Annotated in this window: 44 protein-coding genes; 39 read left to right on the top strand and 5 right to left on the bottom strand. The window is 44.7% G+C overall.

Annotated features, from left to right (window positions below; genetic code table 11):
* Window positions 1–109: 109 nt before the first annotated feature.
* The 20 genes from CA600_RS20775 (at window position 110) to CA600_RS20870 (ending at window position 20,138) form a co-directional block, all read left to right on the top strand.
* Complete coding sequence (locus CA600_RS20775; protein ID WP_179281687.1) at window positions 110–592, top strand: hypothetical protein; 483 nt, start codon at window positions 110–112, stop codon at window positions 590–592.
* Complete coding sequence (locus CA600_RS20780; RefSeq protein WP_094872548.1) at window positions 582–1,382, top strand: biotin--[acetyl-CoA-carboxylase] ligase; 801 nt, start codon at window positions 582–584, stop codon at window positions 1,380–1,382. Before CA600_RS20775 ends, CA600_RS20780 begins: the two co-directional genes overlap by 11 nt.
* Window positions 1,383–1,728: 346 nt before the next feature.
* A complete protein-coding gene (gene panB, locus CA600_RS20785; RefSeq protein ID WP_094872550.1) occupies window positions 1,729–2,595 on the top strand; it encodes a 3-methyl-2-oxobutanoate hydroxymethyltransferase in 867 nt (288 codons plus the stop codon).
* A 1-nt stretch (window position 2,596) separates the two neighbouring features.
* Window positions 2,597–3,487 (top strand): pantoate--beta-alanine ligase, encoded by an 891-nt coding sequence (gene panC, locus CA600_RS20790; protein WP_094872551.1) that lies wholly within the window; start codon window positions 2,597–2,599, stop codon window positions 3,485–3,487.
* Window positions 3,480–3,863: an aspartate 1-decarboxylase gene (panD, locus tag CA600_RS20795; RefSeq protein WP_094872553.1), complete on the top strand. Its 384-nt coding sequence runs from the start codon at window positions 3,480–3,482 to the stop codon at window positions 3,861–3,863. The genes panC and panD overlap by 8 nt, the downstream gene beginning before the upstream one ends.
* Before the next feature lie 111 nt (window positions 3,864–3,974).
* Window positions 3,975–4,616: a tetratricopeptide repeat protein gene (locus tag CA600_RS20800; RefSeq protein WP_094872554.1), complete on the top strand. Its 642-nt coding sequence runs from the start codon at window positions 3,975–3,977 to the stop codon at window positions 4,614–4,616.
* 136 nt (window positions 4,617–4,752) lie between these two features.
* Complete coding sequence (gene dinG, locus CA600_RS20805) at window positions 4,753–7,614, top strand: ATP-dependent DNA helicase DinG (protein ID WP_094872556.1); 2,862 nt, start codon at window positions 4,753–4,755, stop codon at window positions 7,612–7,614.
* Window positions 7,615–7,745: 131 nt separating this feature from the next.
* Window positions 7,746–8,399 (top strand): redox-sensing transcriptional repressor Rex, encoded by a 654-nt coding sequence (locus tag CA600_RS20810; RefSeq protein ID WP_094872557.1) that lies wholly within the window; start codon window positions 7,746–7,748, stop codon window positions 8,397–8,399.
* Window positions 8,386–9,687: an amidohydrolase gene (locus CA600_RS20815; RefSeq protein ID WP_094872559.1), complete on the top strand. Its 1,302-nt coding sequence runs from the start codon at window positions 8,386–8,388 to the stop codon at window positions 9,685–9,687. The genes CA600_RS20810 and CA600_RS20815 overlap by 14 nt, the downstream gene beginning before the upstream one ends.
* Window positions 9,688–9,856: 169 nt before the next feature.
* Window positions 9,857–10,375 (top strand): cell wall elongation regulator TseB-like domain-containing protein, encoded by a 519-nt coding sequence (locus tag CA600_RS20820; RefSeq protein ID WP_094872560.1) that lies wholly within the window; start codon window positions 9,857–9,859, stop codon window positions 10,373–10,375.
* 405 nt (window positions 10,376–10,780) lie between these two features.
* Entirely contained in the window at window positions 10,781–11,323 is a 543-nt protein-coding gene (locus CA600_RS20825; RefSeq protein WP_094872562.1) for a hypothetical protein, read from the top strand.
* Window positions 11,316–12,818 (top strand): AAA family ATPase, encoded by a 1,503-nt coding sequence (locus CA600_RS20830; RefSeq protein ID WP_094872564.1) that lies wholly within the window; start codon window positions 11,316–11,318, stop codon window positions 12,816–12,818. The genes CA600_RS20825 and CA600_RS20830 overlap by 8 nt, the downstream gene beginning before the upstream one ends.
* Before the next feature lie 133 nt (window positions 12,819–12,951).
* Window positions 12,952–13,824: a 3-hydroxyacyl-CoA dehydrogenase family protein gene (locus CA600_RS20835; RefSeq protein ID WP_094872565.1), complete on the top strand. Its 873-nt coding sequence runs from the start codon at window positions 12,952–12,954 to the stop codon at window positions 13,822–13,824.
* Complete coding sequence (locus CA600_RS20840; RefSeq protein ID WP_094872567.1) at window positions 13,821–15,029, top strand: acetate/propionate family kinase; 1,209 nt, start codon at window positions 13,821–13,823, stop codon at window positions 15,027–15,029. The genes CA600_RS20835 and CA600_RS20840 overlap by 4 nt, the downstream gene beginning before the upstream one ends.
* A gap of 21 nt (window positions 15,030–15,050) precedes the next feature.
* Window positions 15,051–16,349, top strand: a complete 1,299-nt coding sequence (gene asnS, locus CA600_RS20845) for an asparagine--tRNA ligase (protein WP_094872569.1) — start codon at window positions 15,051–15,053, stop codon at window positions 16,347–16,349.
* A 23-nt stretch (window positions 16,350–16,372) separates the two neighbouring features.
* Window positions 16,373–17,122 (top strand): DnaD domain-containing protein, encoded by a 750-nt coding sequence (locus CA600_RS20850; protein WP_094872571.1) that lies wholly within the window; start codon window positions 16,373–16,375, stop codon window positions 17,120–17,122.
* Between the two features lie 147 nt (window positions 17,123–17,269).
* Window positions 17,270–17,803, top strand: a complete 534-nt coding sequence (locus CA600_RS20855; protein WP_094872572.1) for an RNA polymerase sigma factor — start codon at window positions 17,270–17,272, stop codon at window positions 17,801–17,803.
* The gene (locus tag CA600_RS20860; RefSeq protein WP_094872574.1) at window positions 17,800–18,288 is read left to right on the top strand and encodes a hypothetical protein; all 489 of its coding nucleotides are present in this window, start codon (window positions 17,800–17,802) and stop codon (window positions 18,286–18,288) included. The genes CA600_RS20855 and CA600_RS20860 overlap by 4 nt, the downstream gene beginning before the upstream one ends.
* A gap of 18 nt (window positions 18,289–18,306) precedes the next feature.
* On the top strand, window positions 18,307–19,410 hold the full coding sequence (locus tag CA600_RS20865; protein WP_094872575.1) for a hypothetical protein: 1,104 nt from the start codon (window positions 18,307–18,309) through the stop codon (window positions 19,408–19,410).
* Window positions 19,407–20,138, top strand: a complete 732-nt coding sequence (locus CA600_RS20870; protein ID WP_094872577.1) for a hypothetical protein — start codon at window positions 19,407–19,409, stop codon at window positions 20,136–20,138. Before CA600_RS20865 ends, CA600_RS20870 begins: the two co-directional genes overlap by 4 nt.
* A gap of 79 nt (window positions 20,139–20,217) precedes the next feature.
* Here the strand turns inward: CA600_RS20870 and proC are convergent, their stop codons facing one another.
* From proC to CA600_RS20895, 5 genes are all read right to left on the bottom strand, one after another.
* Entirely contained in the window at window positions 20,218–21,087 is an 870-nt protein-coding gene (gene proC / locus CA600_RS20875) for a pyrroline-5-carboxylate reductase (RefSeq protein ID WP_094872578.1), read from the bottom strand.
* Window positions 21,088–21,136: 49 nt separating this feature from the next.
* The gene (locus CA600_RS20880; RefSeq protein WP_094872580.1) at window positions 21,137–22,384 is read right to left on the bottom strand and encodes a glutamate-5-semialdehyde dehydrogenase; all 1,248 of its coding nucleotides are present in this window, start codon (window positions 22,382–22,384) and stop codon (window positions 21,137–21,139) included.
* Between the two features lie 36 nt (window positions 22,385–22,420).
* Window positions 22,421–23,524, bottom strand: a complete 1,104-nt coding sequence (gene proB / locus CA600_RS20885) for a glutamate 5-kinase (protein WP_094872581.1) — start codon at window positions 23,522–23,524, stop codon at window positions 22,421–22,423.
* Window positions 23,525–24,136: 612 nt separating this feature from the next.
* Window positions 24,137–25,048: a LysR family transcriptional regulator gene (locus CA600_RS20890; protein ID WP_076284590.1), complete on the bottom strand. Its 912-nt coding sequence runs from the start codon at window positions 25,046–25,048 to the stop codon at window positions 24,137–24,139.
* A 189-nt stretch (window positions 25,049–25,237) separates the two neighbouring features.
* A complete protein-coding gene (locus tag CA600_RS20895) occupies window positions 25,238–26,587 on the bottom strand; it encodes an FAD-binding oxidoreductase (RefSeq protein ID WP_094872583.1) in 1,350 nt (449 codons plus the stop codon).
* 258 nt (window positions 26,588–26,845) lie between these two features.
* On the opposite strand from CA600_RS20895, the gene leuC reads away from it, so the two are divergent.
* From leuC to CA600_RS20990, 19 genes are all read left to right on the top strand, one after another.
* Window positions 26,846–28,270: a 3-isopropylmalate dehydratase large subunit gene (gene leuC / locus CA600_RS20900; RefSeq protein WP_042190084.1), complete on the top strand. Its 1,425-nt coding sequence runs from the start codon at window positions 26,846–26,848 to the stop codon at window positions 28,268–28,270.
* 29 nt (window positions 28,271–28,299) lie between these two features.
* Window positions 28,300–28,902, top strand: coding sequence for a 3-isopropylmalate dehydratase small subunit (leuD, locus tag CA600_RS20905; protein ID WP_094872585.1), 603 nt, complete (start codon window positions 28,300–28,302; stop codon window positions 28,900–28,902).
* Window positions 28,903–29,088: 186 nt separating this feature from the next.
* Entirely contained in the window at window positions 29,089–30,657 is a 1,569-nt protein-coding gene (locus CA600_RS20910) for an N-acetylmuramoyl-L-alanine amidase family protein (RefSeq protein ID WP_094872586.1), read from the top strand.
* Between the two features lie 147 nt (window positions 30,658–30,804).
* Window positions 30,805–32,244 (top strand): N-acetylmuramoyl-L-alanine amidase family protein, encoded by a 1,440-nt coding sequence (locus CA600_RS20915; protein WP_094872588.1) that lies wholly within the window; start codon window positions 30,805–30,807, stop codon window positions 32,242–32,244.
* A 114-nt stretch (window positions 32,245–32,358) separates the two neighbouring features.
* Window positions 32,359–33,018, top strand: a complete 660-nt coding sequence (locus tag CA600_RS20920; protein ID WP_094872589.1) for a GerMN domain-containing protein — start codon at window positions 32,359–32,361, stop codon at window positions 33,016–33,018.
* Between the two features lie 87 nt (window positions 33,019–33,105).
* Complete coding sequence (locus tag CA600_RS20925) at window positions 33,106–35,838, top strand: S-layer homology domain-containing protein (protein WP_094872591.1); 2,733 nt, start codon at window positions 33,106–33,108, stop codon at window positions 35,836–35,838.
* A gap of 219 nt (window positions 35,839–36,057) precedes the next feature.
* A complete protein-coding gene (gene nth / locus CA600_RS20930; protein WP_094872592.1) occupies window positions 36,058–36,738 on the top strand; it encodes an endonuclease III in 681 nt (226 codons plus the stop codon).
* A gap of 25 nt (window positions 36,739–36,763) precedes the next feature.
* A complete protein-coding gene (locus CA600_RS20935; protein ID WP_042129455.1) occupies window positions 36,764–37,030 on the top strand; it encodes a hypothetical protein in 267 nt (88 codons plus the stop codon).
* A 294-nt stretch (window positions 37,031–37,324) separates the two neighbouring features.
* Window positions 37,325–41,011 (top strand): dynamin family protein, encoded by a 3,687-nt coding sequence (locus CA600_RS20940; protein WP_094872594.1) that lies wholly within the window; start codon window positions 37,325–37,327, stop codon window positions 41,009–41,011.
* Window positions 41,012–41,160: 149 nt separating this feature from the next.
* Window positions 41,161–42,351, top strand: a complete 1,191-nt coding sequence (purT, locus tag CA600_RS20945) for a formate-dependent phosphoribosylglycinamide formyltransferase (RefSeq protein ID WP_094872595.1) — start codon at window positions 41,161–41,163, stop codon at window positions 42,349–42,351.
* Window positions 42,341–42,805 carry a GNAT family N-acetyltransferase gene (locus tag CA600_RS20950; RefSeq protein ID WP_256989949.1) on the top strand — a complete coding sequence of 155 codons (465 nt, stop codon included), beginning with the start codon at window positions 42,341–42,343 and terminating at the stop codon, window positions 42,803–42,805. Before purT ends, CA600_RS20950 begins: the two co-directional genes overlap by 11 nt.
* A gap of 345 nt (window positions 42,806–43,150) precedes the next feature.
* A complete protein-coding gene (locus CA600_RS20955; protein ID WP_094872597.1) occupies window positions 43,151–44,803 on the top strand; it encodes a response regulator in 1,653 nt (550 codons plus the stop codon).
* Window positions 44,804–44,805: 2 nt separating this feature from the next.
* Entirely contained in the window at window positions 44,806–46,635 is a 1,830-nt protein-coding gene (locus CA600_RS20960) for a sensor histidine kinase (RefSeq protein ID WP_094872598.1), read from the top strand.
* The gene (locus CA600_RS20965) at window positions 46,632–47,654 is read left to right on the top strand and encodes a substrate-binding domain-containing protein (RefSeq protein WP_076284597.1); all 1,023 of its coding nucleotides are present in this window, start codon (window positions 46,632–46,634) and stop codon (window positions 47,652–47,654) included. The genes CA600_RS20960 and CA600_RS20965 overlap by 4 nt, the downstream gene beginning before the upstream one ends.
* Before the next feature lie 248 nt (window positions 47,655–47,902).
* Complete coding sequence (locus CA600_RS20970; protein ID WP_094872599.1) at window positions 47,903–48,979, top strand: galactose ABC transporter substrate-binding protein; 1,077 nt, start codon at window positions 47,903–47,905, stop codon at window positions 48,977–48,979.
* Between the two features lie 145 nt (window positions 48,980–49,124).
* Window positions 49,125–50,636 carry a sugar ABC transporter ATP-binding protein gene (locus CA600_RS20975; protein WP_094872600.1) on the top strand — a complete coding sequence of 504 codons (1,512 nt, stop codon included), beginning with the start codon at window positions 49,125–49,127 and terminating at the stop codon, window positions 50,634–50,636.
* A 52-nt stretch (window positions 50,637–50,688) separates the two neighbouring features.
* Window positions 50,689–51,696, top strand: coding sequence for a galactose/methyl galactoside ABC transporter permease MglC (gene mglC / locus CA600_RS20980; RefSeq protein WP_094872601.1), 1,008 nt, complete (start codon window positions 50,689–50,691; stop codon window positions 51,694–51,696).
* A 588-nt stretch (window positions 51,697–52,284) separates the two neighbouring features.
* Window positions 52,285–54,249 carry a WG repeat-containing protein gene (locus tag CA600_RS20985; protein WP_094872603.1) on the top strand — a complete coding sequence of 655 codons (1,965 nt, stop codon included), beginning with the start codon at window positions 52,285–52,287 and terminating at the stop codon, window positions 54,247–54,249.
* Window positions 54,250–54,506: 257 nt separating this feature from the next.
* A partial coding sequence (locus CA600_RS20990; protein ID WP_373455832.1) for a hypothetical protein occupies window positions 54,507–54,797 on the top strand: 291 nt, incomplete at its 3' end.

The following is a 54,797-nucleotide window of genomic DNA, read 5'->3' on the forward strand; positions in this document are numbered from 1 at the left end:
CCTGCGGTGGGCGCTTCTCCTCCATGCCCTGAAGCAGTCGGCCCAGGAGGCCGATGAGCTGCTGCGGGCATGGACGTTCTCTGGGACGACGCGCGTAAGCGTCGTCCGGGTGCTGCGGGTCCGCGAAGCTTGGACCGCTGCCCTTGAGGCAGTGCCGCCGGGGGAAGTGGGCGGCACGGATCTACTGCGGCGGCGCTGGATCGCCGCCGTGCTGACCTTCGGCGTAGAAGCCGCCGAAGGTTGGCTCTCGCTGCTGGCGATCTTGCCAGCAGCAGCCCTTCCCGCTGCGAGCAGCTTGCCAGCGGGCTCGAAAGACTCGCGCGCTGTCACTACTCCAGCGGCGCCAGATCTTGTAAATGGTCTGATCTATTTACAAGCTGCAAGAGAGTGGATCGCACAAATGCCGCTGCAGAGCCTCTCAGAGCTTGCTGTTACAGGGAATGAGTTGGCGGAAGCGCTTGAGAAACGTCCGGGGCCTTGGCTGGGTAATATGCTTAGTGCTCTGCTGCAAGCGACTGCTGCGGGTGATCTGTTAAACAATAAACGAGAATTATTGCTTGAAGCAAAAAGGATGGATGGACATGAGCTATGATAAGGCATTGTCTCTAACCGAATTGAAGCAGGAAGCTTCTGATTCGAATTGGATAGACAGCGTTCAGCTCCTGGAGTCTGTCGCATCTACTCAGGAGGAAGCCAAACGATTGGCAGAAAGCGGTGCGCCAGAGGGAACAACCGTAATCGCTGAAGAACAAACCGGAGGTAGAGGCAGAATAGGTAGGAAATGGTACTCACCGCGTGGCAAAGGGATTTGGATGAGTATAGTACTGCGGCCGAATTTACCCCTGTTACAGACCCCTCAGTTAACACTGCTTGCTGGAGTTGCTGTTTGTAAGGCTATTCGCCAGGTAACCGGAGTAGATGCCGGGATTAAATGGCCGAATGATCTGCTTGCGGGCGATCGTAAGATATGCGGGATTTTACTTGAGTCTTCTCTAAGAGAAGGAGAGCTTCATTATTGCATCGCCGGGATTGGAATTTCTGCGAACATGACTGAAAACGATTATCCTGATCATCTGAAAGAAGTAGCGACCTCCCTGCGAATTCAGCGGGGCGGTGTCCCTGTTGACCGTTCCGAGCTGGTAAGAGCTGTAATGGATGAGCTGGAGAGGCATTACATTCTATACATGAATCAAGGGTTTAAACCTATCAAAGAGCTGTGGGAGTCGATGTCAGTTACTTTGGGGCGCCAAATCGCTCTGAATAGCCCTCAGGGACGCTCTGAAGGAGTTGTAGTAGGTCTGGATGAATTAGGTGGACTACTACTTAAAAATAGTTCTGGAGAGATTTCTAGCGTGTGCTCAGGTGAAATCGAGCTTTTATAAATCCTTTGTGAGTCTTTTCAATATGGCAGGGTGTCATCCCCTGTCATATTTTTTTCGTGTATTTCCGTGTCCTTTTTGTTATACTATGGGGCAGAGGCGGTATCGTTTTGCGAACTGTACTCTTGATTTGATGAACTTATAATGGTTTTATTATTGGAATCACCTTCATAACTGCGTTAGACGGTTACGTTGGATTCTGCTCTGAGCCGTAAGGACCGAGACAGAAGGGACGATCGCGAGTGACTCTTTTTTGCCCTTCGGACCTTTTTAGCAAATTATTGCTAAAGGGTTTTTTTGTTGCGATTTTTACGGGGATGTAATTTCAAAAAGGAGGACGAAGAGAGAAATGGCAAACAAACAAGCACTTAATATTGTGAAAATGAAAAAAATGAAAGCAGATGGGGTGCGGTTAAGTATGTTGACCGCTTATGATTACCCGTCGGCATTACTTGCTGAAGAAGCCGGTATCGACCTTATCCTGGTGGGTGACTCCTTAGGAAACGTGGTACTTGGATATGATACAACTTTACCTGTTACAATTGACGATATGGTTTATCACACTCGTTCAGTAACCCGGGGTGCACAGAATACGTTCATTGTGGCAGATATGCCATTTATGACCTATCACGGAAGTATAGATGAAACTCTGCGTGGTGTGCGCAGACTAATGCAGGAAGGGCGGGCTCATGCCGTCAAAATGGAAGGTGGTCTCGAAATTTGTGAGACAGTCACTGCGGTTGTAGCTGCAGGCGTTCCTGTGCTCGGACATATTGGGCTTACACCACAATCGGTCAATATGATTGGTGGCTACCGTATTCAAGGTAAGGATGCCAAAGATGCAAAACGTCTGATGGATGAGGCTAAAGCGCTTGAAGCCGCCGGTGCTTTTGCAGTGGTACTGGAACTAGTGACTGAAGAAGTAGCACAAGCGATTTCTGAGGCACTGAGCATACCGACCATTGGGATTGGTGCAGGTCGTTATTGTGATGGACAGGTATTGGTTTTCCATGATTTGTTGCGTTATGCCTCACCCTACCGTGAGAAACGTTTTGTCAAAACTTACGCGGATGTGGGTAGTCTGATTCGTGAGGGTATCAGTCAATATGTGAAAGAAGTGAAGGATCGCTCGTACCCAGATGAAGGTCATGTTTTTAAAGCGGATGAAACCGTTCTGGAATCTTTATACGGCGGTGCCGGAAAGGATGGGGAATAAGATGAGAGTCGTCAGAAGCATTAAGCAACTGCGCGAAGCTTTGGAATATATGAGACAAGGTGGGCACACTCCAATTGGGTTTGTTCCAACGATGGGATACCTGCATGAAGGACATGCCAGTCTGCTTCGGCGGGCAGGCGAAATGAGCAACACGGTCGTTATGAGCATATTTGTGAACCCGCTGCAGTTCGGACCGAATGAGGATTATGATTCCTATCCGCGCGATGAAGAGCGTGATTTGGAGCTTGCGGAACGCGAAGGAGTCGATATTGTATTTATCCCCAGTGTGGAAGAAATGTATCCGCAGCCTACCCGGACTACAGTCTCGGTATCTGAGCTTACCACTCGACTCTGTGGGGCATCACGTCCAGGACATTTTAATGGAGTAACGACAGTCGTTAATAAACTATTCAATATTGTACAGCCTGATTATGCCTTCTTCGGACTAAAGGATGCTCAGCAAGTAGCAGTGCTCCGCCGAATGGTGTCTGATCTAAATATGAATGTTGAAATTGTTCCTTGCCCTATCGTTCGTGAAGGAGATGGACTTGCACTTAGCTCACGTAACGTATTCCTATCTCCGGAGGAACGTAGCCAGGCTCTGGTGTTATCTCGTTCCCTGCGTGAAGCGCGTGAGGCCATCGAAGAAGGAAAGGTAAGAACTATAGCTGAAGTTCGGGATTTGTTGACATCCGTTATTTCTTGCTCACCTTTGGCGGTTATTGATTATGCGGAAATCCTGACCTTTCCTAATCTGGAAGGCTTGCGGAACGAAGTTGTATTAACGGATGTAGATGGGGAAATGATTATAGCGCTTGCCGTGAAGTTTGGCAGAACGCGCTTAATTGACAATAATGTATTTATTCCAAAGGAGGTTGCCGCTCTTGTTTAGACATATGATGAAGTCCAAAATTCACCGCGCGACGGTGACAGAAGCGAATTTGAATTATGTAGGAAGTATTACCATTGATGAAAACTTAATGGAAGCGGCAGATATTCTTGAGAATGAAAAAGTGCAGATCGTCGATAACAATAATGGTTCCCGGTTAGAAACTTATGTTATTCCTGGGCCTCGCGGCAGTGGTGTGATCTGTCTGAATGGTGCAGCTGCTCGTCTGGTTCAGCCGGGAGATACAGTAATTATCATTTCGTATGCGATGCTGTCCTCAGAAGAATTGGAGTCGCATAAGCCAACAGTGGTATTCGTGGATGAGAACAACAAACCCGTGAAGCTGGCCGATCACGAACTGCATGCTACAATCGCTTAAAGGATGGACTTACGCCATGTAATGAATGGCAGGGATGAAAGACCCCGATCTCGCAGAAAATGAAGTCAGGCAAGCTGAACTGATTTCATCTTCAGTAAGGGGGGATAGCCCATGTTTCAACATATGTTTGCTGAAATGAACAAGGTGCTTCAGGAGATCGTTACAGATTACCCTACAGCGGAGGGTGCCCGCCGGAATGAGCTTTTATGCAATTATAATATGCTGCATCGACTTAGCGATAAAGTCATGGATGAATGGCTGGCCTTTGCAGAGAAGCTAAGCCACTTTCGTGAAAGTGTAGATTTTACGACTGTGGTCGAAGAGGAAGTGCCAGAGCAGGAAGCACCCGAGCTGTGCATGGATACTTTTGTCAGAGGTCAGGGGTATTATAAGCTCTTGATGTATGGAAAATGTATTGAGCAGTTTAAGGAAGTTATTGTGCAATATCCGGATAGCCTGGCTGCTCGATTATATTTAGCCATCTCTTACCTGCAAGAAGGGGAAGGGGAGGCTGCTTGGAGTCATCTGAACCATATGCTCGGTTTGATAAGGGAAACCAAGCTCAAAGCCATGGTGTATAATGCTTTAGGCTGTATCCGGGCCTCACAGGAACGTTTCAATGAAGCGCAGGAGCTGTTTGGCCTTTCTTTGCAACTTGACCCGGCTCTTCCTGAACCGACTGTGAATTTGGAGGTTTGCCGCCGCAGAGGAGGTAAGCTTCATTTCGGAAATCAGCTTGTTTCATTATTGTAAATTATTACGTTTACGGTTTATTATTCCGCATTTTCATTCAAGCGATGCATCCCCTGAACCAGTGGTGTGCATCGCCTTTTTTCGCAACTTCTGTTATGCTGATTAAGAGTCTCAATTGAAAGGGAATAGAATTATAATGAAATTTGCCGTGCTTGATTTTGAAACAACGGGAACCCAATCCGTGGGTGAAATCATCCAGGTTGGCCTTGCAATTATAGAAGAAGACCGGTCCATCTCCCGGGTATATGGTTCCTACGTCAAGCCCGGAACGCCGATACCTCCTTTTATAACTGGTCTAACGGGGATTACCGACGATGATGTAAAGGATGCACCTGAGCTGGATGAGATGATGATGGAGCTTGTTCCACTCTTGGATGATGTTGTGCTTGTAGGGCATAATGTCGCATTCGACTTCCATTTTTTGCAAAATGCTTTAGACCGATGTGGGTATTTACCATTTCAAGGACGGATTTTAGATACGATTGATTTTCTGAAAATCTGCTTTCCTTCCCTCACATCCTATCAACTAGGATCAGTTAGTGCACATTTTGGTGTGACGCATGAGCGTCCGCATCAGGCAGACAGTGATGCACTCGCAACTGCTCTTGTATTGCTGAAATGTCTGGAGGAGCTCTACGATTTGCCTTTGCTGACGATCCAGAGACTCTGTGAGCTGTTTACGGAAGAGGATAGTGATCTTGGTTGGTATTTCGATGGTCTGCTGCGTGAACGGGAAGCGGAGACGCTTCAGCCCGAAGGTGATCTGACTTTTTATCGTCAATTAGCGCTTGCTGTAGGAGACTGGAACGAATTAGCTCCACCTCGAGACGAGCATGCTGAGAATCCGCTACAGAATTTATCTTTTACAGATTATATGGATGAAGTAACGAAACGACTTAAAGAAACTTTGCCGCAGTATGAAAGCCGAGAAGCTCAGGATATTATGATCAATGAGGTGATGACGGCACTTGCCGAAGACAAACATCTATTGATCGAAGCAGGGACAGGAACCGGCAAATCACTTGGTTATTTGTTGCCTGCCATATACCAAAGCGTTCGCACGAATGAAAAAGTTATGGTCAGCACTCATACTATTAATCTGCAGGATCAATTGCGTGAGCGGGATATTCCTTTATTAACACAGGTAGTTCCATTTCCATTTAAAGCTGCAATTTTTAAGGGCAGAGGGCATTATTTGTGTCTTCGTAAGTTCGAACATAAAATTAATAAAAAAGACTTTGTCAGTCCGAGGGAAGATGCGCTTACTGCGGCTCAGATGATCGTTTGGCTGACGCAAAGCGAATCAGGAGATGACGAAGAGCTCAACTTAAGCGGTCGTGGAGGAGATTTCTGGGAGACGGTGGCTAGCGATACCGATTCTTGTCTGGGGCGCTCCTGTCCTTGGTTCCGTAAGTGTTATTACCATCGGGCAAAGCATGAAGCTGGTATTGCAGACGTAGTCATTACGAACCACTCTAAGCTTTTCGCAGATGTTAAGGCTGGGCACCAGCTACTTCCGGCTTATGAACATCTTGTAATTGATGAGGCCCATCATCTGGAGGACGTGGCTGGCAAGCATTTAGGCATGCATATGAAGCATTTCACGGTGGCACATACACTATCGCGTCTTTATAAGGATAGTCGAAATGGCCAACTTCCTACGCTTCGCCAAATGCTTCAGTCATCAGGCAGTGAGGAAGCTTCTGAATGGAGCGGAGTGATCGATAGAATCTATCCGGACCTGCTTACCATAAAAGAAACCTGGGATCTGCTTAGTGATAAACTATTCAGCCTCTTGCCGGAACGCAGCGATGCAGCAGCGGGAGAAGCTGGCCAGTTAGTCATGCGGCTACTTCCTACCCGTAAACCGAAAGATTGGGATGAATTGGTTGCTTTAGAGAATACTATGAATCTGACATTAAGCGAAATTATCCGTAAAGGTGATAAAATGCTTAATGAAATGCGAGATCAAGAAGGTCAATCTTCCTCAGATAGTCTAGTTACCGATATTAGCGGCTTATTTAAGGATTTAGCTTCAATACGTGAGCAAGTACGGTTTTTTATGGGATTAAACGATGAGAATGTAGTATATTGGCTGGAGGCGAATGGAAATTATCGCAGTAAATCGCTACAGCTGTATGCCGTTCCTGTTGATGTCAGTACTCAGCTTAAGGAGCTGTTTTTCGACAAGAAGAAAAGTATCGTGCTAACTTCGGCGACACTCTCTGTTGATAAATCGTTCCAGTTTATGATTGATAATCTCGGACTTAATGAAGCTGCGGAAGAGGGGCGTCTGATGACATCACTCCTGCCTTCTCCTTTTAAGTATCGGGAGCAGGCGCTGTTAGTTATTCCACGGGATTTCCCTAGTGTGAAGGGCAGTGTGGGCGATGCCCGATTTGTTGATACACTCGTACAATCACTAGCAGAAGCAGCGACTACAACACGCGGGCGGATGCTTGTCCTGTTTACTTCTTACAAGATGCTACGCCAGGTTTACGATCCTTTGAAAGAGGCTCTAGCCTCACAAGAGATCACGGTGCTGGGTCAAGGCGTGGAGGGGGGCAGCCGTAGCAAGCTGATCCGCCGTTTTCAGGACAGTGCAGCCTCTGTACTGTTAGGAACAAGCAGTTTTTGGGAGGGTGTTGATATTCCGGGTGAAGCATTAACATGCTTGGCCATCGTGAGGCTCCCGTTTCAACCGCCAAACCATCCCCTAGCGGAAGCGAAGTCTGAGTTATTACAAGCCCAGAAAAAGAATCCGTTCATGAAGTTGTCTGTTCCTCAGGCGGTTATTCGCTTTAAGCAAGGATTTGGAAGGCTGGTGCGGACAGCGCAAGATCGGGGTATTGTTATTGTGTATGACACCAGGGTGATCGAATCTCACTATGGGAAATATTTCCTCTATTCGTTGCCTGGCCCAAAAATGGAGCATATGCTTACGGATCAAATGGTTCCTCGTATAGCGGAGTGGTTGGAAGACGGAGGCGTTTCTTAAAAAGAACGTCATCGATCATATTAATCACTCTACAATGAAGGGCGGTATAAGAATACCGCTCTTCATTGAGACGAGGTACACGAATTAGTATAAGGTTAGTAAAGAATATTACTTACATTAGGAGGTAAATTATGAAATCGGAAAAAATATCAGAAGCCGTTGTTCGCAGACTTCCTGTGTACTTACGTTTCCTAAATGATCTACAGAAACGTGAAATATTAACCGTTTCCTCTCAAGAGCTAGGACAGAAACTTGATTTGAATCCCGCTCAAATTCGCAAAGATTTAGCTTATTTTGGAGATTTCGGCAGAAAAGGTATCGGGTATGACGTAACTTATCTTATTGAGAAAATCCGTCATATTCTGAAGCTGGATCAACAACTGAATGTGGCTTTAGTGGGTGCCGGTAACCTTGGACATGCATTATCTAATTATAATGCTTATTTGAAAGATACTATGAAGATTACCGCTATATTTGATTCCTATGCGCCTAAGGTAGGGCGGAAAATCAACTCACTTACCGTTCAACCGATGGAGGAGCTTGGTCAGACGGTTCGTGAGCAAGGTATTCGAATTGGGATAATTACAGTACCTGATTCAGAAGCGCAGAATGTAGCGGATATTCTCATTGAGTCTGGCATTGAGGCGATTTTAAATTTTGCACCAGTGATTCTAAAAACACCATCGAATATCCGGGTTCATGCTGCTGATTTTACAACAGATTTGCAAAGCCTTGCTTATTATTTGAAGGATGGAAAGGAAGAAAGCAGAAATGAAGAGCAATAAAACGATTATCAAGGGCGGGCGTTTTCTTACTCCGGGAACGGATGAGCCGGTTCTTAGTGGATATATGACTATTGAAGATGATTTGATCACTTACATAGGAAAAGAAGAGCCTTTAATAGAAGACGATGTGCAAGTTGTTGATGGCAGTCGTCTGTTGTTTATGCCAGGTCTGGTAAACACGCATGGCCATGCCGCAATGTCATTGCTTCGTGGTTATGGAGATGACTTAGCGCTTCAGGTGTGGCTTCAGGAGAAGATGTGGCCGATGGAAGAGAAGTTCACCGGAGAAGATGTATACTGGGGAACCTCCTTGTCTGTACTTGAAATGCTGAAAGGTGGCACTACAACCTTCCTGGATATGTATGATCATATGGACCGAGTAGCGGAGGTCGTCGAATTATCAGGTATTCGTTCCGTACTAATGAGAGGCGTAATCGGTCTATGTCCAGAAGAAGTACAAAATCAGAAGCTTGCGGAAGCGGTTTCTTTTGCGCGTAACTGGCATGGTAAGGCTGAAGGTAGAATTACGACAATGATCTCGCCACATGCCCCATATACATGCCCACCAGACTTCTTTGTTAAGTTTGTGCAGGCGGCTCATGATTTGAATTTACCGATGCATACCCATATGTCCGAAACGAAACGCGAAGTGGAGCAGAATGTGGTGGATTACGGACTGCGGCCAGTAGCGCATTTAGAGAAGCTTGGAATGTTCACACGTCCGTCTATAATCGCTCATGGTGTTCATTTGAATGATGAAGAGATCGAGATACTGGCTCGTCATGATGTAGGTGTATCCCATAACCCTGGAAGCAATCTTAAGCTGGCTAGTGGAGTTGCTCGAGTTACGGATCTTCTAAAGGCCGGAGTGAAGGTGTCACTGGGTACAGATGGAGCGGCAAGTAATAATAATTTGGATATGTTTGAAGAAATGCGTCTTGCAGCACTCATCCATAAAGGTGTAAGTGGTGATCCTACGGCTGTTCCGGCTCCGGAAGCTCTACGTATGGCTACGGAGTATGGCGCGAAGTCTATCTTTTTAAATGATGTGGGTAGACTCGCTGTAGGTATGAAAGCTGACTTTATTGCTATTGATATAGACCAGCCGCATTTGCTCCCACACACAGATCTGTTGTCTCACGCTGTTTATTCTGCCAGTGCCAAGGATGTTGAGCATGTATGGGTGAATGGTAAACAGGTTGTTAAACATGGACAATGTGTAACGCTAGATGAGGAAGCCATCCGTCGTAAGGCGCAAGAAGCCTTTGATGGACTGCTTAAACGATAGTCTAAGATCATAACAAATAACTGAAAGGCTGTGACTTTCTGCTATTGCAAAGTTACAGCCTTTTGTGTTTCTGATCATTAGATCATTGAACGAGATATGAAACTTTGGATAAACACACGGGTGTGTTATATAATCAAAAAAGATATATTACTAGAAAGGGAGCTGTACCTTGAAGAAAAGGAAAAAATGGATCCTCCTGGGGTCAGTTCTGATTCTGCTCCTTCTGTTCGGACTCATCCAGTTCTATGCTTATATTATGAAAGATCAATGGAACGAGCGAGATATCGCTAAGGATGTCGCCAAAACCAGCGCGGGTCTAACAGAGGTAACTAAAGCACAGAAATCCGTGTGGGATGAAAATGCAGTCTACTGGGTCTTAACAGGGAAGAATGAATCCGGGACCGAGTTGATGGTTTGGGTACGCTTTACTGTAGATGGGAAGTTTGCCGAAGGCGCCGACGCAGTATTCGCCGAGGAACTAAGTAAAGGGACCTCTGAAGAAAAAATGCGTAGTCTTATAAAAGCCGATCTCCCGGATATTAGCATTGAACGGTTGTTACCGGGGGTGTATAACGGAGAGTATGCTTGGCAGCTTTTTTATAAACAAAGCGGTCGGTATTATTATCAATTTTATCGGTTCTCAGATGGGGCTCGAATGGGTGAAGGATACAGTTTACCTAGCCGCTAAGTTAAACAAAATTACTTTAGGAGAAACAAGCGGACTATTTATGGTTCGCTTGTTTTTATATAAAATATTAGATTGATACACTAAAAGTATACGTAATGTGATATACTATAAGAGTAGTTTTTATATATTGTCGTCAAAGCCGCATACGAAAATAGGCCTGTTAATTAGAGATAAAGGCCTGTTTTTGTCGAAATAAATCAATATTTTTGATGAAATGGAAATATTTTAAAAATAAAATTTTAAATATATTCACACTTTTTATCATTTTCGTATATACACCTGTGATATACTACTGTTTGTAATTAGAAGAGTAGTAGTAGAACGTTAGGCTCTGATGAGCATTAACGGCTGTGATTTTGGATCATCCTGTTTATCGTTTTGTCATCTTTGAGAGGAGGACGTTTCTTGAAATTACGTCTTGTACCTGTACTGATAACGTCTCTACTGTCCGCTACGCTATTATTCGGAGGATTCTTTTTATATCGTCAGTTTGCTTTACAGGAACCACTCCAAAAGATAGTGTCAGGCTATGAAGGAGTGAATACTTCACATATTAGTATTAACCGTGATGAGGTCACTTTGAAACTTGAATTACAGCCGGGCACGAATTTACGTGATCTGGTATCGTATGTTTCCAAAGAAGGAAAATCAGTGATTGAGGGACGTAAACTTAAACTGGATGTGGAGCAAAACTCCAGTGAATTATTGGATAATTACTGGGATAAAGCGTTGTTCTCTGTAGCTGAAGCGATGGAGAGCCGTAAATATACTCTTATACCTGCTGAACTTGATAGATTGAAAGAGCAGAATACCGACTATAAAGATGTGATAGCAACAACTGAAATCGACGACACAAACGTGTATGTAAGCTTGAGCAACGGGAAAGAAAGCAAATTTATAATTTTACCACGCAAACCTGCGACCTTGGGGGTATGGAATAATGCCTAAATACCTTAAAGAAATTTTAATCGGATTTATTCCTGTACTGTTTATTTTCATGGCTTTTTTAGGTATTAATATATTCCCTATAGTTATAGCAGCTGGGATGCTTACTGCACTACTTATCATTGCTCATTTACGTGGCGGGCTTACGGTGAACGCCGGTGCTGGAAAGAAACGCAAGAAGGAAGGACCTTCAAAACTCACTTTTGAAGAAATTGGTGGGCAAGACAATGCAAAGCAGGAGCTCCGTGAAGCACTCGATTTCTTGATCCGGCATGAGGAAATCAGTAAATTTGGGATTCGTCCTTTGAAAGGGATTCTGCTTACAGGCCCTCCAGGAACAGGTAAGACCCTTATGGCTAGAGCGGCAGCCCATTATACAAACTCAGTATTCGTAGCTGCATCAGGCAGTGAATTTGTGGAAATGTATGTGGGTGTCGGTGCTGGCCGTATTCGTGATTTGTTTAAGGATGCACGTACCCGTGCCGCTAAAGAGAACAAGCAAAGCGCTATTATTTTCATAGACGAAATTGATGTAATTGGCGGTAAGCGTGAAGGTGGGCAGCAGCGTGAATATGATCAGACCTTAAATCAGCTGCTGACTGAAATGGATGGTATTTATAATAATGAGACACCGCGTATTCTGTTGGTAGCTGCAACGAACCGCAAAGAGATGCTGGATTCGGCATTGCTACGTCCTGGACGGTTTGATCGTCATATTCAAGTGGACATGCCTGACAAGAAGGGCCGCAAATCGATTCTGGAATTGCATGCTAAGAATAAACCTCTTCATGAAGAAGTGAGTCTCGATAAAATCGCAGAAGAAGCCTATGGCTTTTCCGGTGCTCAGCTTGAAAGTGTCATGAATGAGGCTGCGATTTATATGATGCGTGAGGACTTGACGAAAGTTGAGCAGCGGCATCTGTCGATGGCAATTGACAAGGTAATGATGGGTGAAAAAACGGATCGAGAAACCAATCACGAAGAGAAAAAGCGGGTCGCCATTCATGAATTGGGACATGCCATTATGGCAGAGCTCCTGCGTCCCGGAAGCGTCAGTCAGGTTACATTGACTCCACGTGGGCAAGCCCTTGGTTATGTTCGGCATAATCCTCAGCAAGAGCAGTATTTGTACACCAAAGATTATTTGGAAGATCAGATTATGATTGCACTTGGTGGAGCGGCGGCTGAAGAGATGTATTATGGCGGACGAAGCACAGGTTCGCGGGGTGACTTTGATCAGGCGCTGAATATTGTGGAAACGATGATGAAGTCAGGTTTAACTTCGCTGGGTATCGCCAAGCTGGAAATGGTTACCACTGAAGAGCTTATGAAGGAAAATAGTAAGATATTGGATGAATTGATGGTTCGTACTCATGAGCACCTTGAAAAGCAACGAAATGTATTTGATTACTCTCTTGACATTTTAATGAAGGAAGAAGTACTCTCTGGAGAGCAATTTCGATGTCAATTTCGTGACAGCGTCCTTTTACCAGCATAAATATTTATGCTGGTTATTTTTTTTTACTTTTCAGGCATGCTAAGATATCATTATATGTCGGGCTTTATAAATTTTTGCGACAGACAAGGTACAATACAAAAGTATAGATACCTGAAAGGATGGAGACTTTTTTATGAATTTCAAAAAAATAGGTGTCATCGGCGGTGGCACAATGGGACAAGGTATTGCTGAAATGTTAGCAGCCAAAGGCCTGGATGTATTGCTGGTGGAGAAAACCGCAGAGAAACTGGACTACTCTTACGAAATGATCGAGACAAGTCTAGATAAGCAACTGGAGAAATGGGCGATCACTCAAGCTGAGAAGAAGTTGATTCTTAGCCGCATTCAAAAAGTGACACATTTCGCGGAGCTTAGCTCTTGTGACATGGTTATCGAAACAATCGTTGAGGATTTGGAAGAAAAGAAAAAGATTTTGAATCAACTGGATCAAGTATGTCCAAACCACATTATTCTTGCCAGCAATACGTCAACACTTAGCTTGACTGAACTTGCAAGTTCTACAATGTATCCGGAACGCGTTATCGGTATGCATTTCATATATCCTGTAGCTAAAGTAGATCTTGTTGAAATTGTACGCGGTCTGAAAACCTCAGATGCTACTTTTGAAGATACAAAAGCCTTTGTTGATGAGATTGTTGAGAAAAAAGGTGTAATGATTTATGAATCCCCAGGATTTGTAACATCACGCCTCATTTGCTTGTTCATCAATGAAGCTATGCATGTGCTGCAAGAAGGCGTTGCCTCTGCACAGGATATTGACGATGCTATGCGTATTGGTTATCAATTCCAATATGGACCGCTTGAAATGGCTGACAGATTCGGCCTGGATTCGGTACTTGCTGCACTCGAAAATATGTTCCGTGAATACGGAGAACTGAAATACCGTCCTTCTACTATTCTTAAAAAGATGGTACGTGCAGGACAACTGGGTATGAAATCAGGAGAAGGCTTCTTCAAGTACGACAAGGATGGTGACCGTGTATGAATATTCTAGTTATTAACTCAGGTAGTTCTTCATTGAAATATCAGCTGTATAACATGACTGATGAATCGGTTTTGGCTAAAGGTCTGGTTGAACGTATTGGAATGGATTCCTCCATTCTGAATCATAAACCGACTGGCAAAGCGGAAGTGACAGAAGTAAGCGAAATTCTGGAACATAATACTGCAATCCGTAAAGTCATTGCCTGTCTTACAGACAAAGAGCATGGTGTTATTGAATCCATTAAAGAAATTGATGCTGTAGGTCACCGTGTAGTGCATGGTGGTGAGTTCTTCAAGGCCTCCGCTCTTGTGGATGCTGACGCAAAAACGAAAATTCGTCAATTGTTTGACCTTGCACCACTGCATAACCCGGCAGCAATGATGGGGATTACGGCTTCTGAAGTAAATATGCCGGGTGTACCGCAGGTTGTTGTATTCGATACTGCATTCCACCAAACTATGCCTGAAAAAGCTTATATGTACGCTATTCCTAGAGTACTGTACAATAAATATAAAGTTCGTCGTTATGGCGCACACGGTACATCACACGACTTCGTAAGCAAGGCTGCTGCGGAGTACTTGGAGCGTCCGCTGGAAGATCTGAAGATCATTACTTGTCATATTGGTAACGGCGGTAGTGTAACTGCAGTTCAAGGTGGAGTGTCCGTGGATACTTCCATGGGTATGACCCCTCTGGAAGGTTTGATGATGGGTACTCGTAGTGGTGATCTTGACCCAGCAATTGTCCCTTACGTGATGAACAAGGAAGAATTGTCCGTAGGTGAAGTGAACTCCATGTTGAATAAACATAGTGGTCTCTTAGCCATTTCGGGCGTAAGCAGTGACATGCGTGATATTATTGATGGTATGGAAAAAGGTGAGCCTAATTCCACGCTAGCTTTTGAAATGTATGAGTACCGCTTGCGCAAGTATATCGGTTCATATACGGCTGCGATGAACGGTGTAGATGCGATCATATTTACTGCCGGTGTTGGTGAAAATGCTTCATTGCTTCGTGAGAAACTGCTAAATAACCTTACTTTCTTGGGTATTGAGTTGGATGCTGAAGCTAACAAAGTTCGTTCCGGCGATCCACGTCGTATCTCTACGGTAGATTCTAAGGTACAAGTGCTAGTAGTTCCGACAAACGAAGAACTTGTCATTGCACGTGATACACACCGTATTGTGCAAGGAATTAACGGCTAAATTAGAGGAGAGATTGAAGGCATGGCTAACAAGAGTGTAATTAAGAACGTGAATGAACATGTTGGAGAGAGTGTTGTTATCGGTTGTTGGGTAAACAACAAGCGCTCCAGTGGTAAAATTCAGTTCCTGCAGCTTCGTGATGGTACAGGTTATATTCAGGGAGTTGTAGTGAAATCTGAAGTACCTGAAGAGGTATGGGATGCAGCTAAGAGCCTCACACAAGAAAGTTCTTTGTATGTGACCGGAATTATTCGCGAGGAACCTCGCAGTCAATCAGGTTTTGAAATGACTGTAACTGGAATTGAAGTCCTGCATCTTACAGAGAATTATCCAATTACTCCGAAAGAGCATGGCGTAGATTTCTTGATGGATCACCGTCACCTCTGGCTACGTGCCTCGAAGCAACGGGCTGTTCTGGTAATTCGCGCGGAAATTATTCGTGCAATTCAACAGTTCTTCAACGAGAGTGGATTTACAAAGGTGGATCCTCCGATTCTGACGCCAACGTCAGCAGAAGGAACTACTAACTTGTTCCACACGAAGTACTTCGATGAGGATGCCTATCTAACACAAAGCGGACAGTTGTATATGGAAGCTGCGGCAATGGCCCTGGGCCGTGTCTATTCCTTTGGACCCACTTTCCGTGCGGAGAAATCAAAGACTCGCCGCCACTTAATCGAGTTCTGGATGATCGAGCCAGAAATGGCTTTTACAGATCACGAAGAAAGCTTGAAAGTACAGGAAGAGTTCATTAGCTTCGTAGTGCAATCCGTATTGAAGAATTGCCGTGCAGAGTTGGAAACGGTAGGTCGCGATATTTCCAAACTGGAGAATATTAAAGCCCCATTCCCACGTATTACTTATGACGATGCAATTAAGTTCTTGAACGATAAAGGCTTTGAAGATATCGCTTGGGGCGATGATTTCGGTGCACCTCACGAAACAGCAATCGCAGAAGCATACGATAAACCTGTATTTATCACTCATTACCCTGCTTCTTTCAAAGCGTTCTACATGAAGCCAGATCCAAGTCGTCCGGAAGTCGTGCTGTGTGCGGATATGATCGCTCCAGAAGGCTACGGTGAGATTATTGGTGGTTCTCAGCGGATCGATGATCCTGCACTGCTTGAAGAGCGTTATAAAGAGCATAACTTGTCAATGGACTCTTACAAATGGTACATGGATCTGCGTACTTACGGATCAGTACCTCACTCTGGTTTTGGACTTGGACTTGAGCGTACTGTAGCATGGATCTGTGGTCTTGACCATGTACGTGAGACTATTCCATTCCCGCGTACACTGTACCGTCTCTACCCATAATTTATATTTAAAGGGGGACGTTCATGGACGGCAAAGGATGGAGTACCTGGGGCGAAGGCGTCTCCTTCGGTCTGGAGAACGGAATGGCCGTCATACCTTACGCATTACTGAAGTATTACCGGAAGCTCAATTTAAGCGGAAGTGAAGCGATGCTGCTGATACATCTGCTTTCTTTCAGGCAGGTGGAAGGGATTGATTTCCCTTCTCTTGAGGAGCTTCAGGTTGTAACAGGCCGTAGCATTTCTGTTCTAGCAGGAGAATTGCAGAAGCTTATGAAGGAAGGTTTTATTAGCATCGATGGAGACAACGATGAGCTAAGAGACATCCATTATGAACGCTACAATTTCTCAGGGTTATACGGAAAGCTTGGTGCTTATCTAGCGACAGTTGTTCAAGAACATGAGCAAGATAAGCACGCAGGTGGCTATGCAACGTCGGCACCGCGGGCTGCTTCAGGGGGCGGATTCGGAACGCCTCCCTCATCTCCTTCTCAACTTGGAGCTGAAGAGGAAAGCCGGAATCTGTTCAGTATTTTCGAAAAGGAATTCGGTCGTCCGTTATCTCCGATGGAGTGTGAGACGATATCTAGTTGGGTGGATCAAGACCGGTATCCCGAGGAGCTGATTCTGTTAGCACTGAAGGAATCTGTATTTGCAGGAAAGGTTCATTTCCGTTATATTGATCGAATATTGCTGGAATGGGCCCGTAACCGGGTCAAGAACGCTCAGGATGTTAAGGACTATACACAAAAGTTCCGCAATGGCGGAAGATAGATCATTTTGGAGAGAACTGTATTGCTTTAGCCCATCGCTAAAGTCAGTACGGTTCTTTTTAATTTTTTATAAAAAAGTGCAGGGGTAGTTATAATTGAGAGCGTCTATTGCTGTGGGAAGGAGGGGAGAGTCATTGAAGATGAGTTATTGATCAAGCGAATTTGCCAAGGAGACGAAGAGGCCTTCCGCCAATTTGTGAATACATACAGTCAGCAAATATACAAAGTTACTTATTCTGTATTACGCGATGTCAGGATGGCTGAAGATGCTGCTCAGGAAGCTTTTTTACAGATGTACAAATCTCTCCCTGACTACCGTTATCAAGGCTTGAAGTCATGGATTACACGGATCGCCTTAAATAAGGCAATAGATGCTAAGCGTAAACGTGATCGACTCAGAGAACTACCCGTTGACTATGAGCTTGTACTGAGCCAGACCGCTTCCAACGAGGAGGATGTGTTGTCAGGTGTTATACGCCGTGATCGGATGGATCGGCTGCTGGGTGAAATCAATAGCCTGCCTGAAACTCATCGTGAAATTATGGTGGCTTATTATCTGGAACATAAAAAATATGATCAGATTGCTGCAGAGCAGGGAATTAGCCTGAAAACGGTAGAGTCCAGATTATATAGGGCAAGACAATGGATTCGAAATCATTGGAAGGAGGACGAATGGCTATGATGAAGCATGGAGACGATCCAATCCAACGGGAACAAGCAAAAGCTTATATTGAAGGTCATATGGAAGAGGCGATGAGAGAAGATTGGGAACAGTTACTGCTGGAAGATGAAGAAAGTCTTACTTCATATATGGAAATGTTGGATGAGCTACAAGAGGAACTGCCTTCATTGGAGAATTCGTCTGCTTTTACAGAGAAAATTATGGGAGCATGGGTTAAACCAATGGCGGAATCTTCAGCATTAGTGGAACAAGTGGCGGTTGAAGAAGGTGGACGGCGATATCGCTGGTATGAAAAAACAATCTTTCATTATGCTGTTGCCGCGTCACTTACGCTGTTGATCATGTCCTCTGGCATGTTTGATAAGCTGCACACAGGTCAAATGGAGCTTATGATCCCTAAAAAAGATAATTTACCGTCATTTAGCGAGCAAGTAATACAGGCAACTAGCGGATGGTTGGATCAGCTAATGGGCAACAGAAAGTGATGAGAGGAGAAATGAAACATGCAACAGCAGCGTAGTAAATTAAAGGCCTTTTTTCTTAATTTGATTCCTGGAGCAGGTCATTATTATATCGGAAAACGTCCACAAGGCATTGGTTATCTTCTGTTAAGCTTTGGCATCTTATTTATGTCATTCTTGATAGCTGTGGCTGAAGGCGCTGAGGATATTTTAATAATGGGTGTGATGGGGTTCCTACTTATTGGGACAGTTTCTATGGTGCATCTGGTGGTAAAAATGCTGCAGATGCCTGCTCCGGCGATGGCTCCAGATGGATCGAGGGTTGATTTTATTTCGGTGCCCGTTAAAACTGCGGATAATGAGCGTGTCCATGTAATCTTATTATCGTTCATTCCAGGATTAGGTCATTTTCATATGGGGCTGATGCAGCGAGGGTTATCCTTCCTCATTTCTTTCTTCGGTTTTATGACCGTGATGTTATTCCTGGCTGGAATTACGTCTAGTGACGCTTTTCTTCTCTTGTTTGGCGTATTACCCGTTATCTGGTTGTATTGCATGTTTGATGCGGTTCAGTTAATCCATCGCAAGCAAGCTGGAGAAGAGATGGTAGATCGGACTTTATTCGAAGAGATGGAGGCGGGTCGTGAGGAGGGGCGCCGCAGCAAAGTTTTGGCAACGCTGCTTTCTGCTTTTCCAGGTGCTGGACAAATGTATCTAGGGCTGCAAAAAAGAGGTTTACAGCTCATGCTGCTATTCCTGGGAAGTATTTATGTCATGGATCTACTGCGATTAACGTTGCTCTTCTTCCTGATCCCAGTTATTTGGTTCTACAGTTTGTTCGATGGCTTACAGCTTGTCAGCCGACATGGTCGTGAGCCCTTGCAGGATAAGCCAGTTATCGAAGGATTCTTAAATCATCAAGGGTGGCTTGGAGCTGCATTATTGTGTCTAGGATTGTATTACATTGTAGTGAATGTCGCAGTTCCTGCGCTTGATATCAGATTTCCTGAATGGCATTTGGAGTATATAGTCAATGAATATTTCAGAACCATTATCGTATCTGTGCTATTAATTGGCGGTGGTTTGAAGCTGATGGCGGGAAGTAAGAACAATAAAGGGAGAAAAAGGACAGGTGGTCATTCTTGAATAATCCGACTGAATTACAGCAGGGAGTCATTGCTCCAAGCGAGCGTCCAGTCACTGAAGATAAATCAAGACGCTGGCGTGTAGGGACATTGTCGATGGGACTGAGCCTTTTATTTCTGGGGGCTTTAATTATGGTCTCGCAGTGGAAGGGAGCGGAAGTGTTTGAGACGACGCTTGCTTGGTGGCCGGTCATTTTTATATTGTTAGGTTTGGAAATAGTGATATACACTTTATGGTTTCGTGGAAAAGGAAAAATGTATTATGACGTGTTAAGTATTCTTTTCGTAGGGTTTATATCTGTATGTTGTCTGATTTTTGCGGGATTTAGTTCCTTAGGATTAACTCAGGAATTTCGCCGTACCGTCTTAGCTGTGGAGGAAAGTTATGCATTACCTGATTGGCAGGGAACCGTTCCAGACGGCGTTAGTACCATCATTGTCCAAGCTGCCGAGCCTTACGGGATTAAAGTGGATCAAACGGGTGGGCACGAGCTGAATGTATTTGGAAGTTATTCTACAAATAAAGGGAAGCTAAAAGAAGCACAAGAGCAACAGCTGCTTCAAACTAAGCATGTTGGGAATACGCTATACATCATTCTAGGGGAAACTCCTAGAGATTTGCTATTTGATAATTCTGGGAACAACCTTGACGTGACTGTTGGGGCTCCGGCTAATGTTAAAGTGATTGTTCGAGATACTTATGGAAATGTTGTATTGGGCAAATCATAGCCTTAACTTCAAAAAAAGATCGCTTCCTGACCAAGTTGGTCTGGGAAGCGATCTTTTTTGAAAGATAAGGAATTTTAGGTTACGAATGCAGCTCTTTTTCAAGCGCCGCGCCCATTTCGCGGGAACGTTCGGCACATCGGTTGACTGCCGCAATGACAGTTTCAAAGAATTCTCCGTGCTCCAGCACTTCTATTGCTGCTTGTGTAGAGCCATTCGGGGATGTGACCTTCTTACGAAGTGCAGCTGGCTCCTCACCCGTTTGTTGTACCATTCTGGCAGCACCTAGCACTGTTTGGACAGTTAGCTGTGTGCTTTGTTCAAGCGGCAATCCACCACGGATACCTGCGGCGATCATTGCTTCCATCATGTAATAAATATAGGCAGGTCCACTACCGGAGATACCTGTCAAGGTTTCCATGCGTTCTTCATCAATGACGGTTGTAAGTCCAACAGCTTCAAAGATGTTGAGTGCAAGGCGTCGGCCTTTCTCATCAACTTCTTTGGAGAAGGCTATGCCAGTGGCACCGAGACCAATGGAACTGGAAGTATTCGGCATTGTACGGACGATAGGTTGCTCTTTGCCAAGCAGTCCTTGCATCGTTCGAATAGACAATCCAGCGATTACAGAGACTATGATCTGATCAGGAGAAAGAAGAGGACCTATTCCTCGTAGCGCTTCTGCAGCGTCTTTTGGTTTCATAGCTAACACGATTACTGGTGAATTCTTTAGATAATCTATTTTTTGCTCAGGATCATTTGTACCCATTACACCGTATCGGCTTCTTAATTCTGCCAGGCGTTCACTACTGCTACGATTAAGCATAATAACATGATCGGATTTCACGATACTGCGGCTAATCATCCCGCGAACGATGGCTTCTGCCATGGAGCCTGCGCCATAAAATACAATATTATGATTCATAAGTGGAATGGAAGGTTGCTGACACATGGCTAAAATCCTCCTAAAAGTTGTGAGATTGAAAACAGAAGCGTGGACACTAACCCCGAATTTGACCTGTTCCGTAAATCTTATACTTAGTTGAAGTAAGGGCAGGCAGACCCATCGGTCCACGGGCATGTAGTTTCTGTGTACTAATGCCGATCTCTGCACCGAATCCAAATTCAAAGCCATCTGTGAAACGGGTTGAGGCATTGTGATAAACAGCCGCAGCATCAATTTCTTGTAAGAAGCGTGCAGCATTTCCTTGATCTTCTGTTACGATACATTCCGAATGTTTTGTTCCATACTTAGCAACATGCAACATGGCTTCGTCCAAATTGCTGACAATTTTGATATTCAAGATATAATCGTTATATTCTGTGGCATAGTCTTCTAAGGTTGCAGGTAATGCCCATGGGACAAAGGATAATGTTTCCTGGCAGCCACGCAATTCAACATTAACATCACGGAAAGCTTCGGCCAAAGAAAGCAGATACTCGTTTGCGTAATCCCGATGAACGAGCAGTGTCTCCATAGAATTACATACTGAAGGTCGCTGTGCTTTGGCATTCAAGCTTATGTGCCTTGCCATTTCTGGCAAGGCACTTGCATCGAGATAGGTATGGCAGATGCCTGCTCCCGTTTCAATGACGGGTACTGTTGCGTTAAGCACTACATTTTGAATAAGTGAGCTGCCTCCGCGTGGAATGATCACATCCAAAAGTCCGTTCAGCTTTAGCATTTCATCTACCGAAGAACGATTAGGGTCTTCAATCAGCTGAAGGGCATTAGGTGGCATTGAGGTCTCAGCAAGAGCGCTGTGCAGAACCTCGACAATCTTACGGTTGGAGGATAGGGCAGAGGAGCCACCGCGCAGCACTACGGCGTTGCCTGTCTTGAGACATAGACCAGCAGCATCTACAGTCACATTTGGACGTGCTTCATAGATAATGCCGATCACACCAAGCGGAACGCGAAGCTTCTGGATGCTAAGGCCGTTAGGGCGTTCTATGCTTTCTAGTGTATCACCGATAGGATCAGGTAATACTGCGATTTGTTGCAGACCTTCAGCAATGCCGTTAATTCGGCTTACATCTAACGCGAGACGGTCAAGCATGGACTCAGGGGTCCCGTTAAGTCTTCCTCGTTCCAGATCCTCCACGTTGGCTTCGATAATGGCGGGAGCTTCACGGCGTAGTGCATCAGCCATAATTAGGAGTGCTTCATTTTTTTGGCCAGTTGTTAGACTAGCTAATATTCCGGTGGTTTCTTTGGCTAATTTTGCTTTATTGACAACTTCACTCATGACGATTCCTCCTTAAATTTATATGGACAAGATTTCTTACCTCAGGGTAATCCATTCGTCACGGTGAATGACCTCCAGCCGGTGAACTTCGCCCAGCTTCGGTACAATCTGACCGCTTGGCAAACCTTGAATACTGCGCAGCTGAGCATCATCGTAATTCACAATCCCGCGTCCAAGTAATTTGGAGTCTGGACCTAGAACCTCTACAACATCACCTGCATGAAAGTTACCTTCGGTCTGCTTGACGCCGACAGGCAGTAGACTATGGCCGCCATGGAGCAGCGCTTCAACAGCTCCTTCGTCTATATACAGAGAGCCCAGTGGGGTGGACATGAAGCCAAGCCATTGCTTTTTGACTGGGAGTGACGATAACTTGGTTGCAAAATAAGTACCTCTACCAGTTCCAGCGGCCGCGAGCTGCAAATCTCCCGGTTCGGTAGCTCTCCCAACAAAGACAGGTACACCGCCTCGCGTAGCGATCTTGGCAGCATCGATTTTTGAACGCATGCCACCTGTTCCCACGCTAGATCCAGCACCACCAGCAATCGCGTAAATCTCCGGCGTAATATCATCTACGAACTGATAGCGAACAGCATCGGGATGTTTCCGAGGATCTCCACTATACAAGCCATCCATGTCAGTTAAGACGAGCAATCTAGACGCTTTTAGCAGGTTAGCCACAAGCGCGGACAACGTATCGTTATCGCCGAATTTCAACTCATCTACGGAGACGGTATCATTCTCGTTAAATACGGGCACCGCTCCTTGACGAAGCAGCTCTTCTACCGTCATCATAGCGTTGTTCATCGCTCTGCGACTACAAAAGTCGGTACGGGTTAGCAGGATTTGTGCTGTGGTTATTCCATGCTCGGCAAAAGCTTCCTGATACGCCTGCATGAGCAGTACTTGGCCTACAGCTGCTGCTGCTTGCTTCTCATGCAGCAGCTTCGGACGTGTAGGATAACCGATACTGCGAAAGCCTGCGGCTACAGCACCGGAGGTTACTAATAACACCTCGCAGCCGTTTCTCTTCAATTCGGCAATCTCTGAAGCAAAGAAGGACACGGCTTCGCGATTCAATCCGCCTTCCGTTCCAGTCAGTGAGCTGCTGCCTATTTTGACTACGATTCGTGCCGTCATATCTGTTCACTTCCTCAGTATTTTTATAGATGCTGAAAACGACAAAAAGCCCCCATCCTTAGACTTAGCAAAGGACGAAAGCTTGTAAACTTCCGCGGTACCACCTTCATTGATGAGGGATCATCCGACTTCATTCTCGTAACGGGAGGATCCGTCCTGCTTAGCACAGGCCGCTCGGGGGTAGGATTCGGAACGAAAACCGCGGTAAATTCTTTCAGCCTGTCGGAATTCACTCTCTAGGCGCGGTTTGACTCATTCTTACTGGTCCCGTCTGCACGTTTCACTTATTTTCAATAGAATACCATGGAGATGGTTGCTTTGCAAAGGAAAAACAAAGGAACTATTTCACCCATTAGAAAGCTTTGATTATTCTGTTTAACCTCTAAGCAAGGGGTCGGAATACTTATAATCTGTTGCCAAGAGGTGGATTTAATTGACTAAAGACAACAATCCTGAGCAGATGCAGAATCAAGACCTAAACGAAAAAGCAGAGATCCAGAATAGTGTGACTCGGGAATTTTTGGGATATCATACTGGGAATCCGAACAATAATAGGCCAGTTAATGAAAGTGCGGCTCGGGTGTCAGATGATCAGAACAGCCTTCCACGGGTCTATTCTTCGGTTAATTCAGATACCGTAGATTTAAAGGTTTCAACAAAAGCCTTAGCGGCTTTAGATAAATAACGTCCACGTCGATAGGCTACGACAAGTGTTCGGCTAGGGGCAGGATCAGTGAGCGGTAAGTAGACAGGGACGAATTCACTCCGCGGTGCACGGGCAATAAAATGAGGCACAAGAGTTACACCCATTCCAGTGGCGACCAGAGACTGAACTGTTTCCATGTTATTGCTCTCAAAAACAATTTTTGGCTCGAAGCCAGCGTTTCGGCAAAGATCCATAGTCATTTTACGGAAGCCTTGACCTTCTTTAAGTACGATAAATGGCTCGTCCTTTAGTTCTTCCAAAGAGGTCTTAGTTCCATCTAAGCTACGTTTAGCTAGCGGGTGTTCGGGTGGAACTGCAAGATCGATCCTTTCCTCACCCAGTTCTTCGTAAGCAAGAGCCGGGATTTCGAGCGGCAATGAGAGCAGACTTAAATCAGTCTGACCACTCGCAGTGAGCTTTTCTAGGTTCATGGAGGAGTCTTCGAGCAGTGTGATTTCTACTTCCGGGTAATTTTGTTTAAAAACCGGAAGCACATGCGGTAGTAAATGTGCACCAGTGATCGGCATACTGCCTACAACGACGCGCCCGGTACGCAGTTCAGAAATATCAGACATTTCTTGTCGCAGCAGTTCTACGCCATCAATGATGATTTGGGCTTGCTCTACAAATTTAGATCCAGCATAAGTCAGTTCAACAGAGCTGGTGTTTCGCTGGAACAGCATTACACCGAGCTCTTTTTCCAGCTTGGAAAGCTGCTGACTGAGTGATGGTTGGGCAATGTGCAGCTTGTCCGCTGCACGGGAGAAGTTTTTTTCGGCTGCGATCTGCAGTACATATTGTAGTTGTCTCAGTTCCATGTATAAACTCCTTTGGGAGATTGTTTTTACTTATAAGTATAACCTATGAAACTGGAGTTTTATATAGGTTCGAATGTAAGTTCGTGCACGAACGCACTGACCGGCAAATAGGAAGGTGTGGTTTACCAGTATCCGCTGGAGTCCTTTATGTTTGCCGGTCTAATTTCGATGCTACCCTATTACGTCTTACTATACTTTGCGGGCTGGAGAGATGCTTTGAGGGTTATTAAATATATTTCCCGGGTCATATTTAGCTTTGACTCTCCGTAATCTAGGATAGTTCGCTCCATAATATACTGGTCCGGAATTTTTAATTCCCTGGTCTGGAACGTTGATGTAGCTCCCCACGATAAATGGCTGCAGCTTCCGACGTGTATTTCGTACTAGGAATATATTTCTGGCAGCTTCCGATTTCTTGATCCATGAGCTATTCCACTCTACATAAAATTTCGCTTTACGCCAGTAAAAGGCTGTTGATTTGGGTGACTTACGGCTCACAGCTCCACCCCAGTTGAGGAAAAAGAAACCTGCGAACTCTCCCTCCACTTTTTCTAAGAATTCACGCATGGACTTAATTGCCTTGTCCGGGAAGGGTTTTCTTACGAAACCGCTGGAGAACTGGTTGCTGACTCTTTGAGTTAGCACTGGATCGGGCGCTAACATAAAACTCACTACTTTTGAATAGGGCAAAGAGCGGATGATTTGATTCGTAGGCGTTCCAATGCTCGTAATGGGCTTTAAGAGGCGGGAAGCCTCTGCTTTTGACCCGAGGAACAGCCCCGTCATAGTGACATTACCGCCTTTTTTCGGACCAATGGATAATTCACTGCCCAATTTGGTATTCACGGAAGGAGCCCAGAGTTGCCAAGCTTTGAATACCTTCTCGAACTGATTCCAAGGCCAGGTGATACGAAAAACGGTAGCCGAAGCTGGAGCTGGACGTACTTTGAATTTGTAACTGGTGTAAACTCCGAAATTACCCCCGCCACCTCCGCGGGAAGCCCAGAGAAGATCAGAGTTACTATTCTTATTGGCATGAATAATTCTCCCTTTGGCATCAACCATTTCGAGTCCGATTAGATTATCACTAACAAGGCCCACGGTTCGCTGGAGCGGCCCGATACCCCCGCCTAGGGTGATGCCTCCGATTCCAACCGTAGGGCTATCGCCGAATGGAGCCATATATCCTCGCCCAGCAAGCGTGTGTGCAATTCTCCCCACTGTATTTCCGGTACCTACAACAACAGTTCCAGATTTTTTATTTAGTTTGATTTCCTTCATTTCACTCACATCGATGACAATTCCTCCGGTGATTTGTGAAAGATTAACCTCCAAAGAATGTCTGCCGCTTCTTGCACGGATGGGGACTTTATTCTCGTTAGCCCATTTTATGGCGTTCGCAACATCTTGTGTTTTTTGTGCAAAGACAAACACTTTCGGGAATTTGTCAGTATGCGGATCCCAATTCTTGCGTGCCGTTTCATACCCTTGATCACCTTTGAAAATAACTCGCCCGGTAAGTCTCGTTCTTGACTTCAATTGTTCCAACTCCTTCTGAGATAACAAATGCACTGCATTTCAACAACCAGGACCCGATATAGTATGAAGGACATTCGTCTAAGGAGTGGGCTGACTAGGGTCTCAGCAAAAAAATCGTCTTCAATCTTATAGGTTAAACCTATCAGTTCTATAGATATCATATCTTGGAATTATAAAGACGGTGATGTTATATTTAGATCATTCAAGAGAGACTCCACGCTCTCTTCCAATGAACGATTCTATTAATGAGGTGAAATTATGAGCAACAAGACAATGTTTGAGAAGATTTGGGATAATCATGTTATTCATCAAGAGGAAGGTAAACCTAGCATTATTTATATCGATCTGCATTTGGTTCATGAAGTAACTTCTCCACAAGCTTTCGAAGGACTTCGCCTTAGTAATCGGAAGGTTCGCCGTCCTGAGCTGACTTTCGCTACAATGGATCACAACGTTCCTACCAAGGATCGTTTTAACATTAAAGATCCAATTTCCAAACAGCAAATTGATACACTTTCTAAAAATTGTGCTGATTTTGGTGTTAGATTGTTCGACCTGAATGATATCGATCAAGGCGTTGTACACGTAATGGGACCTGAGATCGGCTTGACGCATCCTGGTAAAACTATCGTTTGCGGCGACAGCCATACCTCCACACATGGAGCATTTGGTGCGCTGGCTTTTGGTATCGGAACTAGTGAAGTTGAACATGTAATGGCTACCCAATGTTTGCAGCAATCCAAAGCTAAGACTATGGAAGTTCGTTTCACAGGTAAACGCAATCCTGGTGTAACAGCAAAGGATATGATCCTTGGTGTTATTGCTAAGTATGGTACTGATTTTGCCACAGGTTATGTAATTGAGTACACAGGTGAAGCTATTCGTGAGCTGTCGATGGAAGAACGTATGACCGTCTGCAACATGTCGATCGAAGGCGGAGCAAGAGCAGGCTTGATCGCTCCTGACGAAACTACTTTTAACTATCTGCGTGGACGTCAATATGTGCCGCAAGGGGAAGCTTATGACGCTGCTGTTGAAGGATGGAAGAGTCTTGTTAGTGACGAAGGTGCTCAGTATGATACAGTAGTTGAATTCGATGTGGAGACATTGATTCCACAAGTGACTTGGGGCACTAGCCCGGGCATGGGTACAGATATCAACTCTAGCGTGCCAAATCCGGCTGACTTCACCACTGAAAATGAACGCAAAGCTGCTGAAAAAGCACTTGAATATATGGATTTGACTCCTGGAACACCTATTTCTGAAATTCCAATCGATTATGTATTTATCGGTTCTTGTACTAACGGACGGATCGAGGATTTGAGAGCAGCAGCTGTGGTAGCAAAAGGCCATAAGGTCTCTGATAAGGTTACTGCCATTGTTGTTCCTGGATCTGGTCGTGTTAAAATGCAGGCCGAGAAGGAAGGGCTTGATAAAGTCTTTACTGACGCGGGTTTTGAATGGCGCGAAGCGGGATGCAGCATGTGCCTTGCAATGAACCCTGATGTACTGCAACCTGGGCAACGCTGTGCATCTACCTCGAACCGTAACTTTGAAGGACGGCAAGGTCGCGGTGGACGCACGCATCTGGTATCCCCAGCTATGGCTGCTGCAGCTGCGATAAAAGGCCGTTTCACTGATGTACGTGATTGGAACTATAAGACGGAAGCTGTCAGCTCATAGAACTAGAGAGAACACGGGAGGATAAAACTATGGATGCTTTTAAAAAATTAACAGGAATTGTTGCACCAGTAGATCGGGTGAATGTAGATACGGATGCAATTATCCCAAAGCAGTTCTTGAAACGGATTGAACGGACGGGATTTGGACAATTTTTGTTCTATGAATGGCGTTTTGATGAAGCGGGTAACGATAACGCAGCTTTTGAAATGAATAAACCACGCTATCAAGGTGCTTCTGTCTTGATTTCACGTGCTAACTTTGGATGCGGTTCTTCACGGGAGCATGCACCTTGGGCGATTATGGATTATGGGTTTAAAGTTGTCATTGCACCTTCCTATGCAGATATCTTCTACAATAACTGCTTTAAGAACGGCATTTTGCCAATCAAGCTATCGGAAGAGCAAGTGGATGAACTGTTCAACCGGACAGCACAGCACGATGGCTACCAGTTGACTGTAGATCTGGAGAGCAACACACTCCATGATGAATATGGACTGAGCATCAGCTTTGAGCTGGATGAGCACCGTCGACAGTTCTTGCTGCAAGGTCTGGATGATATCGGATTAACCCTTCAGCATGCAGATGAAATTGCTGCGTATGAAGAGCGTCATGCAGCTAAGTTATTCTCTTAATAATAGGATATAAGTGGTTTCATTCTTAAATTTTACAAAAATTACGCAAAACTTCTATTTCCGGGTGTCGGAAATAGAAGTTTTTTTGCTATAATCGAAATATTGATTGGTGATAAAGGAAACATTTGGTGATTTCTGTCGTCTTAGTATTTATCTAGATCTATTACTTGCAGAAGGAGCGGGAAAATGAGAAGAGTTGGGTATCGAAAGTTGCTGCTATTGTTGCTGCCATTATTATTACTATCCTTTACTGGACGTGAAGCTGCCGCGGCTGGTAGCAGCTCAGGCAGAATTATTATGGACAATCAAGAACTTGCTTTACCAAAAGGAATTAAACTTGAGAACGTCAATGGTAGCGTTATGATTCCCGTCAGAGTGGTAGTGGAGAATCTTGGATTTGAGGTATTATGGGAGCAGCAGGCCCGCAAAGTAACGGTTCACCAAGATGGAAAAAGCATTGAGCTGGCTGTAGGAAAAAAAACAGCTGATGCGGATGGAGTAACGTTTGATTTAAACGCAGCACCCAAGCAAAGCGGTGGTACAGTTCTCGTTCCGATCCGTTTCGTAAGTGAGCAGTTCGGTCTAAAGGTTGGCTGGGATAATAGCGATAAAACGGTCTATTTGACGGGTGGACAAGCTTCGGTGGCTACACCTGAGGGAACCGTTACTAGTCCAACAGCAACAAGTACACCTTCTCCAACTCCAATGACTACACCCGGCATGGATAATGGCACAAGCGCTGGAAGTGTTTTACCCTCTCAGACACCACAATCATCCTCAGTACCAGGAAGCACTGGTGTGAATGCAGCAGGTCCGCTTGTAAATGGGGCAGTCTTTACTGAGAATCGATTAATCATCGCTGTTTCTGGAGCTCTTAAACCTAGCATCACAAAAATGAGTAGTCCAGATCGAATCGTTGTAGATTTTCCCGGTGCAGCTTTTGCTCCTGATTTCGTAGGCGGCCTACCGAGTATTACCACAAACAGAACTCCGCAAGGCAAGCTGGATGTTACTGGTTACCCTCTAGTTTCTGAGATCCGGTATGCGTTGTTCAGTGTAAGTCCTTCTACTGTTAGGTTCGTGATTCAAACGATCGGTAGCCAGCCTTATCAATTAAGTACGGATGAAAGTACTGGACTGGTGACACTAGATTTGAATGTTACAGGCAGTGAAGGGAACCCCTCAGGTGGTAGTGGAATGACAGGAAAGCCAGTTGTAGTTCTCGACGCGGGTCATGGAGGGACGCAATCAGGAGCAGTCAGTCTCACGGGTAAGCTGGAAAAAGACTTCAATCTGGCAGTTATCCGTAAAGTACAAACACTACTTATGCAGGAAGCTTTAGTTGACGTTGTATTTACTAGAACTGAAGATATTACGCTGGGACTTCAGGATCGAGTAAATATCGCAGAAGCGGCAAAGGCTAATCTATTTATCTCAGTGCATGGAAATTCACTGGAGCTGGGTTATCCGAATAGAGACAAAATAAATGGCAGTGAAACGTACTATTCGCGTAGTGGGAGTCTGCCGCTTGCTCAGATCATGCACAAACATCTGATTGCAGGTACTGGATTTAAGGACAACGGAGTAAGAACGAAAAGTCTGCATGTGACAAGAGAAACTAGTATGCCTGCAGTGCTTCTGGAAGTGGGGTATCTTACTAATTCAGGAAATGAATCAGGGATGTATAATGAGCAGCTTCAAGACAAATTAGCGAGGGAAATTGTAGCCGGTATTAAGGAATATCTAGGCCTTTAATGCTTGATGTTGGTGAGATTTCTCAATTTTTATGGAATATATTCGCAACCTTTATAGATTATTAGCGTCTAATAGAGGTCTGAGGTTGACGTAGACAGGCCATCACGATCGCCATTCACAGGCGAATACTAGATTTAGAGGTGAAGAATGAAGAAATTCAGTTTGATGTTGTTTTTGTTGCTCTTAGTATTTGTTTTGCCTGAAAACGGACATGCTGCTGCCGGGAATAGCAAGATTTATCTGGACGGCAAGGAGCTGACCGCAGGGCAAAATGTCCCGGTTGAAAATGTGAATGATACAATCATGGTGCCGTTAAGGTTGATCTCTGAAAGCCTTGGATATAACGTGGGTTGGGATCAGAAGAGCAAGACGGTAACGATTGAACAGCAAGGAAAGGTCATCAAACTGGTTGTGAATCAAAAGATAGCCTCCGTTGATGACAAGACAGTAACACTTACCACAGCACCTGTCCTTCGTAGTAATACGACACTTGTACCGATTCGGTTCATTAGTGAACAGTTTGGATTAAATGTCTCGTGGGACAACGTGAAGAAGAGTGTGTATCTTATTACCCCAGGATCCTCAAATGATAACGGTAGTTCAGGTGGAAATACTGAAAATGGTGGATCTGAGGTTGTACCGCCGGTAGATCCTTCTAAGAATTTAACGATGGTAAATGGTGTGAGCTTTAGTGAAAATCGTTTGAGCATTGCCATGGAGGGTAGTTCAGTACCAAAAGTGACAGTGATGACTGGGCCGAATCGGTTAGTTGTTGATTTACCTAATGCCACCTTCTCAGACCTATTTGGCACAGGACAGATCCTTGATCCTGACCTAAACGGTAGCTTGGAAGTGAAAGATTATCCCGATGTATCAGGAGTACGTTACTCCCTTTATAGCACGAATCCTTATACAGTACGTTTTGTAATCGATTTGAACTATGCTAAGAATTACAACGTTACCGTAACTGGAGACGATTCTAAGCTGGTTGTAATCGATCTAAATGCGGAAAGTACTGATGATACTACAACACAACCGGGGAATAACGGCAGAAAGCTAGTAGTATTAGATGCAGGGCATGGAGCTAAAGATTCGGGAGCAGTGGGTGTTACAGGTAAATACGAGAAGAATTTTAATTTGGCCATCGTACTTAAGACAGCTGAATTGCTGAAAAAAGAAAGCAATATTGACGTTGTGCTGACACGTAGTAATGATACTTTCTTGGAGCTCAAGGATAGAGCAGCTATGGCTAATAATCTAAAAGCTGATATATTCATATCTGTACACGCCAATAGCTCAGGATCCTCTGCGGCTAGTGGAACAGAAACGTATTATCAACGGGAAGCCAGTAAAGCATTGGCGAACGTGATGCATAAATATCTTGTTCAAGCTACAGGACTTAGCGATCGCGGTGTACGTTATGGGAATTTCCATGTTATCCGCGAAACGAAAATGCCTGCAGTATTACTTGAAGTGGGATACCTTAGCAATAAAAAAGATGAGGCATTGCTTTTTACAGATGCACTTCAAAACAAAGTTGCGGCTTCAATAGTGAGTGGGATTAAGGAATATTTGGGTATAAAATAACAGACCAGTGGCAGACGAGCGCCGCAAAGTCAGCTTTCTGCTTTTATTTTAAAAGGCAAGAAGTGGTTTTGCGGTACCTGTCTGCCCGTATTCATCTAGAGGAGGCGTTTATTAATGATGAAACAAAAATGGAGTACAATTGGAATCGCTACACTGCTTCTGCTAGTGATTGCTGGCTGTGGAGACAAGCCTACTGCGGCTCCAGCAAATGGTGTGGAGCAAGAACCTTCAAATGTTGTAAGTGGTGCGGGAGAAAGTACACCGGCTCCAAGCGATGAATCAGGAAACGAAGTGGCTAGCACTCCGCAACCGACAGCAGATAACAGCAACACAGAAACTCAGGCAACTGCAAAGCCAGTAGCAGATGAGAAGCAAAAACAGAGCCAGAGTATCGATGCATATTATACGGATTCACAAGTTATGGATTTGATTCCTGCTAAGACTAGCATCAGTTTCTCTGATGATGCCCAGAAATATACAGAGACGTTCAAAGCATTGCAGGGCAACGAGAATACGGACCTTGTATCGTTATGGGGCAAGATTGAACTGAAATCGTTAAAGTTTGTTGATGGTCAAATTGTAATGGATATTCATAAACCGGATGAAGCACAGCTGGGTGCTGGTGGGGAGTCCTTAGCGATTTCATCACTTGCCAAAACCTATTTTCAATTTGAAGAAGTAAAAAGCATCGAAGTTTTGGTGGATGGTGAAAAGGTTGAAAGCTTGATGGGTCATGTTGACCTAATGCATCCTATGACTAGAGATAATAGCTAATTGTTATTACAACAAAGGATAAAAGCATCTAACTGACGAACTTTAAACTATACTATTTATTTGAGTCATAGAGAGGGGAATAATCTATTGTCCGCGCAAAAAAGGTCAAAACGTCCATTGAAGGCTTATTCTACGAAAGCAGTATCGGCTGTTATGGCTGGAACCATGATTTTTAGTGGCGCAAGCGCAGTGTTTGCAGATACAGCAGCTACAGCAGCAACAACTACTACACAATCTGTTGGCATCTTTAGCGATGTGAAGACAGGCTTTTGGGCTGAAAAGCATATTTATAAATTAGCATCACAAGGAATTGTAGTTGGTAATAATGGTTTGTTCCGCCCTGGGGATTCTGTCACTCAACAGGAAGCTGTGCTTATGGCATTACGTTTTATGAAGTTGCAGGATAAAGTGGATACTTCTTCAACGGTTGCCTTACCTAATGATTTTAAGGTTACGAATTATTACAAGGATTATGTAGTGTTGGCCTTTCAACAAGGCCTACTTGATAAGGCAACTGAAATGGCTCCAGATAATCTGAAGACTTCTTGGGGAGAGCGTAAAGCCTCCCGCGAATGGATTTCTGAACTCTTAATTCGTGCACTAGGAAAAAGTGCAGATGCTGCTGTAGCAGCTAGTGCGCCGACAGGCTTTGCGGATGATGCTAAAGTGTCTGCAAACAAAAGAGGGTATATCAACGTTGCTGTTGATCTGAAATTAGCTAATGGTCTTGACGGTAATCGCTTTGATCCACAAGGGGCTGTGACCCGTGCTCAATTGGCGACTTTTTTCAGCCGTGCGGAAGCACACAATACGGTTGAATACGACAACACGGTATCAGGAACAATCAGTCAATTAGCAGATGGGAAACTATCCGTTTATAACAATGGCAAGACTTCTACATATACCCTGGGAGCGAGCACCGCTTATTACACAAGCGCTTCTGAAAGTAGAATAAATCTAAGTGATGTCCAACCTTATACAAAGGTTACTGTAATTGGAGCGACATATAACGCAGCCTATGTTGAAGTGACTGATCCTACACAACAAGTGGAGAGCCTTTCCGGAAGCTTCGCAATGGTAGCACCTGGTAATAAGCTATGGCTCAAATCAGCTACTGGGTTCACTGAGTATTATTATGATGAAACGACTACCTTTGTAGATGCAAACGGGACATCAATTGAACCTGCTTCCCTGGTAGCAGACAGTGTAGTTACTTTGCAACGTGAGACTTACAGTGGATCACACAGAGTGGTCAGTGTTCAAGTGACTTCAGGGGTAGTTAACAAAACGACAACAGGTACCGTTCAAAGCATAGATCTTACCGGGAAAAGCATTACGTTTAAAAATGCTGCTGGTACGGTGGAAACCTTTAAATGGGAAGATGGAACTTCATTATTCAGCTCGCAATCATCAGTGCTGCAGCCAGCAGATTTAAAGACAGGTGCTGCTGTTAAATATACGATTAAGGAAAATGTGATACGTACTGTAGAAGTGACAGAAGGTGTTGAACGGACAGTTCAAGGTGTACTTACCGAACTGAGCAATTCAACAGTTGTGTATAAAAAAACGGACGGAACACGTGAAGTTAAACTGTTAGGCACGAAGCCGGTGATTGTTATTCCTAATATGAATAGCGCTGTGGCTGATGACCTTATAGCTGATGCAATAGGTGGGGACAAAATTCAGCTTACGTTGAACAGCAGTGATCAAGTCATAAAGATTGAAGTGTTAAGCCGTCAAATTGAGCAGTATAGTGGAGCGACGGTTATTGACTATAATAATAAAACGCAACTATTGACAGTTATGGATACTGATAAAAAGGCACATGTCGTTCAGTTGGATGAAAAAACAAAATTGTTGATTGAAGGCGTACTCCCTAATTTAAGTAATGTCGGTACGAAACTTGTTGAGAACCGTAAAGTGAATTTAACGGCAATAGGTCAACGGGCTCTGTCTTTGGAAATTGTCACAAAGTATGAAGGAACCCTGTCTGCTGTTAATTCTTCTTTTAAAACAATTGTATTGAAGCTTAAGGACAGTGGGCAAACTATAACAATGCCTTATCCACAATTAGTTGATTTTTTTGGGAAGACTAATCCAACCTTAAGTGATGTTCCTGTTGGTAGTAATGTGACAGCCTCACTGACAACTAGTCAGGATCTAATAGCAGTATTGAAAGTAAAGACCGTTCTTCAGGTTGAAGCAGCAACCGTTAATTCTGGAACCAACCGTATAAGTATTAAATGGAATGGGGGGACCAGTGAGATTAATACTGCGGCGCTCCCAATAACAAATGAAGCCGGTGAGAGCATTAAGCTAACCGCTTTGAAATCGGGAGATTATCTGAATGTGACTTTTGATGGAAGCACACCGCTCGCTATTCAGGCAGTTAAGCTTACAACGGGTCAGATTAGTTCAGTAGGAGCAGCAACGAATAGCTTAATTGTGAAGGAGTATGCTGGAGCAGCACAAAACTTTACTGTAAGCGGTGGGGTTAGAATCATACGTGATGGCGCCACAACAACTGCTCTTAGTAACTTAACAACAGCGGACAGAGTGGAGATTCGTAAAGACACTGATGGAGCGACAGTCATTCGTGTGTTACCACAGTTAACTCGTTCATTCTCTCGCTATGACAGTTCGACGAACTCATTGGTGACTAAGAGAGCTAATCTGAACGATAAGTATCAGTTCACGCTTGCTTCAAATGTATATATTCATCAAGGAGATACGACATTGTCCGTGCAATCTCTGAAAGAAAATGATAATATTATAATGTATTTCAATAATGATATCGTGGTTGAAATTGTGAAACAATAGTAGCAATGGTGGATTTCTGAGTGAATCACCGTCTTGACACAGGAGCTTTGCCTGCGTCAAGACGTTTTTTTTGAAATATAAGAAAGTATAAGAGTTGTATTTTCTTGAAATGTATGAAACCATACGTTATAATACAGACTTTGCTTATATTTCTTTACATTAGAGAGGACACGCTCATGTGAGTTTTAATGAGCGTAATCGCTCCGTGGAGGGGACACTATGAAAGTTGCAGAGGTCCGCCACATTTTGGATACGATTGGAAACTTGTTCCCTGATGCTCATTGCGAGTTAAATCATAGTAACGCTTTTGAATTAACGATAGCGGTACTGTTATCAGCCCAATGTACGGATGCAACGGTGAACAAAGTGACCGTGGACCTGTTCCAAAAGTACAAAGCCCCCATCGATTATATTTCTGTACCGCTGGAGGAATTGGAGGGGGATATCCGGCGCATCGGCCTATATCGTAACAAAGCTAAGCATATCCAAAGCCTATGCTCTATACTCATAGAACAGTATGGTGGCGAGGTGCCTGAGGCTCATGACTTGCTTGTAACTTTACCCGGTGTAGGTCGTAAAACTGCAAATGTAGTAGTATCCAATGCTTTTGGAGTTCCTGCCATTGCAGTGGACACGCATGTGGAGAGGGTTGCTAAACGACTTGCATTAGCAGGCTGGAAAGATTCTGTGCTGGAAGTGGAAAAGAAGCTGATGAAGGCTGTGCCACGTGACGAATGGACGATCACTCATCACCGGCTTATCTTTTTCGGACGATATCACTGCAAGGCACAGAACCCAAAATGTCAAGTTTGCCCGCTCCTTGATGTATGTCGAGAGGGCAAAAAACGTATGAAAACAGCTGTTGTCAGGAAAGCTAAAGGTCATACGCCAAAAAGTTAGAGTTGAAGAAGAGGATGGGATAGAGATGAAATGCATTTCTGTATACACAGATAATTTTGAAGTGTTCTCGGATATTTTTGACCGCGTAGTGGAAAGCCCACTCGAAGAGAACGAAGAGCAAGAAGTAGAAGGAATCACGATCAGTCATTCCGGTGACGTTCCTGAACACTATTTTGAGCGTATGTCAGTGAAACCTGAAGTTGTTGTAATGAGAGATAAATCTCGTGGTTTGACTATTCTGCAACACGGAAAAGTATTCGAAATTCTGTTGCCTGTTTCGGAAACTGCATAAATTTAGAAGTGATAAAAGGAGTCGGCCCTAGGGCTGGCTCCTTTTTTGCTTCTGACTTTTCTAGCGATAATAGCAGAAAGATGTTTGAATAACCTCATTTCGTAAGAGATGATAGGTTATTTTGTAAGTAGTGTGTATTTAATTTGTGTCAAACTGGTGATAAACTGTAATTATTATTTATAAAAAAAGGTTCTGCGTGACATCAAAGAAATTACACCTGTATAAACATTGCATAAGCATAAACGTCTACGGATCAAAGCATGATTAGATGGTAACAGTGGAGGTGGAGAGTCAGTGAGAGCGGAACAGGTTAGAATCGAGAAAGAGACATTAAGTGAAACGGCATCGCTGCTTTTCCAGTTGCGTGGATTAATGCATCGCTGGGGTGATGAAGGCTCTGAACGTATATATGAAGATTTACAACATAAAGAGGGTGGGAATGAGCTGACCCTTGCTTTTTGCGGACATTTTTCGGCAGGGAAATCCAGTATGATCAATCTTCTTTGCGGCAGTTCAGTGCTGCCTTCTGGACCTGTGCCGACTAGTGCGAATATTGTCTCTATTCGCAGTGGAGTTCCACGAGTGCTTATTTATCCTAGAGTTGAAGGAAGTAAAAATGATCCTGCTCCTATAGAGACAACTCCAGAAAGATTACAGGAATACTGTCGGAATGGTGGTGAATATTCCGCAATTGAAGTGTGGAATGAGATACCACTGCTAGGCAAGGATGGCGTACTATTGGATACACCTGGTGTAGATTCGACGGATGATGGTCATCAGGCGGCGACCCGCTCCGCGCTGCATTTAGCTGATGTCGTATTTTATGTAATGGATTATAACCATGTACAGTCAGAGAATAATTTGGCCTTTGCCAAAAATCTTAGTGACTGGGGTAAACCTTTGTATCTGATTGTGAATCAGATCGACAAGCACAGGGAACAAGAGATTTCCATTGAGGAATATAAACGTCAGCTTGAAAATGCTTTTGAACAATGGGGGATTCATTGTGCGGGAATTCTATTCACCTCTCTCAAAAAGAAAGAGCATCCTCTTAATCATTGGGATCAGCTACTCAGCCTTATAACCGAACTGTTGGAACAAAAGGAACAGCTACTTCAATATAGCTTGTCTCGCTCTATTCATCATACAGCGGATTCTTCTCTAACTGCATTCCGTGAAGATCAGCAGGAGGAAAGAGCGGCTCTCCTTGAAGAACTAGAAGGTACGAATGCAGAGACTGTGACGTATGAACTGAAGTCACTCGAAGAAGAGAAGGAACGACTTGAGGGGTTGCCTCAGCAGTCACGGGCGAGCTTGCGAACTGGCCTAGACACCTTACTTAATAATGCTAATCTAATGCCTGCAGATGTAAGAGAGGCGTCGGGAAGCTACATGGAAAGTGCCAGCCCTACGTTTCGGTTAGGGTTATTCTCTACGGCTGCACGGCGGGAGAAGGAACAAAGTAAACGACTGGCAGTCTGGCAAGGACTGTTGACCCGAGAGGTTTCCGCCCAGCTGGAATGGCATTTGATTCAACTGGTACGTGATTGGGCGGAGAATCTCGGGCTGTGGAAGGAGGAGGCGGAGACGACTCTGAAGCAAGGATTCCCGGCGGTGAGCCAGGAGTGGCTGGCGGCTGCAGTTAAGCCGGGAACGGGGTATAGCGGCGAGGCACTGCTCAATTTCTGCCGCACACTTGCGGCTGATATTAAGAGCCAGTTCCGCCGTGCCGCGTTAGCGGTGAGCGATGATCTGTTAGCGAAGCTGCCACCGCTCATGGATGAGCAGCGTGCCGAACTCCAGCGCCGCGAACAGGCACTTTCGCGGCAGGTGCGCGCCGTAGCTGCGCTCGCCGCCCTGGACCGCGCGGCAGACGCCCGCGCGCACGAGCTCGCGGCGCTGCTGCCGCCGCGCCGGCCCCTCACCCCCGGCATCCTGCCGGAGGTGAGGGTCACCCCGCGTGCGGCTGCGCAGAGCGCCGCACCGCGGGAGGCTCAGCCGCTGCAAAGCGTCGCGGCTGGAAGTGCCGCCGCCACAAGCTGGGCGGCGGGTACGGCTTCGCCGGCGGGCGGACGCCGCCGGCTATCGGCAGCCGCTGACGCGCTGGCGGCTGCGGCAGAGCTGCTGCGCCGCGAGCCAGCGATGGCATCGGCGGCGCGGAGCTTGGCCGCACGGGCGGAGGATCTCGCCGGCGGCCGTTTTACCCTTGCGCTGTTCGGTGCATTCAGCGCGGGTAAATCTTCCTTCGCCAACGCTTTGCTCGGCGAAGAAGTGCTGCCCGTGTCTCCACATCCCGCCACGGCTGCGGTCAACCGCATATTGGCGCCGGAAGGTGACTTCCGCCATGCCACCGCGGTTGTCACAATGAAGACCATGGCAGATTTCTGGGATGACATCTGCCATTCCTTCAGTGTGCTGCAACTAGGCGAACCACAGCAAAACTCATGGACAACAGTTCTGGCAAGTTTGCCAGCACGGGGAGTTCATCCCTCTGCGTTGCCACACGCTGGATTTCTAAGAGCAGCAGCGGCTGGCTGGGCAGAAGCTGAGCCCTTGCTGGGAACGGTGCGAACTGTTGATTTAGAAGAATACCGAGGCCTTGTAGCAGAGGAGACCCGGGCCTGTTTTGTGCAGGGGATTGATTTGTATTATGCCTGTCCATTGACCGAAAGCGGAATTGTCCTCGTGGATACACCAGGAGCCGACTCATTGCATGCTCGTCATACCGGCGTAACCTTTAATTACATGAAAAATGCAGACGCGATTTGTTTTGTTACCTATTACAACCACGCCTTTTCAAAAGCAGACCGAGGTCTGCTTGCGCAGCTGGGGCGAATTAAAGATAGCTTTGCACTTGATAAAATGTTCTTTATTATCAATGCTTCCGATCTTGCTTCAGGCGAAGATGAACTGGAAGAGGTTCGAGAGCATGTTGCTCAAAATTTACGTGCAGGTGGCTTACGCTCGCCGAGAATTTATGCACTCTCTAGCTTGCTTGCTTTGGAAGGCAAAACTCAGCATGATTATGATCGCTATGAGGCTTCCCGTTTCCATCATTTTGAGCAAGCCTTATCAAGTTTTGCGGGAGATGAACTTCCTCAGCTTTCACTTAACGCAGCAGCAGAGAGCATCGCATCTGTTCGCCGCAGGGCGGAAGAGTGGCAGAATCTCGCTTCCATGGCGGCAAACGAGCGTGAAGCAGGATTAAAAGAAATGCAAGAACGTCGTCAGCTAGCTATGAAGAGACTTTCCCTATTAGAGACAGAAGAACGTCCTAGCAGAGATCTTGTTCATGAAGGTGAGGAGCTGATCTATCATGTCTGTCAACGGATTAGCTTCTCCTTCACCAGAAATTTTCAGGAATCTTTCCACCCCTCATTATTACGTGAGGACGCAGGGAATTTAAAAGCTATCTTCGCTGCGTGTGGTGCAGAGCTGATGCGTACCACTAAGCGTGAATTGGAGCAAGAGCTATGGGCGACAACGCTGCGACTAGAAAGTACCGGGCGCAGACTTGTTCATGAAGCGGCTGAAGCGGCGGCTACTGAGCTGTTTTTCTCTACTCAAGAGTTTCATCTGACGGAGAATGAAGAAGCAGCATGGCCTTCTCCTAGTGAGCTGGAATGCCAGCTTCAGGGCGTGGAATGGTCAACCTTATGGGGACATTTCAAATCTCCTCGCTATTTCTTTGAGGGGGCCGGTCGGGAGCAAGTCAAAGGTGCGGCCGAGCCTCTTGTGAAAGAAGCTGTTAATGTTGCGGCGGCAGAGCAGAAGAAAAAATTGCTTGCGCATTATGTCGATTGCATAGCCAGAGAATTAAAGGTTGCTGCAGTTCGCCTACAAGAAGGGTTAGCGGAGCAAGAGAAAGCGATGTTAGATCTCCTTAAAGGGGGTGAATCCGCAGATCATTGGGGTCAACTAGGTCACCAATTATCTATCTTGGAACAATCTTTCGTTGATAGATTAGACAAAAATCTTTGAAATTTGTAGGAAATTGTCGAAGAACACTTGCAATCTGGCGTATGATGGATGAAAATAAAGAAGCCTGAAAATATACAATGAAACTGTTTTGTTTTCAGAAATTTATGGAAACGAGATAGTCAATTTGCCGAAAGAGGTTGAAATCGACAATGTGGGGAGCTCCTTTTTCAGCTCAAAGCCGCAAGCTGCTGCTACTGGGCAGCGGGGAACTGGGTAAGGAAGTCATAATCGAAGCTCAACGTCTTGGCGTAGAGACCGTAGCTGTAGACCGTTATAGCGATGCACCAGCGATGGGTGTAGCTCATCGTTCACATGTTATTGATATGCTGGATGCAGAAGCGCTTAAAACGCTTATTCGCTCAGAGAAACCGGATGTTATTGTTCCGGAGATTGAAGCAATCGCTACTCATGCCCTTCAAGAGCTTGAAGAGGAAGGTTTCTTCGTTGTTCCGACCGCACGAGCGGCTCGTTTAACCATGGACAGAGAAGGCATTCGCCGACTTGCTGCTGAAGAACTTGGATTGCCAACAGCGGATTATCGTTTTGCAGATAGTCTGGAAGAACTTCGTCAAGCCGTTGCAGAACTAGGTACTCCTTGTGTCATCAAGCCGATTATGAGTTCTTCCGGCAAAGGTCAGAGTGTTTGCAAAAGACCGGAGGATGCGGAAGAATGCTGGAACACTGCTTTGGATGGAGCGAGAGCTAAAGGGACTCGTGTTATCGTAGAGGCATTCGTTACCTTTGAAAGCGAGATTACACTTTTGACGGTGCGGTCCGTGGCTGGCACGATATTTTGTCCACCTATTGGGCATATTCAGAAGGATGGGGATTATGTCGAATCATGGCAGCCTCACTTTATGAAGGCGGAACTTCTTGATGAAGCTCAGTCTATTGCCAAAGCAGTTACCGATCAGCTCGGAGGTTTCGGTATTTTTGGAGTGGAGCTTTTCTTGACGGATCGAGGCGTATTGTTTAGTGAAGTGTCCCCTAGGCCTCATGATACGGGGATGGTAACGATGGCCACGCAGGATTTATCTCAATTTGCAGTGCATGTCAGAGCTATTCTTGGTTTTCCAGTCCAGTCAGTACAATTATTGACACCAGGTGCCTCAGCTACGCTGAAGGCTGAAGGAGAAGGACGAGCTTTTGTTGTGACCGGAATTGGTGAAGCTTTGGAACTACCTAGGACTCAGGTTCGGGTGTTTGGTAAACCAGAAGTCCGTCCAGGGCGGCGGATGGCTGTAGCGTTAAGTGCGGCGGAAAATGTGGAAATCGCGCGGACGGTAGCCAAGCAGGCAGCGTCTATGCTAAAAGTGGAGGTAAATGAGGATGAACAGTAGTACCATGGCACCTGTACTGGAAATTCGCAAATGCGGCTTGAATGATCTGGAGAGAGTGACAGCGCTTCTGCGTGAATTCGGCTATCCAACAACGCTTAGCGTGATGAAAGAGAGACTTGAAAGCATGGAGAATAACCATCTCCAATGCACGCTTGTTGCAGAACTAAACAATGAAGTTGTGGGAATGGTCGGTCTTAGACAGGTAATCTCGTATTACAAACAGACAGATTGTATCACTGAGATTACTGCACTTATCGTATCAGAAGAACTCAGAGGAAACGGACTCGGTAAAAGACTTGTGGCCGCAGCTGAAGAATGGGCACGTGAGCAAGGTTGCTGTCAGCTCTTCTTGAGAAGTGGTAACCGCGTAGAGCGCGCACCGGCACATTCCTTTTATCGTCATCTAGGTTTCGAAAAGACAGCAGGCTATCGCTTTAACAAAGCGTTGCTATAATACTTATAGGTTCCGATCATCCCCATCCCAGCTACGGCGGGATGGTTTTTTTTATGTAAATATAAGGAACGATCAAGGATATGAGCCGAGAACATAATCCCTCTAATCTTCATACCCAGTATTTATATCCATACGACGCTATCTTTCATGTCGCTTTTATTCCGGATTTCCGCTCACTTATACTCCGAATTTTATAATCCTCTGACTGCCTTATGCAGTTAATAGACCAATTCTTTTAATTTATAATAAATCGATCTAAATAACTAACCATAGATGGAATAGTTTGAATCATATAGAATGAATTTTATGACAGTTAAATAAATCGTTTTCAAAGAGGGATGAGAGATGTACAAGTTAATTCTTGCTGAAGATGAAGAAGATGTAAGGGAAGGGGTCATCAGTCAGATTGATTGGGAGCACTTTGGCTTCGAAATTGTAGAACAGGCGGAGAATGGACGAGAGGCAGCGGATGCGATAGATCGTTTGCTCCCGGATGTAGTGGTGACTGATATTCAAATGCCTTTTATGAACGGGCTGCAGCTGGCGGAATGGATTCGCGAGCGGCATCCTAATACCAAGATCATTATTTTGACAGGGTATGATGAATTTGAATATGCACAGAAGGCGATTAAACTGCAAATCGATGAATATATTTTGAAACCGTTTTCTTCACAGGAGTTGATTGATGTTCTGCTAAAGGTCAGGGGCACTATAGAGGCTGAAATCGCAGAGAAAGAGAATGTTTTTGTACTCAGTGAGCATTATCGAAAAAGTCTGCCTGTGCTGCGTGAGCAGTTTTTATCTTCACTAGTTTCACGCAAGTTACGAATGAATGAAATAAACGAGAAAAGTTCGGAATACGGAATAGATCTACATGGGAAATGGTTCCAAGCCTCGGTAATTAGTGTGGATTATATTCGTCCAGAACGGGAAACCGTTAACCTTACCGGAGGTAAGCAAATTTCTTTGCGAGATACGGGAGAGAGAAATTTACAGCTCTTCGCTGTGCTGAATATTGCGGAAGAATTATGTAATAAGCATAATTTGGGCAGGGTGTTTATCCATCGTGATGAGGTAGTGCTTCTTTCCATTTGTGATGCAGGAGAAGAAACTGAAATCACGGGGAGAACTTTTGAAATTCTAGAAGAAATCCGCCACAATGTGCAGCGGTTTCTTAAGCTAACGGTTACCGCTGGTTCTGGAACGGTTTGTCACTCGCCTGCTATGCTATTTAACTCCTTTGGAGATGCCATGCAAGCGTTAGATTATCGCCTCATTCTTGGCAATAACAGAGTCATTTGGATCGAGGATGTGGAGTCACGTTCGAATACACTCTTGGCCTATGATGAATTGACCCAGCAGTCCTTAATCCGAACGATTAAGATGGGAACCGTACAGGAGCTTAAGGAGGTCGTGGAGGAGTTATTTGGCGGATTGAATGCTGAGCAGGTATCTACTCAGGATTATCAGATTTTTTTGCTGGAGATTATTACATCTATCCTGCGTGTAGCCAAAGAGTCCGGTAGTGATGCTGCTAAGTTCGTTGGATCTGGCATTTCCTCATTAACTGAGATGAATAAATTCAATAGTATGAGTGAAGCCAAGCAGTGGATTATTACCATCTGCAGCCGGCTAATGGACTCCATTGCTTTAGAACGCCAATCTAGCTATAAGCTGCTCATTGATGAAGCTAAAGATTACATCCGTAGCCATTATGAGGAATCGGATATTTCTATCGGAAAGGTCTGTCAGCATTTACATATCAGTACAGGCTATTTTAGCAGCATTTTTAAGAAGGAAATGAAGATGACTTTTGTTAGTTATCTCTTGCAAATCCGATTAGAGGCAGCAAAGGAACTTTTACGCTCCACGGAACTTAAGGCTTTTGAAATCGCCGAGAAAATTGGCTTTGCTGATCCTAACTATTTCAGCTTCTGCTTCCGTAAAAAATATGGTCAGTCTCCCAAAGAGTATAAAAATAGCTCCAGAGGAGGGTAGTTATGCGGCAAGAAAAGCCCTATTCTTTTCGACTGCGGCCGCAGCATTCAAAAGGGGGGAAACGTCGATTGTCCTCTAAGCTGCGTAGTATTCAAGTAACGATTACGCTCACTTTTACATCCGTTGCCGTTCTTGTAGCCGTCGTTGTCAGCCTTATGCTGTATAACAAGTTTGCGAAGACAGCAGAAGAGAATGCCAATATGAATATGCAGCAGATTATTGAGCAAGTGAACTACAATTTGGAGCTTTATGTTAAAGGAATGCGAAATATTTTTGAAACTGCAGAAGATCAAATTACGAATAGTCCCTCTGTAGACTCTGCTTTATTGATGGAAAGAATGGCCATGTTAATGGGAAGTAGAGAGGATCTGGTTTCTGCAGCGGTTTTTACACCACAGGGGAAATACGTCGTGGGTACAGCAGGACAGAAACTGCGCAGCAACACACAGTTAGAAACCCAGAGCTGGTTTACAACGGCCAAAAGAACATCTGAGATCTCCTATTCGGCGCCCCATATTCAGAACTTGTTTAAAGGTCAATATATTTGGGTCGTGTCGATCAGTAAACTCATTCAATATCAGGAGAAGGGAGTACTAAAAACGGGTATCCTTCTTATGGATTTTAACTTTCGCACTATAGATGAGCTGAGTAAGCAGGTTAAGCTTGGTAAAAGAGGATACGCTTACATCCTCGATCAATTAGGCAACATCGTGTATCATCCGCAGCAGCAGCTTATTTATGCTGGTTTAAAGTATGAGAATGTGGAGCCGGTATTGGAATATGCTTATCGTAGTTATTTGGATGAATCTACAGGTGAAAAACGATTTATTACAGTACGAACGCTAAAACAGACTGGGTGGAAAATAGTAGGTGTTGCTTATTATGACGAGATCGTGACCACCAAGCGTGATCTGAACACCTTTTTATCCTGGTTCTTAGCGGTAGTTATTTTATGTGTAATTATCGTATCTGTCTTTTTGTCTGCGCGGATTGCCCGCCCGATCCGTAAGCTGGAACGGACACTTCAGCAGGTAGGAGAAGGGGATCTTAATACTCGAATCGATGTAAGTGGCGCCTATGAGGTAGAACAGTTGTCTAAACGCTTTAACCTCATGCTGCAGCGTATTCGTCAATTGATGGATCAAATTATTTATGAACAAGAGACGAAACGTAAGGGTGAGCTTGAAGTTCTGCAATCCCAGATTAATCCACACTTTTTGTACAATACCTTGAACTCTGTGATCCGGCTTGCTGAGCGTGGTAAGACGGAGGAGGTCGTTACAATGATTCAGTCTTTATCTAAGTTTTTCCGGATCAGTCTAAGCAAAGGGAATAATATGATTACCGTGCAGGAAGAGCTTGATCATATTCGTCATTATCTCGTCATTCAGAGCTTTCGTTTTAAAAATAAATTCCGCTACGAGATCATTGCACAGGATGAGGTACTGCAGTGTCAGACGATTAAGCTGATTTTGCAGCCTATTGTAGAGAATGCCTTGTATCACGGAATAGAAATGATGCCTGATGAAGGTTTTATCTCTATCCAAGCAGAACTGAAGGACAATCTTGTCATCATACGGATTAGTGATAATGGATTAGGAATGTCCAAGGAGACTATGAAGGTTATTTTGACAGGCGGCAGTAAGAGTATGAGTGGTTCCGGGGTAGGCGTAAGAAATGTGAACGAGCGTATTGAGTTGTACTATGGCCGTGAATATGGACTTTCTTTTGAAAGTGAAATTGAAGAAGGCACTACGGTTACCTTTATCTTCCCGGCATTAGCAAAAGTCGAAGGCAGTGAAGGGCTTAAGGAGGATGAGACATCGTCATGAAAACCTTTCGTTTTTGGCTAACTTTGTTAATGTGTGCGGTGTTATGGACTACAGTTACCTCTTGTTTTAATTCAGCACCCAATTACATCAATACAAATAAGACCCGTAATATTCATCTCATTGTGAAAATGAACAGGGGCGATTACTGGAATACGGTTAAATTGGGAGCAGAAGCTGCAGCACAGGAATTCAACGTTAAATTAACCTTTAAAGCCCCGGACTCTGAGAGTGACATCACAGAACAGGTGAAAATGGTGCAGGACTCCATTAAAGAAAAAGCAGACGTGATTATTTTAGCTGCAAGTAGTTACATGGGGCTTGCTCAGGTTGTAGATCAGGCTGCTTATTCTAAAATCCCTGTGATATCCGTAGATGCGGAAGTAGGTTCAGCAAGAGTAAGGACATATATTGGCTCGAACGGCTATGAGGCGGGTCAAAAATCTGCAGAACGGCTGATCAAGCTGTTAAAAGGTTACGGCGAGGTGGGCATTATTAACTTCACCAATTCAACGCAGAGTGAGAAGCTGGAGTCTTCTAACGGCATTGAGTATGGGGCAAGAGACGCGGAGGAGCGGGAGAAGGGATTTTTAAATTACACTGCGCGTTATCCGAATATACAGGTGGTTGAGATTTCATACACGACCTCCAGTATTAAGGATGCAGAAGATCTTACACAACTGATGCTGCTGAAGCATCCGAATCTTCGAGGAATTGCGAGCCTGAATGAAACTGCTTCACAAGGGGCTGCAATGGCTATCCAAAGTCGGGGGCTGCAAAATATTAAAATGGTAGCCTTTGATAGCTCTCCTTCCATGATGGAATTGCTGCAGGACGGTACTGTTCAAGCAACAGTGATACAGAATCCTTTTAGCAACGGGTATTTGGCTGTAAAACATGCCGTTGAAGTGATCGAAGGAATTGATGTACCAGAACGCGTCGATACAGGAACAAAGCTAATTGATTTGGACAATATGTTGTGGCCTGAGAATCAAAAGCTGTTATTTCCATTTGTTAGATAGATGTTGATTTAACGTGAAACGGATACCATCCTTGAATGGGGCGGTATTCGTTTTTTATTTTAGAAGATAAGAAAGTATAAATTTTAAATGAAAATCATCCTTATATTTCTTCTTGGGTTCATTAGAATTTTTATAGTAATGAGTAGGATTTTATATTCGCAAGCGTTTTCAGGTGTTGCATAATATGGATGTACCCGAGACGATCAGGGGCAAATAAAAAAGAAGTATAAATAGGAGGTCAATGAATTATGAAAAAAATCACTTCCGTTCTATTAGCTAGTGCTTTGCTGGGTGCTGCTCTGACAGGCTGTGGTGGCAACAACAAAACTACAGATAGTGCTGCAGACAAGGCAACTAACGCTCCAAAGACTGAGAACTCGGGCACTACAACAGAAACGCCTAAAGTTGGGGTCGCCATTTACAAATTTGACGATACTTTTATGACAGGTGTTCGTAACGCTATCGATAGTGCTGCTAAAGGCATCGCTACAGTAGATATCGTAGATAGCCAAAATTCACAACCAACACAAAATGATAAGGTTGACTTATTCATCACTAAAAAATATAACGGAATGCTGATTAACCCAGTTGACCGTACAGCTGCTGGCGTCATTATCGAAAAAGCAAAAACAGCAAACATTCCAGTGGTATTCCTTAACCGCGAACCGCTTCCTGAAGATATGAAGAAATGGGATAAGGTTTATTATGTAGGTGCGAAAGCAGAAGAGTCCGGTACAATGTCCGGCCAACTGATTGTTGACTACTGGAAAGCGCATCCTGAAGCGGACAAGAACGGCGACGGAGTTCTCCAATATGTAATGCTAAAAGGCGAACCAGGACACCAAGATGCTGAGCTTCGTACTACTTACTCTATTCAAGCTATCGAAGATGCAGGAATCAAGGTGGAGAAACTGGCTGAAGATACAGCAATGTGGGATCGCGTAAAAGGACAAGAAAAAATGGCTGCATTCCTTGGCTCCCACGGCGACAAAATTGAAGCTGTTCTTGCTAACAACGATGATATGGCCCTCGGTGCAATCGAAGCTCTGAAAGCTTCAGGTTACTTTACAGGTGACAAATTTATGCCGGTAGTAGGTGTGGATGCAACTGCTCCTGCGATTCAAGCGCTGGAAGATGGAACAATGCTTGGAACGGTGCTGAATGATGCGAATAACCAAGGTAAGGCTGCTATCACAGTTGCCGCTCTGCTTGCTAAAGGCGAAACGCCTACGAAAGATAATGTGGGTTTTGATATCACTGATAACCAATACGTATGGATTTCCTACAAAAAGATTACGAAAGACAACATAGCTGACGCTAAGTAATTAACCTCGGCTACAGAGTTACTCATGATCATATGACAGCACGGGGAGCGGATAACCGCTCCTCGGTATTTCTTTTAGGCAGGGAACAGGATGGAACCGCTGTGCCTCTCATAAAAAAGAAAAAAAGCGTAGGGGGCGTAACAACATGGAAAAAGCTGAGTTTTTGCTGGAAATGAACAATATTACGAAAGAATTCCCCGGCGTCAAAGCGCTGGATGATGTTAGTTTAAAGGTCAGACCGGGTTCGGTGCATGCCCTTATGGGCGAGAATGGTGCAGGTAAGTCTACACTTATGAAATGTCTCTTTGGTATTTATTCACCGGATGCCGGTGAGATCTTTTTGGATGGCGAGAAGGCATCCATCAGCAGTTCAAATGATGCGTTAAAAAGCGGTATATCGATGATTCACCAGGAGCTGCATCCCGTGCCGTTCCGAAGTGTTATGGAGAATATCTGGCTAGGACGTTTTCCAACGAAGGGAATCGGACCGATTCAGTTTATCGACCATAAGAAAATGTTCACTGACACGGAAAATTTGTTTAAAGATCTGGATATCGATCTGAATCCCGAAACATTAGTGGGTAAGCTTTCCGTATCCAAAATCCAATCCATTGAAATTGCGAAGGCTGTCTCTTTTCACTCCCGAGTTATTGTAATGGATGAACCCACTTCTTCCCTAACCAGTGTGGAGGTGGAACATTTATTCCGGATCATACGGGATCTCAGAAGTAGAGGCGTAGCTATTATCTATATATCTCACAAAATGGAAGAGATTCTTGCCATCTCTGATGAAGTTACTATTATGCGTGACGGTAAAAAAATCGGAACCTGGCCAGCAGAGGAATTAACTACAGATATTATCATTTCCAAAATGGTGGGCCGTGATTTGACCAGCCGTTTTCCTGAGCGCTTCAACGTACCTGGTGAAGTATACATGAAGGTGGAAGGCTTAACCTCCCCTGAGGAAAGATCATTTAAAGATGTGTCTTTCGAATTAAGACGTGGAGAGGTCCTTGGTATTGGGGGTCTGGTAGGTGCCCAGAGAACTGAGGTCATTGAGGCGTTGTTCGGTCTGCGAGCCTTGAAATCCGGAACGATCTCTATTAAAGGCAAGGAGGTTACTATCAATTCTCCGAAGGATGCTAAGAAACACGGAATGGCTTTGCTTACCGAAGAACGTCGTGTAACAGGAATTTTCCCAGTTTTATCTGTCCATGAGAATGGTGCGATTGCTAATCTACATCGTTACCAAAAACCGTACCTCCTGCTGAATAGCAAGAAGAAAAAAGTTGAAGTAGATAAAATGATTGAAAAATTACGAACTAAAACACCTACAACCAAAACGCTAATCATGAATCTTTCTGGTGGTAATCAGCAAAAGGTGCTGCTCGCCAGATGGTTGCTTACTGAGCCCGAAATCCTGCTTCTGGACGAGCCGACTCGCGGTATCGACGTAGGGGCTAAATTCGAGATTTACTCCATAATTGCTGACTTGGCCCAGCAAGGGAAGAGTATCATTATGATCTCCTCTGAAATGCCGGAGCTGCTCGGAATGTCTGACCGTGTAATGGTCATGTCGGAAGGACGGCTTACAGGAATATTAGAAGGCGAGCAAGCTACGGAAACCGAAGTTATGCGTCTCGCTGCACAGCATTAAGGAGTAAGGATAGGAGAATATGCTTGCGTAATTTTAAGGGGGATCACTACAAATGAACGTTAAAAAAGCTCAATCCTTTGTGACTCAAAACGCGATTTACATCGTGCTGGTACTGCTGATTATGGGGATCATCATATACGATCCAAACTTTATGTCCATCAACACCTTGCGTGACGTACTGATTCAGTCGTCTACACGCGTTATCATCGCGCTTGGGGTTGCCTTTATCCTTATTACGGCAGGGACTGACTTGTCCGCCGGACGGGTGGTTGGTTTTACGGCGGTTATCTCCGCTTCGATGCTGCAAATCCCAGACTATTCCCGTCGTTTTTTTCCAGATCTTCCGCAAGTGGAAGTAATCCTTCCTATAGCAATTGCTATCATTGCTGGTCTTCTCTGTGGACTTATCAATGGTATTGTCGTTTCCAAGCTTCACGTTCCGCCATTTATAGCTACCCTGGGTACAATGCTCATCGTGTACGGGCTGAACTCCCTGTACTTCGATATGGACCCGAACCAATCCCAGCCAATCGGCGGTCTGCGTCCTGATTTTACCAAAATCGGGTCCGGCTTCATCGGGAGCGGCAAATATTCAGTACCATACATTGTTCTCATAGCCCTGGCGGTCGCCGCCATTGTTTGGGTGGTATTCAATAAAACCAAGCTGGGTAAGAACATGTACGCTATTGGCGGAAATATGCAGGCGGCTAAAGTATCCGGTATCGATGTTTCCAAGAACCTGATTTATATCTATGCTATTGCTGGTGCGCTATATGGTCTGGCAGGCGTTCTGGAAGCTGCTAGAACAGGTGGAGCAACTAATAACTACGGTAACATGTATGAACTTGATGCCATTGCAGCTTGTGTAGTCGGTGGCGTATCTACAACCGGGGGCATTGGTACTGTGCCGGGTGTTCTAGTGGGGGTTATCATCTTTACTCTCATTAACTACGGTCTGACCTTTATCGGCATTAGCCCGTACTATCAGTTAATTATCAAAGGTTTGATCATTATAGCCGCAGTCGCATTTGATATGCGGAAGTACTCTTCGAAGAAGTAGTCATGGTCGCGGGGTGATTAAGGGCTAACTCCGGGAAATATTGGGCTTACGATCGCTGTTATTCTCAGATTCCTTGATTGATACCGCGTTAGCGGCTGGAATCTGAGAACAAAGGTGACCCATTTGTTTCTACAGCTCCAAAGTTCCTCTCTGTTCTCATTATCACCTCGCTGGGGTAAGACAGAAGAAGCGTTTGCTAGTTACCGCAAACGCTTTTTGGCATGTCTCTTTCAATGGCTTTGCACTGTCACAACCAATATCGCACAAACATTATCGCCTACTGCCGCCGATAGTCCTACCCCGACTTCCACGGTTAAGACCAACCTATATTATACGCTGACACTGTACTCGTTTTTGTTTGAAATGTAGTAAATGAACGGTATCAATCCCGTATAATCGACTGAATTGAGCTAAATGAAGTGTAATTGTTTTTGTTCCCGCCTAATACCCACCGTGCAACCAGTATCGACACATCTAACTCGCTTGATGCGTTTTCAACTTCATCAACATCTAAAAGATCAAAATCACATAAACCAACATTCTCCCATATTCTATAGGCAAATGCCTTTGTTAAAGGGGAGTGACTGGATGTTAAGGATTAGATTGAATGAGCTGGGGAAAGGGAATGACAATGGTCCGTTGCAAGCGGATGTATGGAGATGGGACGGCATTGGCTGGAACGAATATATTACGCAGCAAGAAGAAGATTTCATACGTACAGAAGAGGAGCTGTTCGTTACGATCCCAGCAGAGGCGGGATTATATCGTGTAGACTACTCTAATAAGCCTTATGAGACGCCGTATGTATTACCGGAGTGGGTTGACGACGAATTAAGAAATACTGGGCTGCATCCGGCGCCCTTTAATCTTAAAGAGGGTACGCTTTGGGGATATATTAACGACGAAGGTCGTGTTCAGATTGAACCTAGATACGAATATGCTGAGGATTTTCAGAAAAATGGGCTAGCAATTGTACAACGAAAAAACAGTAGCGGACTGATCGACAGCTCTGGACGGGAGCGGGTGAAGCCCATTTACTCGTTTATTGCCCCTTTTTCGGAAGGACGCGCAGTAGTATCAGATGCGAAAGGGTACACATTTATTGATGAAAAAGGTAAAGAGGTGACTCCAGCCCGTTATGATTATCTAAACTCATTACATGAGGGACTTGCATTATTTTCGAAACAAAACACAACGGGTGGTCAATCCCTATACGGGTATGTAGATGCGCAAGGCAAAGAGGTTTTGCCTGCAATTTATTTGGATGCCAATGATTTCATGAATGGTGTGGCTTTAGTCAAGATTAAAGAGGGGGAGTACGCACTCATTGATCCTGAAGGGAAGATTCTGCATACGTACAATCATCCATTCGTAGGGAGTCCGGGTGATGGGCTGCTCTCCTATCAAGCGACTGAGAACGGTAAGTACGGTTACTTAAACACTGATGGAACAGTAGCTATTCAGCCACAATTCACTTCTGCCTTACCTTTTTCGGAGGGGCGTGCAGTGGTGAACACCGCGGAGAACTATGGCAACGCCTATGGGCTGATTGATAAACAAGGAAAAATGATCATCCCTGCGAAATATTATGAAGTCCTGCAGCTTGGTGAGGGCAGAGCAGCCATAGGAACACCAATATTCCCTAGTCAACCTTATCGAGGCTCACGTTACATTATCGCTGATGCAGAGACAGGAGCGATTCTGAGCAATCATACCCTGCTTGGTGTGAATAATTATCAGGACGGACTGGCGTCTGTGTATGATGCTAAGGAGACTTTTTTTATAGATCGAACTGGAAAAAGAGCAGCTCAGCCTCCAGTTATTCAAGGGACGGGAACACTTACCCTCAGTGGGCGCCTAATTAGAGCAGATATAGATCAACGTACAGCATATTATGATCGTCAAGGGAAACAGATTTGGAGGCAAAATGGAGTCATCCCACTGAGACCGCCATATTCCGTAGTAGAGAAGAAGTACAAACCGAACAGGGATTATCTGGTTTACTATCCGGTTGTTGAGGGAATTGCAAGTGCGGAAGTTTCTAGAGAGGTTAATGATAAATTACGGAAGCTTTCGCTAGTCGAAGACCCAGGTAGTAATGGAGCAACACAGGATTTCAGTTACAATGGTGATTTTTCAGTGTCCTTTTTCCGCAAAAACCTTCTAGTGCTGGAATTAACGGGTTATCGATATCCTTTTGGAGCAGCCCACGGTATGCCTACCAAAATCTATACCCATACTAATTTGCGAAATGGAAGGTTCTATAAGCTGGGTGATCTGTTCAAGCCAGGAAGCAGATATGTGGAGAAGCTAAGTAAAATCGTCGGAAAGCAGATTGAGAATGACCCTCAATACTCTTATGTTTTTCCGGATACGTATAAAGGAATTACCTCGGATCAGCCTTTCTTTGTAGATAATGAAGCGTTGTATCTTTATTTTGCTCCTTATGAGATTGCTCCTTATGTTGCGGGTTTTCCCACTTTCCGTATTCCATACGCGGAAATTATGGGACTTATCTCTACTGAGGGAGACTTTTGGCAGTCGTTTCACTAGTTCCCTCATATCCATTAGCACTTAGAAGTTGCTATTCTCTCGAGAATGGCGACTTTTTTTGTTTTTTATCGTGAAAATCTAATGCATTCAGACTCAGAAAACTTACAGTCAAGACTATTAAATGTTAAAAATTAGAAGAGCACAGCTGATAGAATTATGCTACAATGACTGAGGAACAAATTACAACTTTGTAACATTTGTAGCTGGTCACTCTAAGCAGAAACATATATTACACACAAGAAAGAGGAGATGGCAGAATGAAGAACAAGAGATTAAGAGCAATTATTGGTGGTAGTGTAGCAGCTGTTATGGCCCTTAGTATTTCACTTCCACTCGAAGCGAATGCGGCCTCAACTGAAGTAACAGTAATTAAATCAGGTACTAGCTATGAGCAAGTTTTACAATATCTAAAACAAGCCAACCTACAGGGATTCCCTATTTTTAATAGCACAATCGTGGTGTCCAAGCCTCAAACAGGAACGGTTCCAAATAAAGATACATCTACCGCAACTCCGGTTACTAAGCCTTCGGATACGACTACTGTAACT

The sequence above is a fragment of the Paenibacillus sp. VTT E-133280 genome (genome assembly GCF_002264385.1).
GTDB lineage: Bacteria > Bacillota > Bacilli > Paenibacillales > Paenibacillaceae > Paenibacillus_AQ > Paenibacillus_AQ nitricinens.

Coding starts and splice junctions, on each gene's coding strand:
- CA600_RS20780 (WP_094872548.1), top strand. CDS start 582: ATGAGCTATGATAAGGCATTGTCTCTAACCGAATTGAAGCAGGAAGCT.
- panB (WP_094872550.1), top strand. CDS start 1,729: ATGGCAAACAAACAAGCACTTAATATTGTGAAAATGAAAAAAATGAAA.
- panC (WP_094872551.1), top strand. CDS start 2,597: ATGAGAGTCGTCAGAAGCATTAAGCAACTGCGCGAAGCTTTGGAATAT.
- CA600_RS20800 (WP_094872554.1), top strand. CDS start 3,975: ATGTTTCAACATATGTTTGCTGAAATGAACAAGGTGCTTCAGGAGATC.
- dinG (WP_094872556.1), top strand. CDS start 4,753: ATGAAATTTGCCGTGCTTGATTTTGAAACAACGGGAACCCAATCCGTG.
- CA600_RS20810 (WP_094872557.1), top strand. CDS start 7,746: ATGAAATCGGAAAAAATATCAGAAGCCGTTGTTCGCAGACTTCCTGTG.
- CA600_RS20815 (WP_094872559.1), top strand. CDS start 8,386: ATGAAGAGCAATAAAACGATTATCAAGGGCGGGCGTTTTCTTACTCCG.
- CA600_RS20830 (WP_094872564.1), top strand. CDS start 11,316: ATGCCTAAATACCTTAAAGAAATTTTAATCGGATTTATTCCTGTACTG.
- CA600_RS20835 (WP_094872565.1), top strand. CDS start 12,952: ATGAATTTCAAAAAAATAGGTGTCATCGGCGGTGGCACAATGGGACAA.
- CA600_RS20840 (WP_094872567.1), top strand. CDS start 13,821: ATGAATATTCTAGTTATTAACTCAGGTAGTTCTTCATTGAAATATCAG.
- asnS (WP_094872569.1), top strand. CDS start 15,051: ATGGCTAACAAGAGTGTAATTAAGAACGTGAATGAACATGTTGGAGAG.
- CA600_RS20850 (WP_094872571.1), top strand. CDS start 16,373: ATGGACGGCAAAGGATGGAGTACCTGGGGCGAAGGCGTCTCCTTCGGT.
- CA600_RS20860 (WP_094872574.1), top strand. CDS start 17,800: ATGATGAAGCATGGAGACGATCCAATCCAACGGGAACAAGCAAAAGCT.
- CA600_RS20865 (WP_094872575.1), top strand. CDS start 18,307: ATGCAACAGCAGCGTAGTAAATTAAAGGCCTTTTTTCTTAATTTGATT.
- proC (WP_094872578.1), bottom strand. CDS start 21,087: ATGTGTCAGCAACCTTCCATTCCACTTATGAATCATAATATTGTATTT.
- CA600_RS20880 (WP_094872580.1), bottom strand. CDS start 22,384: ATGAGTGAAGTTGTCAATAAAGCAAAATTAGCCAAAGAAACCACCGGA.
- proB (WP_094872581.1), bottom strand. CDS start 23,524: ATGACGGCACGAATCGTAGTCAAAATAGGCAGCAGCTCACTGACTGGA.
- CA600_RS20890 (WP_076284590.1), bottom strand. CDS start 25,048: ATGGAACTGAGACAACTACAATATGTACTGCAGATCGCAGCCGAAAAA.
- leuC (WP_042190084.1), top strand. CDS start 26,846: ATGAGCAACAAGACAATGTTTGAGAAGATTTGGGATAATCATGTTATT.
- leuD (WP_094872585.1), top strand. CDS start 28,300: ATGGATGCTTTTAAAAAATTAACAGGAATTGTTGCACCAGTAGATCGG.
- CA600_RS20910 (WP_094872586.1), top strand. CDS start 29,089: ATGAGAAGAGTTGGGTATCGAAAGTTGCTGCTATTGTTGCTGCCATTA.
- CA600_RS20915 (WP_094872588.1), top strand. CDS start 30,805: ATGAAGAAATTCAGTTTGATGTTGTTTTTGTTGCTCTTAGTATTTGTT.
- CA600_RS20920 (WP_094872589.1), top strand. CDS start 32,359: ATGATGAAACAAAAATGGAGTACAATTGGAATCGCTACACTGCTTCTG.
- nth (WP_094872592.1), top strand. CDS start 36,058: ATGAAAGTTGCAGAGGTCCGCCACATTTTGGATACGATTGGAAACTTG.
- CA600_RS20935 (WP_042129455.1), top strand. CDS start 36,764: ATGAAATGCATTTCTGTATACACAGATAATTTTGAAGTGTTCTCGGAT.
- purT (WP_094872595.1), top strand. CDS start 41,161: ATGTGGGGAGCTCCTTTTTCAGCTCAAAGCCGCAAGCTGCTGCTACTG.
- CA600_RS20950 (WP_256989949.1), top strand. CDS start 42,341: ATGAACAGTAGTACCATGGCACCTGTACTGGAAATTCGCAAATGCGGC.
- CA600_RS20955 (WP_094872597.1), top strand. CDS start 43,151: ATGTACAAGTTAATTCTTGCTGAAGATGAAGAAGATGTAAGGGAAGGG.
- CA600_RS20960 (WP_094872598.1), top strand. CDS start 44,806: ATGCGGCAAGAAAAGCCCTATTCTTTTCGACTGCGGCCGCAGCATTCA.
- CA600_RS20965 (WP_076284597.1), top strand. CDS start 46,632: ATGAAAACCTTTCGTTTTTGGCTAACTTTGTTAATGTGTGCGGTGTTA.
- CA600_RS20970 (WP_094872599.1), top strand. CDS start 47,903: ATGAAAAAAATCACTTCCGTTCTATTAGCTAGTGCTTTGCTGGGTGCT.
- CA600_RS20975 (WP_094872600.1), top strand. CDS start 49,125: ATGGAAAAAGCTGAGTTTTTGCTGGAAATGAACAATATTACGAAAGAA.
- mglC (WP_094872601.1), top strand. CDS start 50,689: ATGAACGTTAAAAAAGCTCAATCCTTTGTGACTCAAAACGCGATTTAC.
- CA600_RS20985 (WP_094872603.1), top strand. CDS start 52,285: ATGTTAAGGATTAGATTGAATGAGCTGGGGAAAGGGAATGACAATGGT.